This is a genomic window from Rhodohalobacter sp., from assembly GCF_034521535.1.
In the GTDB taxonomy this organism is placed as follows: domain Bacteria; phylum Bacteroidota; class Rhodothermia; order Balneolales; family Balneolaceae; genus Rhodohalobacter.
Window position 1 is genome coordinate 392,276 of sequence record NZ_JAXHMF010000005.1, and the last position, 57,671, is coordinate 449,946.

Consider the following 57,671-nt stretch of genomic DNA (forward strand, 5'->3'; position numbering starts at 1 on the left):
TTCTACCCTAATATCTTTCGCTTTATACCATCGTGCTGCTTTCATAGTCTGCCTCATATTTTAATTAAAGCCTAAGTTTATAATGCACAGAATCTATAATACTATAAAAAATACACAAAACATCGCTTATTGCCGTAAAAGAAGCATAAGGCATATTTTTCCGGACAGTTGGAAAACCATTATTATTCCAATTTCATCTACGATTTCCTGACGTATCGAATCCATTCCTGACCCAAAACCATAGGAAGGATTGTCATGTCTCCGGCAAATTCCAGGTGATATGCACGCGGAAAGTCCTATTTACTATTGTCTAACCACATGGGCGAGGAGCGTCTGCGACTACACGGTACAGAAAAAAGGAGACAATCTGTCTTCTTCATTCATCCTTATTGGCTCAATCGTAGCAGATATTCGCCCAAAAGAACGTTTTACATGAGCCCTTTTTTACGGTTTACCAGCCAATACACAACTCCTGCAAGTGTGGTGGCTTCTATACAAGTCCCATAGCAGGATTCCGCTACGCGGTTCAGCTCAACAAGATTGTATCCGAAGTGCTCGGACTTTTGCCCAAGTGCTCCGTTTGCCTATATTGCCAGCACTTCCGATACAATCCTTTATGTTATACCGTAAAAGCCAATTTTAATCATCTACAACTATGGCCGCTAATAAAATGAACCGTTCAGAAATAAACATTGATGAAAGCTCACTGGTTGCTGAGACTTCAATAATATCAAGATTTCTAAATGCTTTGTATGCTATCGTTCTTGGAATTGTCCTCGTTCAGGTTTTCTATTTTTTTACCGGCTCAGGATCTGTCATCGTTTTGTATAACAATATCCTCTTTCTCACCTTCCTGGGTGTGTGTTCGATACTTGGTTGGATTGTCGGTGATAATTTCATCGTCTGGCTTAACGATGAGATTGGAAACTGGAAGTTTTGGTGATAAATCTTGATAGCTTGACGTTGGCTGATTAATAATTATCAGATTTGTCCGTTTTTCAATAGATTATCGTATAAACTCTAATGACAAGGTTATGATCACTGATTTTAAAGAGATAGAGCATTCAGCCCTAGAGTTGGATAAGAAGCGTCGGGCAGAACTGGCTAAACTTCTTATCAAAAGTTTGGACGAGGAGGTCGACTCAGACATCGAGCAGGCATGGATTGATGAAGTATCCCGGAGAAAAGAAGAGATTAAGTCAGGAAAAGTATTACCAATATCAGGTGAAGAAGTTCACAAATCGGCCAGAAATATACTTAAAAAGTGAATTTCCAATATCATCCGGAAGCGGCCAAGGAGTTAACCAGTTCAATCGAATATTATGAAGATAAGTCTGAGGGGCTGGGTGAAGAGTTTCTTGATGAGGTCGAAGCTGCTATTTCACTGATACTCTCTCACCCGAAAACCGGTACGTTAATCACTAAAGAGGACCGCAGAATTTTGTTAAACAGATTTCGCTTCGCGTACAAAAGATGAGCCTTACGGCCTTATTTATGATGTCTCAAATGAAATGATCACGATTAATGCTGTGATGCATTTGAGCCGCAGACCTGAATATTGGAAATCAAGAAAGTAAATTACGGTATAACAAGTGTTTCCTGCTGACCTGTTTAGGTTTCTTGCTAAACTATTAAACTGATCGCCACGCAGCAGAAACACCAAACCGTTATGCGCAGTAGAGGGTTATATATTCCGTGCCATAAAATGAAGATGTGTATGCCATGATTGAGACGATTGAACAGGCTTACCACTTTATCAAAAAAGTTAAGATTTGCACGATCTTCTCAAGTGACAAGATTGAGCATACGTCTCTATGGGAAAATATTGACCTTCCAGAAAAACAACCGGGGGAAAAAGGGTGGGGCGAAAAGATGACTGCTGTCTGGACATGGAAGACTCAGCTTCCGGCTATGTATCCAAACGAAATATTCTATGGAAAAATCAAAGGTGGTTTTGCAGTATTTATGTATATGGATTATATGATTCATAATCATTTTCACCAAGCCTATAAAGATATTCAAACTTTGGATAGCCCTGCGCAGCATATGTACAGTAAGATTCTTATAGAACCATGGGATACTACAACGCTTCGCAAGGTAGCAATGCGGGAGGTTAGCTGTACCAAAAGTCAATTTGACACAGCCTTGAAAAATCTTCAGATAACTATGAATATTGTCAGGATAAATGATTCGAAATTCGAGAGAGATACATGGGTGCCTTTTAAAGAATTATATCTAGATGTTTGGCAACAGTATGTAAACGACAAAAATTAACGGGTTGTAAGAACGCTGAATAAAAGTAATGTGAGGGAATCAGCAGGTTGACAATTTTAATCTGTTACATTCAACATACAAACTTCGCAAAAGAAGCAAATCACCCGGACTTCGCCCTAGTTATTCTGTAAAATGTCCGGTAGAATTTGGGGCTATATATTATTAACTACGTTTCGAAAGGCGGTGCCTCTTATTTGCCAAACGGTTAGTTTGCACTTCAGAATTAATATTCAATCTTGATACTATAAATAAGATTATCGACGAATGGTTTTTTCCATTCATCAAATGAGTGGTGACGAATATATGCATCTGATTTAAAAAAAGGATCGATAGCAACCATGGGGACAATCCGCTTATCTTGTTCCGAAAGCCATTCAAAAACAACAAAAAATTCTTTTTCATCCACCCAAAGATATTCTTCATCAAAATCACAGGTGAACCATCCTTTCTCTTTTGCTGCAGTAGTAGTATTTCGCCTGTTGTAAAATTCATTACTGGGCAATCCGGTTAACGAATCTGCTTTGGCTATTCCGCAGCGAATTTTTAATGGATCGTCTCTATCCCTCATTAAAAACATTCTCGAATGAAGAATCTTTATCGGCAAATTACCCTCCCAGCTTACTCTAAAAGCAAAGGCCGCTCCTAATCTTTCCGGATGTGTTCTTAATCCATACGAGGCACTTCCGATTAAAGGTCGCACTTTTTTACCAATCCATCTGGATTTTCCTTTCTTATCAGTGACTGTAACGTGATCCATCTGATAAATCTTTGGAGATAAATTCAATACTGTGTCTTTGGTTTCTATAAGGTTTGAAACCGGAACTTCTTTCGTGTGATAGCCAATAGCAGAAATTTGTAACGTTTCATTCTTAAATTCATTTGAAAGCTCAAATTTAAAAGAACCATCTTTTTGAGAGGCTGTGCCAATATGTTCTGCCGGTATGCCAATATTCGCATAAGCTATTTCTTTTTTAGTATCAGCATCAATTATCTTTCCTTGTATAGAAAAAGAATTCTGTCCTAAGCAAGTACCTGATATAAGCAGAACTTTTAATATCAACATGATTCCTTTTTTCATAATACCAATACTACGGAACATCATGACTTCTGTTGCACTGCCTAACGAAATGTACCTCACCCGCGCATTAACACGGACGCACCTCGCCAATTCTCTGTCACTCTTGGTTTTGAGGCTTCTCTTTCGTTAGTTGCTAACTCAACAGCAATCCGTGCGCAGGTTATGCGCAATGTCGTTAACTGTCAAAGGCTTTATTCAATCGATCAAACACAACCAGCACAAAATGGATACACTGAAAAATCTTAGCTGTATAACCTTAATCTCAGTTATGGTTTGGGGATGCAGTCCACAAGATCAGGATGAATATAGAGTAGAGATTGCCGCATATGATTACGCATTTCAGGTTCCTAAGGAATTACCCTCAGGCTGGATTACCTTTATTTTAAATAATGAACAAGCTCATGAAATCCATGAATTAAGCTTTGCCCGCCTCCCCAAAGACATTACCTATAAAGAATATCTGGATGAATATGTTGGCGCATGGGAAGTTTTATTGGAAGAATTTCAGGCCGATGAAGTTGAAAGATCCGGTATTTCGAAGCGGGTAAATGAACTGTTACCAGACTGGGCTGATGGGGTGGAATACGTGAACGCCCGGGGAATGGTTTCTCCGGGAAGATCAGCCGAGAAAACGGTGTATCTGGAACCGGGATTGTATGCCGTAGATTGTTGGGTTAAGACGGAAGATGGTATTATTCACATCAGTAACGGTATGACCCGGCCCCTTACTATAACGAATGAATCTGCGAACAGTCCTGAACCCTCCGTTGAAAACATAATTACACTGAAAGAACATGAGATCGATATTAATTGGAATGCTGAAACCGGTTTCCATTCATTTGCTGTGCTAATGGAAGCGGACTCTTTGGGAAATCCAGTTCATAATAATGTTCATCTGATCAAAACAGGGGAAAGCACTGATCTAAATGAAGTAAATACATGGATGGATTGGTATAAAGTTGGAGGCCTCAGAGCGCCTGCCCCAGCTGATTTCCTCGGAGGTGTCAGTACCTATGATGCCATACCCGGTGAAAGTGCGAGTTACTTCTCTGTAGAAATTGATGGACCCGGTGAATATGCCTGGATCGTTCAAGTACCGGAAGGCGAACAATTGTGGAATACATTCAATATTCCATAAAATGATCTAATCATGTAAAATTTTTATTTATTTACTTGTCCTGCAAATACGTAACAGTTAACAAGGATTTCCCCGAATGGTCGGGGCAGGCTGTGCGGATCGGTTCAGGTTTTTTGCTCTACTTAAATATTGATCGCCTCGCTGCAGAAAAGCCAAACCGTTATACACCTAAATAATTAAGTAAACGAGATCTGCTATAGGTATTGCTTCTCATAATTTTGTTTAAAAAAAACTTTTAGCTTTTGCCCTACAACTAAAGGGAAACAAACTATTCTGATCAATGAATTCACTTTTTAAGATTATTGCCATACTCATTTTAACCATTGGAATCACCACTCAACACATCCAGGCTCAGAGTGTTGGCCTGAAAAGTGGTGTAAATATTGCAAATTTTTACGATACAGATTTTGATTCCAAAAATCGTTTTGCATTCAACATTGGGTTTTATGGCAATTTCAACCTAAAGGGAACCCCATTTTCTATTCAACCGGAACTGTTCTATTCTCAGAAAGGATCCACCTCCACCTGGCAGTCCGGTGACATTCTTACAAATGGAACATTTAAACTAGATTACATAGAGATACCTTTACTGTTGAAGTTTACCAAAGGCCTTACATATAATACAAACTTAAATATTATGGCAGGGCCATCATTCGCATATCTATTGCGATCAACCTTTTCATCCATTGATTTAAAAGATTCCACCCGTTCAACTGATTTTGGAATCGTGGGCAGTATAGGGTATGAATTTCCATTTGCATCAAAGCTAGTCAGTTTTGAAGCAAGGTATAATCATGGATTCTCAGAAATTTACGATTCAGGATTCAACCCCGAATGTTGTGGTGAATTTCCCAGGCCACAAAAAAACAGAACCATTTCTATTATTGTTGGGATTGGGTTTTAGATGGTATTGATTTACCGCTACTAAAAGATTGCGAGTGGAATCAATAACATGAAAAAATATCAATGGAGATTTGTAAACATTGAAAGTTTGATGGGCTTTTGAGATGACCACTGTTCGACTTGTATTATTTAAAAAACTACTATTTGAGATGAATCAAGGCGTTTTAAGCGGACTCTACTGATTTCACCTGATGAAATGAATAAGCATATCAGAACCACAATTATCGCCCCCATGACTTCTGCAATTTAAAACTATCCAACGCGTGTCAAAACCACGTTTCAAGTCAAGCAGTAATATGAAGTAACCCCCCAAAAAACAAATATACGTTTATTTTACAGTTATGTGGTTGTAATTTGTAGAATGAGGCCGTCCATAAAGGTAGCGGGCTTCTAAAACCGCTTAAATAATTTAGCCTTTCTATCAGACTCACCCCTGCCTGCTCCCGAAAGCATTCGGGATTCGGAAGGCAGGCTATTTCCCTCTCTAACTAATAGAGAGGGATTTGTCGTCAAAATTATTTAAGCTCGATTACTTTTGCTTTTACTTTTTAGACAGCCTCAGTAAAATCTCCGTGATTTTAGCCGAACCATGAGTGGAAGTATATTTAACTACACTCTACATTCTGAAAATCACTGTTCCAGCAAGCCTGATCTCCATTATTGTAGTTCGGTGCGATCAGGTAACCTTCAAACGTTTCGCTGTTCCACTCAATTTCCGTTGTTTGATCTTCACCGGCATTGTAATAGGTGGCCAGCTTCACCGGGGAGTTGAAGGAGTACTCTATGTAATCTCCAAGATTTCCGTTTCTGTCTGTCAGAACCTCCAGGCGCAATTCAAGCTGTTCTTCATTTTCGATACTCCAGGTGACCTGAGAGACTTCATTTCCGGCATCTTCACCAAAAAGCGCATAGTAGGTCCAATTCCCGGCGGAACCATCTTCTGCAACTTCACCTTCAAAAAATAGCAAATCGACAATATTAAGCGCAGAGTTGGTAACATACATTTGCCAATTTACAAAGCCATCACTGCCTGATGTTGCAACCAGCTGAATTTCGAAATTATTATTGCTCTCATCAGATGTATAGCTCCAGGTCCACTCACCGTCATCTGTTAGCTCAGGGTCAACATTTTCAGCAGCACTGAGCAGTGCTTTAGGAATTGCCAGATTTGTGCTTACAATGCCTTTCATCACCATTGCCCGGATTGATGCATTTAGAAAATGAGTGTAAGATTCATTCTCTGCAGTGAGATTGGCACCGGGATCCTCATCAAATGCGGAAAAATCCATATTCATGGATTCCACGGGAGGAAGCTGCGGTGCCTGCTCATCCAATGAGTTAGTGGAATCCTGGCAAGAGATTAATAGAAGTGATGTTGTTAATAAAAATAATGATGGCAAATAGTATTTTCGTAGCATAATCAGGTTGATTAAATGGAGTTTCTTATCTGTTAAATCAAATACTTTGGTAAAATGTTCCTGTCTAAAATTGAAATTAAATGCACATCAAGTGAATAGAGATTGGTTTTTATAAAGAATTAATAATCTTTGATTAGTTTAAATGGAGTAAGAACGTTACTGTTTTAGAAGTTCGTACTTTTTTACAGGTCATAGAGTTCTCAAATGAAATCAAATATACAGATAGGGTCAGATATATTTTTGTCTGCACTCGAGCAAACACCGGCATCCATCGTAATTACAGATGCAGACGGCCAGATTGTATATGTAAATAAGTTTTTTTCGGAGTTGAGCGGATATACTTACGAAGAGGTATTGGGAAAAAATCCCAGAATTCTAAAATCCGGCTATCAGTCAGATGAGTTCTATAAGAAACTTTGGGCTACGATAATCAGCGGGAAGATCTGGAAGGGTGAGTTTCTTAATCAGAAAAAGGACGGTTCGCTCTACTGGGAGAAGGCTACCATCAAACCGATTAAAGACGATGAAGGAGAGATCAGGCACTACATCGCCGTAAAGCAAGATGTTACAGAAGAGAAAAATCAAGCTTCTAAAGCAAGAAGAAGGGAGAGAATTCTTAATGACGTTGAGAAACTATCGAAAACAGGCGGTTGGGAATATGATGTAAAGAAAGACGAGTTTTATTGGTCTGATTATCTTTATGAAATTCACGGTTTTGAAAAACCCATAAAAGAAAATGCTGTTGAGAAAAGCTTGGAGTGCTATCACCCTGATGATCGTGAACGAATCAGTAAAGCTTTTAAGCGATGTCTGAAGGAGGGAGAAGATTATGATTACACCGTTCGATTCACAGATTTAAACGGTAATAAAAAATGGGTCCGCACCAAAAGTTATGCAGTAAAAAATGAAAATGGAGAAATAATCAAGGTTATCGGCTCCGTTCGGAATGTTACGGATGAGGTTGAACAAGAGAAATCTCTAAAAGAGAGCCATGAAAAGTTTAAGACGCTAGTGCAATCTTTTGACGATATCGTATTTACTCTGGACCGGAGAGGGCGACATACAGCACTTTATGGAAAATGGGCTGATGATGAGGTACAAAAAGAGTTTTTGGGTAAGAACGCATTCGATATTTTTGGCGATGAGAAGGGCATGGTTCACATGAACGCAGTAGAAAAAGTATTGAAAGGTGTTCCGGTGATTTATGAATGGTCGATTGAAAACTTGGAAGGAGAAGAAGAGTTCTATCAGACAAAGCTTACACTGTTGAAAGATAATCCTGAAGGTACAGATATACTGGGAGTTGCCCGTAATGTAACTACGGAGACAGTCTACCAAAGAGAGTTATTTGAAACCAAGCAGAGGCTGGAGTTAGCGTTGAAAGCTACCAGGGCCGGAACCTGGGACTGGGATTTAACAACTGATGAGCTGATCGTAAATGAGTGGTGGGCGAAGATGCTGGGCTACAATTTGAGTGAAATTAAGTCGCATATTTCTTCATGGGAAAATCTGACTCACCCGGATGATTTAATACCTACTCAGGAGCTGCTCTTCAAACTTTTTTCAGGCAAGAAGAAGTATTTTGATACTAATATCAGGATGCAACACAAGGATGGAAGTTGGATTTGGATTAATGACCGGGGAATGGTCGCTGAAAGAGATGAAGAGGGGCAACCTGTTCGCCTGGCAGGCACACACGTAGACATTACGAAAAGAGTAAAAACTGAGGAAGCCCTAAAAATCTCAGAGAAGCGATATAAAGATCTTTTCACGCGCTCTTCTGACCCTAATCTTATTTTCAAAAATGGGGTGATAATAGACTGCAACACATCAGCTGTAGAGATTTTGGGGTATAAGAAAAAAAATGAGTTGATAGGAAAAACTATAGTCGACATTTCTCCGGAAAAGCAACCGGATGGGACGTTGACGGCAGATCTACAAAGAGAAATGTTGAGCGAAATGCAGAAGAAAAAAGTCCCATAGATTTGAGTGTGTTCATCAAAAAAAAGATGGAGCATATCTACCTGTTGAGGTTGTGATTACGGCTTTTACAGACAAAAATGAAGAGGAGCTTCTGCATGTAGTTTGGAGAGACATTACAGATAGAAAGAAAGCAGAGAGACAGGTTTTGGCCTCACTACAGGAAAAAGAGATGCTTCTTTCAGAAATACATCACAGAGTGAAAAACAATTTGGCCGTTATTTCGGGATTAATGCAGCTTCAGGTTTATAGCGCCAATAACGAGGCCGTTACACGTATTTTAAACTCCAGTATTAATCGAATAAAGTCCATTGCACTGATCCACGAGCAGCTCTATCGTTCGGAAAACTTTTCAGATATATCCTTGAATGAGAACATTCAAAAACAAGCAGAAAGTATAGGAGATGTTTTCCTGGCCGACGATTCCCCATCTGTAGTAGTCCAATTGGATCTGGAAGATATATCCATTGGGATTAATCAGGCGATGCCCGTTGGTTTGCTGGTCAATGAAATTTTGATCAATGCATTCAAGCACGCTTTTAAAGGGAAAAAGAATGGTGAGGTTTCTGTGAAACTTTTTGAAAAGGAACCCTTCATATATTTGATAATAGCCGACAATGGGGTTGGATTCGAACCATCGGATATAAATTCAGGCACGTTAGGGTCTACGTTAATACAGACGTTTGCCGATCAGCTCGAGGCTAAGATGGAAATAGACAACTCAAAAGGAACCTCTTACAGTATTAAGTTCGAGCGGTCAGATCATAAAGGGTCTGTTGTTTCGCGCAGGATTTAAATTCATCCAAGCTTTAAATCTTGGTGAAATAGCGCCACAGAATAGTTCCACTCTGTATCAGCAGTTTACTCAGGAAATTGAACTCCTTGGTGGAGAACAGTTTATTCCTTTTCAAAACCAGGTATCCAAACATGGGGGCATTTTCCGGTATTTTCCGATCGTTCTTCAAATACTCCCGGTCGGTTACTTCATATAGTGGAATCCCAATTTCTGAAGGCAGTTTTTCCTCTTTGGAAGCTTCTTTGAAAATCCCCGGGTCTTCGCCAAAGGCGTGATTTGATAGGTAAGGTTTAGGCTGAGCTGAAAAAAGCCTGAATGTTTCCTCTTTGAGTAGATCATCAGGGCCAAATTTCTGGAGATTTTTTATCCCCATTGTTAAGATCAGTCTGGGCTGATTATTCCTCACAACCCAGAAAAAAATGTGATCGATATCGAACCGGCTATGTAAAAGCGAACAGAGCCTGCGAGAAATGGTAAAAAAATCGCCGGACTGTACCTCATCCATCAAGCTTTGGACGAATGCTTTTTTACTGACTGAAAATCCCTTGGGTACGGGTATGCCTTCAAGTGTAGTGGTGAGTTTCAACTCCACTCTCTCAACCACATTTTCAGGATCGTCTTTGAAAAGTGACTTATTGATGAAGTCAGCTGCCCCAAGGTTGAGTGCGCTCTTCTCTTTCTCAACGGTAGGCTTGCCGGTCATAATCAGTACAGGAATATTGCTGTGCTCGGCATCAGCCATGATCGATTCCAGAAACTTCAGCCCATCAATTCCGGGCATATGGATATCTGAAAGAATGAGGTGTATAGTAACTTCTGAAAGTTTATTTACGGCTTCCTGTGCATCATGAACGTGAATAAGGTTAAAATGCTCACCGAGAATACGTTTGATAACGAAGTGCGTCATTTTATCGTCATCGATCACAAGAATGCTATACATGAATATCGGGATTTGGTATTTGTTGTTTTGGTATGCACTGAAAATACAATTCTTACAGATTCTTATTTATAATAAATTAGACTTGCTTTACGCATCAATTATTCAATTATTGAAACATCCTGAACTTAATATGTGATCTATGGGCGACGAGCGAGTACATTTACCTGAATCTAAAGAGGAGTCTCAACAGTTTTTGAAGTACCTGCTGCGGGATGTTCGCGCGATGGAAAAGATGCTGAATGAAGGATGGTTTGAAATTGACAACGTCCGGATTGGAGCAGAACAGGAAGTCTGCCTGATTGATAAAAATGCGAAGCCTTATCCCATAGCAATGGAGCTGATGGAGAAGCTTGGCGATAATGGATTTACCACTGAACTCGCCCGATTTAACCTGGAGGCCAATCTTACTCCTCAGCTGTTTAAGGGAAAATGTCTGAGTAATCTGGAAACAGAAATTCTTGAAAAGCTGGACGTTATTCGGGAAGCCATCTCGGAGTTGGATGGTGATCTTGCGCTTGCAGGTGTTCTGCCAACGATTCGAAAATCGGATCTGGATATCAAAAATCTGACACCTCTTCAGCGCTATCACGCACTGTGTGACGCGATCAATAAGCTTCGGGGTGAAGAGTACGACTTACGGATTCAGGGAGCAGATGAGCTTTTGATGCGATTTGATACGCCCCTCCTGGAAGCTTCAAACACCGGGTTTCAGGTCCATCTCCAGGTGAGTCCGGATGAGTTTGTGGAGAAGTATAATATGGCCCAGGCTATTGCAGGCCCCGTTCTTGCCTCCGCAGTGAACTCACCGCTTCTGTTTGGTAAACGGTTGTGGAGCGAAACCAGGATTGCCCTGTTTCACCAGTCTGTTGATACCCGGAAAGTGGGAGATCACCTGCGAGACTCGAGCCCGAGAGTGACATTTGGAAACGACTGGATTAAAGAGAGCATACTCGAAATATATCGGGAAGATATTGCCCGTTACCGGGTTATACTCAGTGCGGATGTGAACGAAAATGTAGAGGAGATGCTGGAGCAGGGGAAGGTACCGGCACTGCGCGCGCTCCAAATCCACAACGGAACGGTGTATCGTTGGAATCGGCCCTGCTATGGTATCAGTGATGGCAAACCGCATCTCCGTATCGAAAACCGGGTCTTTCCCTCCGGTCCAACAGTTACGGACGAAATTGCAAATGCTGCATTCTGGCTCGGCCTGCTAAACGGTATGAGCAGTCACTATCCAAACATACATGAGGAGATGGATTTTGACGATGTGAAAATGAACTTTTTTGCAGCATCAAAGCTGGGGCTGGACACAAAATTTCGCTGGGTGAATGATAAACGCTACTCTGCCGTGGAACTGATTACCGAGGAATTTCTTCCGATAGCCAGGGAGGGATTGGAAAAGGCCGGAGTGGATCGCGGTGATATTTCAAGCTATTTGGATATCATTGAAGACCGTACGGATACGGGACAAACCGGAAGTTTCTGGATGGTGAAATCGTACAACGATCTTTCCAAGAAAGTATCGCGCGAACAGGCCTTGACGGCTGTGACCAACGCCATGGTGAAAAATCAGAAAAAGGGTGAGCCGGTTCACAAATGGGGGTTTGCCAAGGTTGACGATATGGAAAACTGGCAGCCACATAATCTTCTGGTTGAAGAGTTCATGACCACCGACCTGTTCACGGTTCAGAAAGATGATATTCCGGAGCTGGTAGCAAATCTGATTGATTGGCGACGTATACGCTACATTCCTGTAGAAGACGACAGCAAACACCTTGTGGGTTTGATTACCATGCGAATGATTTTTCGGGAGTATAATAATGTAATTCACGGAGAAGCCGATGAGAGTACGTCTGTGGATGATATCATGATTAAAAATCCGATTACGATTCACCCTGAGGCTTCAATTCTGGAAGCGGTGGATATTATGGATTCACAGAAAATCGGGTGCCTGCCCGTTGTTAAGAATAACAGGCTTGTTGGGATTATAACCGAACAGAACTATATGACAATCACAAAACGATTGTTAAGGCGTTTGCATAGTGATGCAGAAGGGTAAAATTCTCATCAACTTCCATCCTTTAAACCGATCAATATAATACCACTATGGGAACGCACGATATCTCCATTGCCAGGGATCCTCACTCTAAGAGAAAGTTTTTAAAGCATCTGATGCACGATGTTGAGGCTATTGAAGCCATTATGGAACGGGGACTTTTTGAGTCAGGAATTACCCGGATCGGGGCGGAACAGGAGTTTTGTTTAGTTGACAGACACTTTAAGCCGTCGCTGAATGCGCTGGATGTTCTGCAAAAAGTTAATGACAGCCATTTTACTCCCGAGCTTGCCAGGTATAATCTCGAGATCAATCTCGATCCGAGACGTTTGACGGGAGACAGCCTCTCAGCCATGCATACCCAGCTCGACTCCCTGCTCGGGAAGGCTTCCGAAGCCGCGCAGTCAATCGACGAAAGAGTTATTCTTGCCGGGATATTGCCAAGCATCGACTATCGTGCGGTGCAGAAGAAATATATGACCCCGCGAAAACGATATGAAGAGCTTGCCAAAATCATTCTTGAACTGAGGGGTGAGGATTTTGAGCTGAACATTACCGGGGTTGATGAGCTTATGATTTCTCATCAGAATATACTTTTTGAGGCGTGCAATACCAGTTTTCAGTGTCACTACCAGATAGAGCCTGAACAGTTTGCCGATTCATATAACTGGGCACAACTGCTGGCCGGTCCCGTGTTGTCGATAGCCGCTAACTCGCCGCTCTTGCTTGGTAAACAGCTTTGGGCGGAAACACGTATAGCCCTTTTTCAGCAGAGTATCGATACGCGGGGAAAAGGGTTTCACCTTCGTCAACGTGAACAGCGGGTTACGTTTGGAAATCGCTGGATAAAAGGGATTGGTGATGTGTTTAAAAACGATATCGCACGGCATACACTTCTATTTTACATGGAAATTGAGCGGGACTCTCTTGACATGCTCGAGCAGGGTGAAATTCCAAAACTTGAGGCGCTTCAACTGCATAATGGGACGATATACAAATGGAACCGGCCATGCTACGGAGTTTCAAAGGGTAAGCCTCATTTGAGGATTGAAAATCGCTACTTGCCTTCCGGGCCTACAACGGCAGATGAAATTGCGAATCTTGCTTTCTGGTCGGGGCTGATGGCCAACATGCCGGAACAGTATGCCGGAAACTGGGACTCTCTCGATTTTGATGATGCAAAGGAGAATTTCTATAAAGCTGCAATGTGGGGCATACAAAGCGGAATGGTTTGGGAAGGGCAGTTAATGTCTGCCATGCGACTGATTCTGGAGGTGCTTCTGCCGATGTCTCACAAGGGGCTTGAAAAGATGAATATTAATGAACAGGATATTGAGCGATATCTCGGTATCATCCGAAAAAGGGCTGAAAAAAAAGCGACAGGGGCTCGGTGGATGGTTGGCAGTTACAGGCGGCTTAAAGATAAGCTGGGCCGTGAAGAAGCATCTGTAGCGTTAACAGCAATTTTGGATAAGAGGAGACGGTCGGGCACTACGGTTGACGAGTGGGAATTAGTATCACTCAATGAGATCGAATCCGTTGAAATACAGTACGACGTGGTCAGTAATGTGATGTCGTCAGACCTGATTACTGTATCGGGCGAATATGTTGCCGATCTGGTTCTAAAAATTATGGAGTGGAGAGATATTCGACATATTCCTGTTGAAGATAAAAACGGTCAGCTGAAAGGTATCATTACAAAAACCCGGTTAGATCGTTATCTTAATGAGGTTGGTAACTCACGAGAGTTGACGGCCGCTGATGTGATGGACCGGAATCCAACAACCATCAAACCTGACGACGATATAAAATATGCCATGCTTCTGATGGTGGATGAAGGTATTAGTTGTCTTCCGGTTATTGAACAGGGGAAATTAATCGGTATTTTAACGGACAAAGACACACAAACCATCTGGACAAAAATCAAAAGAAATACGAATGCGAAACAGTGAGCTACAGGAAGTTATTATTCAGGATACCGATCGAATCCGATGGAAAGTTCCCGGCGACGTAAACGGTCCTGTAGTGGTAGTTTTTGCCGGTATTCATGGAAATGAGACGGCCGGCGTTCATGCTACGGATACGGTTGTTTCTGAATTATTGGAGTCCGGTGAGAATCTAAATGGTTCGCTATATGTGATTACCGGAAACATGCGCGCGCTGGAACTGGGTGTCCGCTTTGTGGATACGGATCTCAACCGGCTTTGGGAAACAGGTTTCGACCGAAGCCACTATTCACCGACAGGCAACGCCAACCACTCTGTGGAATATAAAGAGAGTCTGGAAATCAAAAACTCCGTGGAATGGATACTGAATAAACACCGAGATACGGCATCGGATTTTGTTTTTATAGATTTGCATACCACATCATCAGAAAGCTGCGCCTTTATCCTGATTAACGACAGGCTGGACAATCGCCGGTTGGCGCGGAAATTCCCGGTTCCTCAGATCCTGGGATTTGAAGAGAATATTCGGGGAACCCTTTTGAGCTATATCAACAATATCGGCCATATGTCGATTGGATTTGAAGCCGGCGCTCATACAAGTGTCGATTCGGTTACGCGAAGCCAGGCTTTTCTGCGTCTTGCCATGCACTGGCTCGGTATGGTTACGCTGAAACCAGAGGAGGTGAAAGAGTACGAGGAAGAGATGAACGTGCATCCCAATGTGCCGGATAGCTACTTTGAAGTTTCCTACCATAAAATAGTTGAGGATGCCGAGAAATTTGATATGCGTGAGGGTTATCACAATTTTGACCGGGTAGAAAAAGGGGAGTTCCTGGCCTATGAAAATGGCGAGCGGATTGAAGCTCCCGTATCCGGAAGGATTTTTATGCCTTTATACCAAAAAATCGGAAATGACGGCTTTTTAATTATAAATGAAGTGGCCCCTCTGTGGCTGAAGCTCTCCGCATTAATGCGAACCAGTTTTTTCCACAACATTTTGCACTGGCTTCCCGGAGTATCAAAGGACACTCCAAATGCATATTTGATAGATATACGGGTAGCCCGTTTTCTGGTAAAAAATATTTTCCACCTTTTGGGTTACCGGGTCATTAAAAAGGATGAGCATACCTTGATCTGCTATAAGCGTTAATTTTACTTTTGCCATATCCGTTCTATCTTTACCCAACAAAAAATCCCAGAATCCCGTATTCAATAGTAAATCTCTGAATGTATGCTTGACTACCGTTTTGTTGATGGTACCCGGTTAATGTCTGTAATTGAAGCGCTCATTTTTGCCAGCCCTGAGCCGATTGCCTGGGATAAACTCTCATCGATTATTCAAGAAAATGAAGAGGAGATAGTGCCGGATGAAAATGTGATTCAGCGAATTGTGAATCAGCTCAATAATCGGTACGAGGAGAATGACCTTAGCTTTCGCATCGAAAAAACCGGCGGTGGATATACCTTTGTAACGCAGCCCCGATTCCATCCATGGCTCAGTATCTTTCAGCACGAGAATGCCTATCGAAAACTTTCGCAGTCGGCTATTGAAACACTGGCGATTGTAGCCTATCGCCAGCCGGTAACAAAACCGGAGGTGGATCAGATTCGGGGTGTGGACTCGGGCTACATTTTACGTCAGCTTCTGGAAAAAATGCTGGTTAAGGTCTCCGGCCGGGCCGACTCACCCGGAAAACCGCTGCTCTATAAAACGACAGACTACTTCCTGAAGCACTTTGGAATCAATTCTGTGACGGAGCTTCCAAAACCGCGTGAGATTGACGAGATACTGAAGGATGACGACATGGCTGAACACCGGCGCCTGCTCATGGAACGGCAGATGGAGATCGACGAAACGGATGTTGCGGATGAAATTCTTGAGGAGTTTATGGATAAATTCAGTGATGAGGCTGAACCGGAGGATGAAGAAGTGTCGGACTCGAATGAAGAGAGAAACGATTCAGAGAGTGAAGAAGAAGACGGAGACGACACTATACGCAATAATTGATTTTGTGCAAGAAAAGTGTGTATTTTAGTACACACTAAAAATCAAGGATTTTAAAACCTGTTTTCTTGTCTGAAAAAAGTATTACAAGCTCTGTTCTCTGGGACCGATTTGGCATAAGCGTCTCGGTAATCTGCGCTATTCACTGCCTGTTTTTCCCGATACTGATCGCCATTTTACCGCTCACCTCCCTCTCAGCCGTACTGCACGATTGGGCCCACCCCATTTTTATACTGTTGATAGCTCCAACGATTTACTATGCATCTCGCAGAAGTCATTACGACTCAAAAATTGTTCGTCTACTTGGGGCCGGATTTTTGCTTGATAACGTTCGGGTGGTTGCTGGGACACTTCTGGATCGGCTACTGGTTTGAAACATCCGCAACAATTGTGGGGAGTATTCTGCTGATTTTTGGGCACTGGAAAAACTATAAGCATCACCGCACTTGCAAGGTTGCATCGCATGAACATCATCCCGTTGCAGAAGAAGAAAGTAAAACACATTCATCATGAAAAGACTCAATTTTACACTGGATAACTCTACCGTAGAACTGCTAAGTAAACTTGCTGAAAAATATTATAGTGGGAACAAGTCACAGACTGTTCGTGCTGCCTTAGAAAGTCTGGCTACACATCAAAATCATGACGGATGGGTAATCAGCGGATACACGCCCGTAAAAGCTGATCACGACGTAAGCTGCCATACTTGCGGCACTTCTAAACATGAGGGAGAAATTTTGTTTAAACCGGTTTTTGAGAGAGGAAGCAGTCCGAGAGCTATTCGTGAAATTCCGAGCGAAGAGTGGGTAGAATGTCCAACATGTTTAGAATCAAAATAAGATTAGAAATTATTTTTTAAACATCTTAACCAAATTCGGGTGCCGTTTCATTTGATATTGACAATTCGCAGCTAAAGAGTGAATTAAGCCTGGTCGCGGTTGTCTTTGTGGAACAGCCGAGAAGTTGTGAATCGATTTTATTTTCTTAAAAAGCATTTTTTGTTTTAAAATTAACTAAATACAAAGAGATCATATTCATAAAAAACATAGAATTAATCCAGTGTTATGAAAGCCTGCCAATTCATTATAATTTTAGCTGCTTTAATTTTTATCTCTTGTGAGAATAATGATGATCTGGTTTTAGATAATCAGCTGGAACTCACTTATAGCTATTCTCCAATTTCTTTAGGAGATATCGATGCAAAATTTTCTGAAGATATCAGCTATGGACCCTATTCCAGAAATACATTTGATATTTTCTTGCCCGAATCAGATCGTCCAACTCCTCTGGTTATTTATATACATGGTGGTGGCTTTATATCCGGAAGTAAAGATATTGTTTATGAACCCATGTGGAGCGGGAGCTGGGATTTTCCTGAAGAGATTAGAACCCTGTTAAAAAATGATATAGCTTTTGCAAGTATTAACTATAGACTTTTAGAGTTTGAGGATGATCCTGACGGAGTGCTTAAATCACTTAATGACAGTAAACGCGGCCTGCAGTTTATAAAAAGTTATAGTGAAGCTTTCAATATTGATAAAAATAATATCATACTCACCGGAAGCTCAGCCGGGGCCGGGACATCATTATGGTTAGGTTTTTCAGATGACATGGCAGATTTATCAAATGAGGATAAAGTTTTAAGAGAGTCGACAAGGGTAAAAGCTATGGCTGTTAAAGCTACCCAGGCAACATACGATCTGGAAAAATTTCAAAGTTTAATTTTTGCTGAATATAATTTTAAATGGATGGATTATTTTGAATTGGATCCCGATATGTTTCATCGTTTCAAATCTTTTTATGGTATGAGTTCTTTAAATGAGTTTAATACTGAGGAAATAAGAAACTATCGTAGGAAAGTCGATATGTTATTAATGATGACGGAAGATGATCCTGAGTTTTGGGTTGCAAATCTACAAAAACCAGTTGTTGCCCCGACGCAGAATACAATAGTAACTCATCATGCTTATCATGCCAAAACTTTGAGGACATGGGCAGACTCTATAGGTATAGCTAATGTTGCTTACTATGGGGATTACGAAGACCCAAACGACGAAAGCTTCATCGATTTTCTTCTAAGAAAGGCATTGGAATAACGAACGGACCAAATTCTAAAATTTTTGGTATTTAAAACAAGTCCGTCATCCAAAAATTCAAGGGTCTTTCATTCCATAAATCCATTCAATATTAATAAAGCTTAAACTGACTGTCAGTAGTATTGAAAGCTTTCCTTTTTTTAGAAAAGGCAAATAAACTCATTTGATGAGGTTATTGTACTTCAACGATCAATGTGGTCATTTGTAGATTTAAACCTGTTCTTTTTTTTGATTCGTGAATACGCTGAGTATTGATATATTGGGCTAAATCGATTCACTTTTGCCCGGTTACCGGCTTCGTGAATCTACCACTTTTAGTAAATCGGAAGACTTACAGATATGGGCTCAATTGAACAAGTAATCCACAAAATGGATGTAATTGTTGAACAGTGCAGCCGGAAAAATCTTCGTGCCGGCTATTTTGCCGTACTGTACCGGCTTGTAACGATTCGCATCAAAGATGAGATTGATGCCGGTAATTTTGACGATAACGAGCGAATGGAAAAATTAGACACCATTTTTGCTCAGCGTTTTTTTGATGCGTTTGATGCTTACTATAACAATTCAGGGGAGCCGTTAACTCAAAGCTGGAACCGGGCATTTGATGCTGCTGAATCAGATCGATATATCATTATGCAGCACCTGCTTCTTGGCATCAACGCGCACATCAATCTGGATCTTGGAATTGCAGCCGCACAAACCATGGAAGGTGAAGACCTTGAGCCTATTCACAAAGATTACAACCGGATTAACGCCATTCTTGCTTCACTTGTGGATGATGTGACCTCGAATATGAGCCGGATATCTCTATTCTTTGGCCCGATGATTCGCATTGCAGGGAATGCAGATGAAATGCTGGTCAATTTCAGCATTGTGATAGCAAGGGATGGTGCATGGGAGTTTGCAAACAAATATCGAATGGCAGAAAATAAATCGCTCGCAATCGAAAAACGAGATGCTAAAATCGCGGACCTGGCAAAACGCCTGACCCAAACCGGCCCGTTTCTTTCCATCATTGTCAAGATTATTCGTTGGGGAGAATTCCGGCCGCTGCAAACAAACCTGGAACGACTATCGGGTGTAGTAGAGCAAAACTGAGTTTTAACCCTATCTTAACTTATAGAGTGTTTGTTTTAGCTATTTTGATTGGTGTGCTATCGGTCAATTAGATTTTAAAGTATAAGGGTAAAGACAACTTAAGCAGTTTTTGAGGGAAGTATTATTCATGTGGACCAAACTTCTCATAATTTTGAACATTCTACGACTCAAAAACTATAAAGATTATCTATTCCAATTTTCATATTTATCCGATAAGTTACCTAACAATACAATTTATTTTATCAAGCTTGCCATTTAGACTGCAGCTTCCAATTCTGAACTTAAAGATCGAACTGAAAGATGAAATCACGCAACTACCTATTCACACCCATCATTGCTTTTTTTATTCTATTAACAGCCTGTGCCGCTCCGCAACAGACAACTGCTCCGGCTCCGGCCCCGGAACCCGAAGTAGAGGAAACTTCGGCTTCCCTGCTGCCGGAATTTGAACCGGTTCCTTCCTCCATTTTGGATAATGGCCGGATGTGGACCTTCGAATATGCACCGGTCGATTATTTCTCCGAAACTTACAATTTTGAACCCGACAGTTCCTGGTTCGAGCATGCCCGAATGAGCGCTGTTCGCATTCCCGGATGTTCCGGCTCGTTCGTATCGGATATGGGTCTGGTGATGACCAACCACCACTGTGCCCGAAATCAAACTACGCAGATCGCACTTGAGGGTGAAAATACTCTCGACGATGGTTTCTATGCCACTACGCTGTCTGATGAACGCAAAATCGATAATTACTATGTAGACCAGCTCGTCGAGATTCGTGATGTTACAGATCAAATTCTGGATGAAGTGGACGCCGTTCCGGTCGAAGAGCAGCCGGCTGTTCGTCAGGAAGCGATCAGCCGCGTTCAGGCCGAAATCACTGAAGAGGTTGCTGAATATGGCGACCGACAGGTACAGGTTGTTTCTCTCTTTAATGGCGGACGCTTCTCAGCATATATCTTTCGACGTTTTACTGATATCAGAATGGTGATGGCTCCGGAACTGCAAATCGGCTATTTCGGCGGAGATTTTGACAATTTCACATATCCACGGTATAACCTGGATATGACTTTTTTGCGGGTGTATGTGGATGGCGAGCCTTACGAGCCTGAATTTTATTTCCCATTTGCTGAAAATGGAGTTGAAGAGGGTGATGGTGTGTTTATGATAGGAAATCCCGGTCGGACAACCCGGCTTAACACAGTTGCTCAGCTTGCATATTCCGGGACGTATGATCTTCCTTTTCGACACAGCTTGTTTACAAGAATCATTGAAGGACTTGAAGCGTACTTTGAATATGATTCCACAACACCGCAGGCTCAGCAGCTCCGGAATACAATTTTTGGTTTAAAAAACTCACAGAAGCTTTTAGGCGGTCAGATTCTTGCTCATAATGACGAATACCTGATGGGCCGCCGGGTTGATAATGAACAAAATTTCATTGATGCCCTGAATGAATCTCCTGAACTGCGTGATACCTATATTCCGATTATAAACCGTATTGCTGAGATTCAGGAAGAGAAAGCTGCTCTTGCTCCATACAATTATTTAACACTTGGGCTAACACCTAATTCCTTCGCCTCTGCAGCACTGCTTCAAAGAGCCTACTTATACGCAATGATGGATCGTGTTGAGGATGATGAGGAGAGGAAAATGACGTTAATGAACCAGATTCAAAGCATTCGCGACAAACCCGAGTTTCTTGAAAAACAGTTGATCATCACGCATCTGAACTATCTTGCTGACGCTCTTGGAGCCGACCACCCATATCTCATGGAGATCACAGATGGTCTGGCTTACGAAAATGTTGCAGACCGGCTAATTGAGAATTCCGGGTTTGCCACGGCTGCTCAAACAGAGGAGCTTATTGATGATCCAGAATCTGCGGCTGCTGATCCGGCTGTATCCTACTTTAAAACATTTGGTGATCCCTTATTTGAAAACACCGAGCGTTCCCGCGAATTGTCGCAGGAAGAAAGTGAACTCCAGACACGGCTTGGACGCGGATGGTTTGCCGTTTATGGAACAAGCATCCCACCGGATGCAACATTTTCACCCAGAATTCAGGATGGCGTGGCAGCCGGATATGAGTATAACGGAACCATAGCACCCGTTCACACAACATTTTACGGAATGTACGATCGCCATTATTCTCACACAGGTGAACCTGAATGGGATCTGCCTGAGCGATGGGCCACACCTACTTCCACACTTGATTTATCGACGCCCGTCAATTTTGTATCTACCAACGATATCATCGGTGGAAATTCGGGTTCACCGGTTGTAAATATTAATCTGGAAGTTGTTGGACTTGCATTCGACGGTAATGTGGAAAGTATGGGCTCAAGTACCTTTATTCTGGACGACCGCAGTGCGCGTGCCGTCTCTGTTGATGTGCGCGGTATGCTTGAAGCACTCCGACACGTCTATGATGCCACACGAATTGTGGAAGAGCTGGAAAGCTCCAGAGATTGATGTTGTATCAGCAGTTCTTCAGGAATTAAACTAAAGTCCCCCTTTGAAGGGGGAAGCGATCCCGATCCCGAAAGCTTTCGGGAGGAGAGCTGGGGGATGACTATCTGAGTATTGAATTGACCATGTCTTGGTTATGAGGTATAACTGATCATCCCCCATTGCCCTCCGCCAGCCGAGTCTGTTGCACAACTCAAGATCAAAATTGACTAAAGTTGTAACCAGCGGAGGGACACTCACCAAAAAGCCCTTACTTTTGAAAAGTAGAAGTTTCGGAGCTGCATGGAAATCTTTTAGGGTATGACCTCAATGTATATATTGAGTCATGAAATGCTCCACCGGAAAAAATCAATACTCCACAAAGTTTTTGGCAGAAACATCCCTGATTGATATTCACATCCACCGCAATTTTCAGCCGGATCAGGGACCGCAAAACGTCTATCAGTGCGAGATTTGCGGGCAATGGCACCTGACCAGCAAATCACCCGAACGTAGCGAGCGCCTGCAGGAGATGATCGACTCCGGAGAGATGAGGAGGGAGCAGAGGGCAAGACGGTGGGAGTTTTGATCGTTTCTACCGTTGCCGCTGTAATTTGAAAATAGTACCAAATATTGGTAATATTTTGAAAAATAAGTAAAAATATGAGCAAAAATACATCCATATCACTCGGGAATTATTTTGACCAATTCGTCCAAAGCCAGGTTTCGGCAGGCAGATACAAAAATGTTAGTGAAGTTATCAGGGCTGGGCTTCGTCTGTTGGAGAATGAAGAAGCTAAGGCAATCGCTTTGAAAAACGCCATTCAAGAAGGAAAAGATAGTGGAATTGCCCAAGAATTTGACCCCCAAAAAAACCTTGACGAACTAAAGGTGAAAAAAAGGGGTAATGGCTGAATATCGTCTAACCAATAAAGCTGTGGAAGACCTAAATAACATTTGGGACTATACATTTGACGAATGGTCAGAAGAACAAGCGGATAAATATTATGAAATGCTGATTAAGTTCTGTGAGAACATAGCTCGCCATCCTGAAGTGGGCAAGAACTATGATGGAATATCTCCCAACTTGTTTGGGTTGAAAGCAAATCGTCACATCATCTTCTACCATAAAATTGAAACCGATTTAGTAGAAATTATAAGAATCTTGCATGAACAAATGGATTTGAAAAACAGGATTACTGAATGACATTTAGAGACTGGCACCTCACAAGCAAATCACCCGAACGTAACGAGCGCCTGCAGGAGATGATCGATTCCGGAGAGATGCGGAGGGAGCAGAGGGCAAGACGGTGGGAGTGAAACCTGAGATTTGCATAATTATGTTTATTATTCGTTAATTTTTAAAATGGCTTATAATGATGAGATAATCATCATAAATGAGTATTTGATATACTATACTTAGTGGATTTTGCTATGACCAAAAAAAAACTGATAGATCGTACCGTTAAAACCTTAGAAAAGCTGCCTGAAGATAAAGTGCATGAGGTAGCTGATTATGCTGATTTTGTGTTTAAAAAATATGAAGAGAAGATTCTTCAAAAAGGTTTAGAAGCCCTTGCCAGCCAATCAAAAAGCTTTGAGTTTCTGCAAGATGAAGAGGAGTTGTATGATGAGAATGATTTAATAGAAAAGTATTAATGAAAAAAGGAGATATAGTACTGATTCCATTTCCTTTCACAGATTTGTCAGGAAGTAAAAAACGACCTGCTGTAATTTTGATTTCAGGGAGTTTAGATGTCACTGTTAGCTTTATATCAACACAACTTCACTGGGAAGAACCAACAGATTTACTTCTATGACCTAATTCTTCAAACGGACTTAAGAAATTCTCCCTGGTAAGAATTGGCAAGATTGCAACGATCTATAAAGAGTTAGTGATTGGAAAACTGGGTCGGATTGAAGATAAAAAAATCAAGGAATTAGATGGAAAGCTAATTCGGATATTTGATATCAAAACAGGTTAAAAAAAGGTGAGGCAGTGGGAACAAATTGTATGATTATGATGCAGAAGACCGTGCTGATATTTTCCGACATATACTAAAGAACTTCTATTTTATCTGCATTAATATCATCTATCTGCGTTGAATCGTGATTGCTCAATCATCAGAACGATTTGGAATTAATCCTGTGTTTGAATGTTTTAAAATTAGTGTGAACCAAGTGTTCAATGCTGAGTAAAAAGCTGTAGGTTCCTTATATGATTTCAGACGTATCTATCAAAGAAGCACTTGAAAGTTCAAATCCCATCATTGATGTCCGATCTCCGGGTGAGTTTGAAAGCGGACACATTCCCGGTGCCACAAATATTCCCCTGTTTTCGGATGAAGAGCGGGCAGAGGTGGGTACGGTTTACAAGCAGAAATCGAAAGAGGAAGCTACCGAACTGGGCTATTCGTATGTGAAGCCAAAGCTTCAATCGTTCATTACCCGGTCTCGTGATGTCGCTCCCGATGGCAATGTGACGGTTCACTGCTGGCGTGGCGGTATGAGAAGCCAAGCGTTTGGAAAGCACCTGACAGAGAATGGATTTGAAAACGTTCGGATCGTAACCGGTGGCTATAAAGCATACCGGAATTATGTGTTGAGTGAACTTGGCCGTCCTATCGAAATGAATGTACTGGGTGGTTATACCGGCAGCGGCAAAACTTATGTGCTGCATGAATTAAAGAAATTAGGCGAACAGGTTGTAGATCTCGAGGGTCTTGCCAACCACAAAGGTTCTGCTTTTGGAGGCATTGACCAGGGAAAACAGCCAACTGTTGAGCAGTTTGAAAATAATCTTCACATGGAGATCTCAAAACTCGACAGAGATAAACCAATCTGGGTTGAAGATGAAAGTCACAATATCGGCGCAGTCAAAATCCCCATGCCGTTTTTTGATCAAAAGCGAAATGCCAGGCTCTATTTTGCGGATATACCCAAAAAGGAGCGAGCAAGGCATTTGGTTTCTGAATATGCGGTCTGCAATAATGATGAGCTTGCCAACTCGATTCACCGAATTTCGAAGAGGCTTGGCGGATTACGGGAAAAAAAAGCCATTAATTTTTTGAAGAATGAAAACTACTTTGAAGTTGCGATGATTACACTGGCATATTACGATAAATACTACCTGCGAAGCATGGAAAGGCGTGATTCAAATAAAGTCATTCACATTAAACTGCCTGAGGTAAACCACAGACAAAATGCAGTGTCCATTTTAAATAAAGCCAAAAAGTATGAGCAAAGTAAAACTGACGCAGTATAGCCATGGAGCCGGATGCGGTTGTAAAATATCTCCCGGAGTTCTATCTCAAATGCTGGTAACTACCCAACCTGAGGTAGAAGATGCACGACTGATTGTTGGAAACAAAAGCAGAGATGATGCTGCCGTGTACGATCTGGGCGACGGCACTGCAATAATCAGCACAACCGATTTTTTTATGCCCATTGTAGATGATCCGTTTACATTTGGAAAAATTGCGGCAACCAACGCCATCAGTGATGTATATGCGATGGGCGGAGATCCGATGCTGGCTATTGCTATTTTGGGATGGCCGATCGATAAGCTCTCATCTGACGTTGCGCGGGAGGTGCTCGAAGGAGCCAGGGCGACCTGTGCTGAAGCGGGCATAACGATGGCGGGCGGGCACAGTATCGACAGTCCCGAGCCCATTTTTGGCCTTGCGGTTACAGGCCGTGTGTCGCTGGACAAACTGAAGCAGAATGATACGGCTTCAGTCGGATGCAGGCTCTACTTAACTAAACCGTTGGGTGTGGGAATCTTTTCCACCGCTCAGAAACAGGGAAAATTGTTGGATGATCACGCTAACCTTGCGCCCAACTCCATGATGGCTTTAAACCGTATCGGAACTGAGCTGGCAAATGTTAAGGGCGTAAAAGCTATGACTGATGTAACCGGTTTTGGCCTGTTGGGGCACTTGTCCGAAATGTGTGAGGGCAGCGGCTTGTCAGCGGAGATTGAACTGGATAAAGTTCCTGTTTTTGAGGAGGTCTACGATTATATAAGCCAAAAATGTATTCCCGGCGGCACCCACCGAAACTGGGACAGCTATGGAAGTGGAATCCGATTAAAGGATGAGTCTGATAAACTGATACTCTGTGACCCTCAAACCAGCGGCGGACTTCTGATTGCTGTTGCAGACGATTCTGCTGACGAAGTGGAGGCGCTGTTGAAGTCCTGCGATGTAGATCCGGTTTCGTTTGGTCGCTTGATTCCTCAGTCGGATGTTTTAATACAGGTTGTGTAAAACTAAATTACAGCTCCATATCTTATTTTTTGTTTCTTATTAACCTGCATTATTCACGAAAATGAGACATCTTTCTAAAAAAATTCGATATATACCGTAAAATTGATTTCTTTAAATGCTTTAGAACTGTGTGAATGCGTACAAGTCGGGTCACTCATTAAATGGCAGAAAAGAAGCAACCTTTAAAAAAGAAATTCGGGACCTTCCTCGGGGTCTATCTGCCAAGTACGCTCACTGTGCTGGGGCTTATTATGTATCTCCGCTTTGGCTGGGTTGTGGGGAATCTTGGCCTTTCGCTTACGATTTTCATTGTCATACTTGCGAATGTGATCACATTCATCACGGGGCTTAGCGCAGCCGCCATCGCAACAAATATAAAAGTGGGTGTTGGAGGGGTATACTACCTTATTTCCAGGAGTCTGGGCCTGGAGACGGGAGGAGCCATCGGAGTGGCATTTTTCATTAGTCGCACACTGAGCATTACTTTTTACGCTTTCGGCCTTTCGGAACTACTGCTCCTGTTCTGGCCGGTGGAAATGTGGGGAACCATGCCAGCATATGCAATTCCGCTTGTAACAGCAGCCATTATTATTCTAATTACCCTGGTATCAGGTAAAAGCGCAGATCTTGTACTGAAATTTCAGATTCCCATGCTGATTCTTGTAGTGCTCTCCATTCTGGCACTTATGGCGGGCGTATTTCTGAATGAACTCAGGATGCCGGAACTATCCCCCGAATACAGAACCGTGAGTCCCGATGGAGGTCTATGGATCGTGTTTGCCGTATTTTTTCCGGGCGTGACCGGATTTTTGGCCGGTATTGCAATGAGCGGAGATCTGAAAACTCCGGGCATATCCATCAAAGATGGAACCATCTATTCGGTTTTTACCGGACTGGGGGTCTATCTGCTGATTCCCGTACTTCTTTCCATTTCGGCGGCAGTATCTTTAGAGAACATGGCTGATGAATCGTACGGTCTTCAGACCTGGATTGATATTGCGTTCCTGGGCGGTCTGTTTATCTATCCGGCAGCATGCGGCGCCATACTCTCCTCGGCAATCGGCAGCGTACTGAGCGGCCCTCGGGTATTGCAGTCCCTTTCCATCGACGGACTTGCTCCTAAATTTCTGTCAAAGGTTTCAAAAACAGGACAGCCAACCATTGCCACCTGGATTACCGGCGCCATTGCTCTTGCGGCAGTTGCACTGGGAGACCTGAACACGGTGGCTAAATTTGTGACTGTACTTTTTCTTACCCTCTATGTGATTATCAACCTGGTTGCGACCATTGAGAATCTCGTGGCGGAGCCATCCTACAGGCCAAGCGTCAAGATTCCGTGGTACGTTTCTCTTATTGGCGCATTGGGTTCGCTTTTTGTGATGTATCTGATCAGCCTGCCTGCTCTCATCCTTGCCTTTTTGCTGGAAGCTGGATTCTATCTCTACTTTAAGAAGAAAGCACTGGAACAGCAGTGGGGAGATGTTAACGCCGGTATGTGGATGAAAATCGCACGTTTTTCTCTGCTCAGAATGAATATATATAACGTACAGAAGCGAAACTGGCGTCCCATTATGCTCCTGTTTGCGAAAAACATCAAAGATAGAATCGAACTCGTAAAACTTGCCGCTGCGTTCGGTCAGGACCGTGGAATATTATCGATATCGAAACTTGTATTCAGATCCGATCGGCCGGACCGGAAAGAGAGAAAGCGGATGAAGGAGGAGATGATTCGTGAGGTGAACAGCTTCGGGCTTGAGACATTCTGCGAGGTGAATGAAGTGGAGGATCTGAACAGTGGAATCCTGAATATATCCAAAGGGCACGGCATAGCCGGTTTGAAAACGAATACCATCATGTTTGGGTGGTCTGATTCGCTGAGTGACAATATCAATCAGCTCCGGATTATCCGGTCACTTTCGCAGATTGGTAAAAATATAGTGGTAGCCAATTTTAATGATCACGAAAACTGGAAGGTGAGTAGTCATCAAAAAATCGATGTTTGGTGGGGCGGAACTGATAATAACGGTGATTTGATGATATTACTGGCTTACATGCTTACCCTCAATCCGGAATGGCAGCAGGCACGGATAAATATTCGCGAAGTGATTGATCATCCGGGCCAGCAGACAACCATCAGTGAGGGTATCACCCGGTCGCTGAAGGAAGCCAGAATTGAAGCGGATATCGAGGTGATTGTGAAACAGGGACGCAGTTTTCCGGAGATTTTGAAAGATTACAGCTCCGATTCTGATATAGTAATGCTTGGTTTAAAATATTCCGAAGGAGGCGAACAGGAAGAACATGCTCAGAAAATTGATCAGCTCTCAAGAGTGGGTAAAGTTTGCGTATTTGTTCAAAATAATAGCCTTGATGATACTTTTCCGATACTTCTGCAGTCAGAATCGGATGAACACAAGAACAATTGAGAATTTTTATCGATTTGAAAACTACAATTGCCAAAAATAGTTCTATACCTTAGGGCTTTATTGACGTGAATGAAGTCTTCGATAGCATTCTGTAATATGGAAAAACTACTGATCCAGGGAATATAGATGGCGGAACAATCCGGATTTAAACGAGATGTAGGACTGTTCATGGCAGTGATGATCGGCATCGGTGCCATGATGGGGCCCGGAATCTTTGCACTTCCCAGCGAGGTAGCCGGTTCTGCAGGTCCGCTTGGGATCCTGGCATATCTGTTTATGGGCGGCCTGACGCTGTTCACCGCCTTCAGCTACAGCGAGCTTGGGGCTGCCATTCCGATCGCGGGAGGCGGATATTCATTTACAAGCCGAACGCTGCCACGCCCCGTAGCTTTCCTCACCGGCTGGTTCTTCTGGATTGGTAATACGCTGGCCTGCTCGTTGTACGCAGTCATCTTTGCACTCACAATTAAAGTTTATTTCTTCCCGGAAGTTAGCATTATTGCTGTTATTGTGATAACAACACTGGTGTTTACCGCTTCAAATTTTGTAGGCCAGGCAGAGGCTTTGAAATTCATAACCGTGATGAATATTATTGAGCTGATCATTCTGATAGGAGTCGGCGTTCTCGGTGCTTTTCATGTTGAACCGGCAAATCTTGAACCTTTTGCCCCAATGGGGTTGGGGCCATTGCTCCCCACAATGGGGCTGATATACATTTCGTACGTTGGGTTTGATTTGATTACGGTTGCTGCCGAAGAGATCAATGATCCCGCTAAAAATATACCAAGGGCCATTTTTATAACGCTTGGAACGGGTATTGCTATTTATGTGCTGCTTTTGTGGGTAATGATGGGCGTTGTAAACTACACAGACCTGGCTGAGACGAGCACGCCTTTTATTTTTATTTCGGACTACTTGTTCGGAGCCTGGGGTCGCTGGGCCGGAATACTGGCAACTATTATGGCGAGCCTGTCAGCCTTTAGTGTAACATTAGGAGCAAGCTCCAGGGTTTTGTTCGCGTTGGGGCGAGACGGCCACTTTCCTTCTTTCTTTGCAAAACTTCACAAAAAATACAAAACGCCCCATATTTCACTGTTCGTTTGTGCCGGGCTGGTTGCCATATTGGGAGCGTCCGGTGTTGTGCGCCTGCTGGCATCGGCGAGTAGCTTCGGTTACCTGATTGCCATTGGTATCGTGAACTACTCCGTTATTGCCCTCCATCAAAAAATGCCCAATCTCAGAAGGCCCTTTAAGGTGATTCTTTATCCGCTGGTACCGATTGTCGGGATAATTGCTTGTTGGTTTTTTGTACCCATGCTGGAATTTCAGAGTATTGTTTTGGGAACGGGCTTGACGGCTGTAGGCGCAGTACTTTATCTTTTACAACCTCAAAACCGGGCAGAATTTTCTAAACTTCCCTCTTTTGTACAACATCTAAAAATAAAATTCCAAGCTTATTGGAGGCCCTATATGAATATATTAATAATTGGTGGTGGTAATTTAGGAATGAATATCGCAGACCGTCTTATGAAAAAAGATGAGTTCCGGATGGTGTTTCGATCCGCCGAATACCAAATCACCTTTATTGAGCAGGACGATGAACATTGTGAAAAACTGGAAAAACTATACAATGTGCCGATTTACCAGGGAGACGGTACAAAGCTGGATATTCTTAATCAGGTGGAACCCAAAAAAATGGATGTGGCTATTGCGGCTACTAACAGTGATGAACGTAACTCCATAATTGCGTTGCAGGCTAAACGTTTAGGTGTAAAAAAAGTAATTGCTATTGCCCGGGACCCGGACTATGTGCCTCTGCTCGAAGAAAGCGGGATTGTTTGCATCAGCGCTCCATTTGCTACTTCTGCAATGGTTGAAAATTACCTGGACCGGCCCGTTATGGCAGATCTTTTCCAAATTGAAGGAGGAGCTGCCAACCTGATCGACGTAGAAGTGCCCGATAACGGTCTGGTTGTGGATAAAGAAATTCAGGAGATTGATATCCCTGAACAGTGCGTGGTTGCCGCTATTATCAGGGATGATAAATTTGTGGTGCCCCGCGGAAAGACTAAGATTTTAAAAAAGTGATCATGTGGTTGTCGTAGGGCCGAGCGATTCAATACAGGATGCTTACAAGGTATTTTCAGGAGTGAAAGGGTAGTATTTGATACCATTTTCTGCAATAAATTAAACGAATTAAAATTAGCCGTACGACGTAGCCAGTGAAAATAAAACACTCTTCGATTAAGTCAGCCGAACGAATTTACTGAACAAATGTTGAGCCGCATGTGTTAAAGCTGCATGCAAAAAAAGAAAATAAATGTTGTTTGGTTCAAACGAGATCTCAGGCTCAAAGATCATCAGCCCCTAAAACGTGCTGCGGAATCCGTGCTTCCAACTCTGCTGCTTTACCTGTTTGAACCTTCCTTAGTAAGTGATCCTCATTATGGAGATCGCCATTGGCGGTTTGTGTGGGAGTCATTAGAAGAGATGAAGGATGACTTAAGAGATCAGGGATGTGATATTCTGATTGCCTATGAGGAAGCTGAAACTCTATTTCAGAAAATAAATTCGCTCTATGATGTCCAAACCGTCTATAGCCACGAAGAGACGGGGATCAATCTGACCTACCAAAGGGATCTGCGCATGGCCGATCTTTTTAACGAATGGGGAATACACTGGGATGAGTCACCCACAAATGCGGTTCAGCGCGGGCTAATGAACAGAGATGGCTGGCGAAAAGCCTGGAAGTCAATTATGGATCGGCCATTGGAAAATCCGGATCTGGAAAGGCTAAATTCTTTGGCACTAAACGATAAACTGACGCACGATATCAACACGGAGGTGCCGGATCGGTTTAAAACCCGAAATGAAAATTTTCAGCCCGGCGGTGAAACCAAAGCCCGGGAGCTGCTGGATAGTTTTGTTTTAGAGCGCTGCGCCGATTACAACAAATCGATTTCGGCACCCGGACCCGCCAGAAATGGATGCAGCAGGTTGTCGCCTCATATTACATGGGGAAATCTGAGTATCCGGCAGATCGTGCAGTATGCGGACCGGCACTATGATGAAGCACCCTCTAAGCGAGGAATCCGCAGTTTTCGCTCACGGCTCGGTTGGCACTGCCATTTTGTGCAGAAGTTTGAATCGGAGCCGCGGATTGAGTTCGAAAATATGAATCGGGGCTATGATGATATCCGCTCGGAGTGGAATGATGAGAAACTTTGAGGCGTGGCGGACCGGTCAAACCGGATTCCCAATGGTGGATGCCTGCATGCGGAGCGTAAATGCTACCGGATATCTTAATTTCAGAATGCGTGCGATGCTGGTCTCATTTCTGACCCATCACCTCTGGCTTGACTGGCCGAAAGGATCGCTCCATCTTGCTAAGCAATTTCTCGATTTCGAACCGGGCATTCACTACTCGCAATTTCAGATGCAGGCTAGTACGATGGGTGTAAATACGATACGAATCTATAATCCGGTAAAGCAAGGGTATGATCATGATCCTGACGGGACGTTCATTCGGGAGTGGGTGGATGAGTTAAAAGGTGTCCCCACGGAGTTGATTCATGAGCCCTGGAAGATGAGCGGAATGGAGCAAGAGATGTATGAATGCAGGATTGGTGTGGATTATCCCGAACCGATCATTCCGGATATTAAAGAGAGCTACAAACACGCGAGCTCTGTTCTATGGAGCAAGAAGGGGAGTAAAGAAGTGAAGAAGTGAGAACAAGTGGATTCTCAAAAAGCACGTTAAAAACAGAAGGTGAGCGAAAGAATGTCGAAGAAGAATTTACCTACAAAAATTTGTCCGGTGTGCAAACGCCCGTTTACGTGGCGGAAGAAGTGGGAGCGAGACTGGGAAAATGTGAAATATTGCAGCGAGAGATGCAGAAGGAATAAAAACGGATGATGTTTGATATATAAATCCGAAGTGTATTTAGATTATAACTAACAGCCCCGGAGAACGTTGATCACTTTCTGCAGGTTTTACCTTCAGCTACAGCAACTAACAACTTAAACCAATCCATTGAAAATCGATCGATCCTCTTTTCGTCAGTACATGAAAATTCTGGCGTATGTCAAGCCATATAAAAAGAAGCTGATTGTTGCGTTAATAGCGTCAGTCTTGGCTACGCTTGTCTGGCTGGCTGTGCCTCTGGGTTTGCGCGAGCTGCTGGATGCCGTATTTGATGATGGAGATATGGCCCTTCTAAACCGGGTTACGCTGGTACTGATGGGACTCTTCATTTCGCAGGCACTACTTGGATTTTGGGGCAGCTACTCGCTCGACTGGATCGGTGAAAAAATTGTCGCCGACCTGCGCAAGAATCTGTATGAACACCTGAACCGTTTAAGCCTCAAATTCTACTCTAACCAGCGGCTGGGTGAAATTACCTCTCGCCTCACAAATGATGTGGCCGCCATTCGCGACGCCGTTACGGGTACGCTTTCTGAAGGACTGACTCAGAGTATAAATCTGGTGGGTTCGGTCATATTGATGGTCTACCTCAACTGGAGACTCAGCCTGATCATTTTCATCACCGTGCCCGTTATCACGCTGGCGGTTCGCTATTTTGGGCAGTTGATAAGAAAGTTATCCAGAGAGGTGCAGGACCGCCTGGCAGATACCACAGCGATTGCTGAAGAGACACTGGGAGCGATTGAGTCCGTCAAATCATTTGCACGAGAACCGTATGAAATCGGCCGGTATAACTCCGGTGTTGATACTCTTTTCGATACGTCCCGGAAAAAAGTGCTGTTTAGCAATCTGTTCTGGTCATCGGTAGGCGTTGTATTTATGAGCACAATGATCGTCATTTTCTGGTATGGCGGAACCGAGGTGCTGGCCGGCAGACTATCGGCCGGAGATCTGGTCGCGTTCATCTTTTTTGCTTTCAACATTGGGCGGTCGATGGGTGGTATGTCAAGGGTTTATACGGTATTTAGCAGCGCAGTAGGTGCATCGGAGCGCATCTTTGGCCTGCTTGAAGAGAAGCCCGGAGTTGAAGATCATCCCGACGCGGTGGAGATGGATGAAGTGGACGGAGCCGTTTCTTTCGAAAATGTATCCTTTCACTACGAGGATAATCAGCCGGTGCTTCGCGATATCAGTTTTTCGTGCGAGCCGGGAGATATAGTTGCGCTTGTAGGGCCAAGCGGTGCCGGAAAAACAACGCTTTTGAAACTCATCCCACGATTTTATGATGTGCAGGAAGGAACCATCCGGTTTGACGGGACTGATATTTCCACAGTTACGCAGCAGTCTCTGAGAAATCAGATTGCGGTTGTTCCACAGGATATTCAGCTATTTGGAAGCACTATTCGGGAAAACATCAGGTATGGCAGGTTGGATGCTACGGATCGGGAAGTGGAAGAGGCAGGGAGATTTGCCCAGGCACACGATTTCATCATGGAGCATCCGGATGGATATGATGCTTTGGTCGGGGAGCGCGGCATTAAACTCAGTGGTGGACAGCGCCAGCGTGTGGCCATTGCGAGAGCGATTTTAAAGGAACCCAACATTTTACTGCTTGATGAAGCCACGTCATCACTTGATTCTGAATCAGAGGCGGCTGTTCAGGTTGCACTGAACCATCTGATGAAAAGCTGTACCACGTTTGTAATCGCCCACCGGCTTTCGACCATACAAAATGCGACGACCATTCTGGTGATGGAGAATGGCCGGATTCTGGAGAAGGGAACCCACCAGGAGCTGCTGGATCAAAACGGGCTATACAGGCGACTGTATGATATTCAGTTTCATAAGGAGATCTTTTCTGTGGATGAAACGGCAAATCCATAGACCAGGTCATAATTTTTTTGCCACGGAAACACGGAAATTTCCGTGCATTTCCGTGCTTCCGTGGCATTCTTTTAAACTCTCAGTTAAATAGGAACTCCCAATGATTGTATTTATTAAACGATGGACCTTTCTCAGGTCTCAAGGCAATCCCCTTTTAAATCGCTCCCGCAGTTCTACAATATAGATCGCCAGTTCATCACGGATCTCTTTGGCGCGTTCGTAGTAATCGAGGTAGATCTCACGGTCCAAGAACTCTTTTTCACCTATTTCATAAAGAGCATTTAGCACTTTGTTGGCCGCATTGAGTCCGCGCTTGCAGTTGGCGATGTTCCCGCCGATGCTATCCGGTTCAAATCCAAAACCGAATCCACCTGCAATTTTGGCGGCCGGGATGGTAACATTTCGGGCAAAAGTTCTTATGGATTCATCATCCCGATCAGGAAAGCGGGCGTTAACCATTTTTATGGAATCTACTGTGAATTCATGCGCTTTTTGATAGAGTGGCAGATTTTCAAAACTGTCAAAATCAGTAGGTTCGTAGCCGGTCAATTCTTTCCAGCCTTCGCCTTCTTCAAAATCGTCCATGATAAATTCATCATTCCACTCATCTGTCTCATCATCGTTTTCATCAAGGAGATGATCCCATCCCATCTCCTCGGCGATGATCCTGTCGCGATCGGGATGATCCATATACTTATCGAGTAGCTGAATGTATTTGTCTGTTCGTTTATCTGATTCTTTAAAAAATTCCTCCCAGCGATGCTCATCCCAGATTTCCGGTTCATTCTCTTTGTTATGTCCAAAATCTTGATCGTGTTCACTCATGACATTTTGATTTCCTGATTTTAATTAGATTGGAATAGTGCTTCTATTCTAATAATGGGATTTTTGGGAAGTAAAGCAACCTGTATGGGATGGTGAAGCCCATCTGTTCAGAACTCAAAGCTATTCAGTTTTATAAGGAGATCATTTCTGTTGATGAATCGGATCGATAAGTTCGACTTTTTGATACCGCTATTTCTTTTTACCGCTTCGCAAGTATGCTTACGATTGTGTTAAAACGACTAATCCAATGAGCGGTTCTATATATATTTTTGCCACGGAAACACGGAAACACGGAAGGGCACTGAGTTTTCGTGTTTCGCTTCGTGTCAAAAGATGAGCCGTGGCAATCTTTCAAACTCTCGGTTAATTTGGGATCTCCAAAGGTTGTATCTGGTACAGAGCTAGATAATAAATACCATCTCTGAAGTGCTAATTGAGATAATTATTCAACTGAAAAATAAAACACTCCGCCTTCCTTGTTTCCGGAGAGAAATTCAGCAACGCCGTCCCCATCCAGATCTGCAAAATGTGGCGCTGAGAACTGGGTCACATCAAACGAAACCGGGAGGAGTTCCTTACTGAATTCAGGCTGTTGCGGGGTGCCGGTATTTCTGAAAAACACAATGCCTTCCACTTTGGAACCTAAGAAAAGGTCCTGATCTCCGTCACCGTCTATATCATAAAATGCAGGAATACTTCGGTGCTGAACTTCAACTCCGGGAAAGGCGTCGTCCACCAACTGAAAATCCGGTTCGGATGGGGTGCCTTCATTTCTGTAGTAAAAAACCCTGCCGCCTGACGAGCCGAGCAGAAGATCAAAATCCCCGTCTCCATCCAGATCTGCAAGGGCTGGAGTGGCGTTGCTGCCGCGGGACAGCTCCAACAGAGTTTCATCCACAAGTTCAAATCCATCCCCTGTGTTTCGATAATAGGCTACGCCGCCACGCCATCGTCCAAGCAGGAGGTCATCGAGTCCGTCACCGTCCAGGTCAGCCAATACAGGTGCATAGTGATAGGCATCCGGCAGATCGAGCGTGCCGTTCATATGAAACTCCGGTGCAGTTGCTGTTCCACGGTTTTCATAGATGTATACCAACGACGAATTACGTTCACCGGGATCTATTTTGTTTGCCAGCAGCAGATCTTTTTTACCGTTTCCATTTAGGTCACCCGTAGTAACAATACTTTCATTCCCTACATCAAGAGTGCTGAGAAATCGTTTGGTTTGGAGTGAAAAGTTGCCGGTATTGTCCCGGCTGTAAAAGTAGAAATTGTCGGCAAGGGTTTGATTGGCATTGTAGGCACCGCCCAGCACGCCGAGGAAAAGGGCAATATTTCCGTCTTCGCCCCATGGGGTAAGGGTAGGGGCGTTGTAGCCGCTGGTTTGAACGGGATCATTTGGCGGAAAAGGTTCCGGCTCGCCACGGAAATCCGGGTTTTCGGGAGTTCCGCGATTTTCAAGCAGGAGAATACTCGGTTCGAAAAAATCACCCCAGAAAATATCCTGATCACCGTCCCCGTCAATATCCATGAACGCCATGGTGTTCGCACCATGCAGGGATCCAAACTGTTTTACAATTTCGATGTTCTCAAACTTCTCGGTAACCAGTTTAAACATTGGAATTTCATTTTCATCAAGGCCGGTGGACTCGTATCGTGTGACGGTTCCGTCGAGGTGGCCGATCATGAGATCCAAGTGTCCGTCACTGTCTATATCGGTCACGTTTGGAATATTCTGCCGGTCGGAAAAAATGGGTTTACCGTTCACATCTTTGAGCGTATCGGCCGCCAGCTCAAACCGTGGATTATTTGCCGATCCGTCGTTTTGGTAATAGCGAACGTAGCTGTAGGGTTGCTCGGTGAGAAGATCCATATCACCATCCAGATCGAGATCTACAAAACGGAACCATTCACCGATATCCAGGTCCTGAAATTTATCGGTAACCCAGGTCAGTTGATTTTCTGAATTCCAGCCGTTGTGGTCAAAAAATTTAAGATCATCCGTGTTTTCCTGAACAAACAGCTCCGGATAGCCGTCGTTGTCAATATCCACAAACTGCGGCCGCGGCGCGTTAAAACCTCCCAGAAACGGAAAATCAAACCTTTCTCCGTTCTCATCAAACACAGGGAATGGATTGACCTTCTTCACGTAGGATTGTGATGTTGAATCATCACCTGAAGGCTTTAGGGAGGTGCAGCCCGCAAGAAGTGACAGAATCAGAACAACGGCCGGAAATAAAAATCGGTCGAACATCATAAATAGCTTATTAGTTTGTGAAACTTACCATGCATTGGTTCCAACACCTGAGGGATAATGACCGACTTCAATAACCTTTTCTATTTCCCGCGTTTCGGTATTGATTACGGTGACGGTTCCCACGGGATTTTCCGACGACGATCCTTCCGGGCTGTATGTACCGTCCAGGTTATTATTTGAAATGAAAAGATACTTGCCATCGCGGGATAGTGCTGCCCCGTGTGGCTGGGCAAGGCCTTCGCCTCTGATAACGTCTTCAAGCGTGCGGGTTTCCATGTTTACAACGGAGACCGAGTGATCCTGTTTATTTCCGAAATAGACGTACTTGCCATCAGGTGAGAATACGGGATGCCAGGGCATAGCTTCCGTTTCAATCATATCTGTTAGCTTAGGATTCATCGGATCGCTGATATCGAACACGAGTAGCTGACCCGATATCTGTCCGGTTGCCACCATGGTATTTCCATCGGGGTGAACCGCAAAGTTTACAAACACGTGAGTATCTCCGGCAACGTTCGTCAGGTTCGATTCGTCGTTTTCAAGATTATAAGACAGTATCGGGTTTTCAGACAGACTGCCTACAAACGTCCAGCTTCCATCAGCGGAAGTTGTGAGTGCGTGAGGCCGGGTGAAAAACAGGTCAATTTCGTCCAGAACGTCCATGCTCGAGCGATTAACCACCCCAAAACTCTGCGGCGGATTTACCGCACTCATGGATCGCCCAACGAATAACAGATCATCCTCCGGATGCAGCGCCAGAAGCCCGGGAACTTCCAATGCTGCCTGACCGACCAGTTCATTGGCACGGTTAAATTTGAGTACGCTGTTTTCCCCGATCAGGGTTACATACCAGAAGGAGCCGTCCGGTTCAGCTACGACGTGGTGAGGTTTGGCATTTTCAGAAAATCCAAGCTCCTGAAGATCCACGGTCTCACTGATGGTTTGGGTGGAGGCATCTATAACGGTTACGCTTGCCGATCCCTGATTACATACATAAATATATTGAGGAGATTCACCGGTTTGAGCCATGGTCTCCGTGCTAATCAAAAGCAGAAGAGAGACCAAGCCGGACAGTAGCAATAAAAAAGATAAACGGTTCATGTTTCTCACGTATCGTTAAATGGAAATTACAGTTGAAATAAAAAAAGGCAACGTCAAGCAGTTCCGAATGGAAAACTAAACGTTGCCAAAATTATTGCATATCTCAGGCGGTTAGTCCCGGTTTGCGTCCAGGATGAAGAGCCCTTCGTTGGAGCTTGTCATCAATACAATATCGTCGAAGTATGGAAAGTTGCTCCATGTTCCGGAAAATCCGGCAGCATTTTCTACAAACGGATGTGTATCAAAATACCCAACGTGCTCCGGCTCTTCCGGATTTGAAATATCAATCACCTGAAGTCCGCTCACGTAATTAGACTGATACATTGTGTTACCCAGGATGTAGAGGTTGTGATCGGAAGCCGGGTTATCCAGGTAAAACTCGCGAACAAACTGCGGATCATCCAGGTCACTCACGTCCCAAATGATGGTTCGGGTACGGTCTACGATACCGGTCAATTCATCAAGTTCGTCATTCTGAAAGAAATAACGCTGATCTTCCGTCAGCCATCCCTGGTGTACATAGGCGTGATCGGGATAAGAAGCCGTAGACAGTGCAACAGGATTCTCTTTGTCTGTCACGTCGGCAATACTGATGGCCGTTTCGTTCGCTCCAAAGCAAACTTCCTGTCCCTGATGCTCTTCATCGGGACCCGTATAGGTTACACACTGCGCATCGTGAATATAGCCGGTTCCACTTCTTCCTGTTGAAGGATCGGCAAAACAGCCGGCGAAGGTTGGGTTGGCAGGATCCCGGATGTCGATCATATGTAAACCGCCACCGCAGGTTTCACCGCCACCGCCGCTACCTACAGCAAATGCGTATCCGGTCTCTTCGTTAATCACAATGTTGTGAACGCTGTTTACATTATCATAAATCGTAGTCTCCTCAAAAAGAATCGGCTCGCCGTCAAAATCACGGAGTTGTGTCAAATCAAGAACCTGCATACCGTGTTCGCGGGCGTTATCGGAAACTACATAAACGTGGTTTTTATACACTTTCATATCGCGCCAGCTGCTGGGCTGAGCACCGTCGGTGAGTGGCAGATTACCAATGTAAACAGGGTTCAGCGGGTCGGTTACATCTACAAAAGAAGTTCCTTCGTTACGACCCACTATCGCATAATTCTTATCTGTTTCAGGATCGGTCCAGCCCCACATGTCGTTAAGCCGTACTCCGCGATCTCCTCCAATAGCGCTGATGGGCAGAAATGATATTAAATCTACGTTTTCGCAGAGATACAGGTCAGCCATTCCATCGCTGCAGTTTACACGATTTCCGGTAATCGGCTGAAGGACATCGTCGCCTTCTCCAACAAGAATTTCCTGTGTGACCCACATTCCGGAATCGTCGCGTTCCATGATAGCGGCCGAGCCGGCACCAAAATCGGTTCCTGTAAGTCCAACAACGGCAAGGTTACCATCAACGGCCAGGGTTCCGGCAAACTGTTCGCCTTCGCCACGGTCTGATCGCATCTTGGATGAGCTGCTCCAGTTTCCATTTTCATCTTTTGTAAAACGGTAAATTGCACCGGCACCGCTGTCTGAGTTAGGAGCACCGATCCAAACGGATTCTCCGGAAAATTCGATGGCGCTACCAAATGCATAACGGCTTTGGCTGTCGAAGGCAACCAGCCGGCTGCTCTCTTCCCATTCGCCTGATTCCTCATCTTTCGTAAAAACAATGACTGCTCCCGAGCCTGAGTCGTGTCGGGGTGCACCTGCAAAAATCTGATTTTCCCTGACTTTCAGTGATGATCCAAAAAAGCTTCGTTCATCTGCCTGACGGCTATCGAGAGTTGCGGTATGGTTCCAGTCAGAACCGTCATTTTCAAAAACAAATACATTACCACCCTGTCGCTGTGGTGCGCCAACAGCAAGATGATTGCCATCCAGGGCAAGAGTTGATCCAAAATTTGATCCTGAGCTGTCGGGATTCGCCAGCGTTACGGTTTCACTCCACTCTCCGTTGGATCTGCGATATACAATAACCGCTCCGGCGCCATCGTCATGACCCGGTGCACTTACAAATGCGTGATCGCCATTAACAAGAACACTGTTCCCGAAGCCGGTTTGGGCGGTATCAGCCAACGAAAGCTGAGCCGTTTCTGTCCATTCGCCATTGCTGTTCATCTCGAACATGTAGGCAGCACCACGATTATCGTTTGTACCGGGGGCTCCGATAAGCATCATATTTCCATCTGCTGAAAAGGAAGCACCAAAACTGTTTCCGATTTCACCGTCTGACGCTGATAGCATTGCTGACTGCTCCCAGGCAGAACCGTTTTTAGAAAATTCATAAACAATGCCCGGCTGGTGATAGTTGGCGGGTTCCCCAATCAGAACTTTGCCGTCCAGAATTTCAACGGATCGGGCGAATCCCTGCATCGCTTCCGATTCACCGTCGGCAGTGGTCTGGGCTTGAAGGGGCGCGGTTGTATAAGCCAAAATTAAAAGTGGAAGTAATAATAGCACTTGTCTCATAAGAAGGTTGGTTTCAGCGTGATAGGTTTTGAGCTAAGTTGACAATATAATGGCTGCGGTTAAAAAAACAAGAACGCATGCATTAGTATTAGCAGGAAAGATGTAAAAGTGTATGAAATTAAACTCTCTTAAAATCTCCAAGGCTTCCGAACTTGGAGGGTTGAATGTCTTAGATGTTTTCTGTTTATGGTTCAGATTCAACGGGTCAGGCGACCCGTTGTACACTTCACCCTTCGCCATGATGCTCACTATAAAGTTCATCCAGATCTGAACAGCTGAATCCCAGCAGTTTCATGTCGTTGTAAAAACCCGGGAGTTTATTTTTAATGAACTCCTCACGTTTGAGGCTGATTACAAGTTCAAACGCATTGTCAGATACAAAATACCCCACGCCACGTTCGTTATATAAAATCCCTTCATCCTGTAGATAGTGAAAGGCGCGAATGGCCGTGTTGGGATTTACTTCCATCTTTACGGCGATTTCTCGAACCGATGGAATTCGGTCACCGGCTGTCCATTTCTTTCGCAGAATCTGATCACAGAAGTGATCGACAATCTGCATATAAATTGGGCGGTTTTCTGAGTAATCCATCACGCAATCTGCCGGTTTTGAAGTTGACGGTAGGAGAGGAAGAGAAACAGAACAGCAACACCTAATTTTAACAAAGCCGCCGTCATTACAATATTTGTGGGGTCAAATCCCATACTGAATGAAAAGTTAACCACTCCATCGGGACCACCCGGATACGCTGTTAGGAATATGACTGCTATTATTCCGATGATTATAAAAGAGACAACAATTGCCAAAAGTGTTTTTAGAAAGTTGTTTCCATCAAAGTAAATGGAGCCAAGGAAAAACACACTGTGAAAAGCTGTGAATGTAAAAAATGCATCCAAAAAATAGACATTGGACATATTGACTACAGGATCAGAGAGTTGCTGTGAAGTAAGAATTGGATTGATTCCGAGTACAATTCCAACGATATAGAGAAGGCCAACCACTACTACCGTATAGAGAAAGTAGGTCAGAAACCAGCCGGCCAGAAACTTTTCCAGTGTGCTGGCAGGAAGTGTAAGCATTTGGGAAGCTGAACTTTTTTTGCCCAATTCGTTGAAAATACCGGATGTGAGAAAATACCCCCCGTATTTGTAGAGTGTCAATCCCAAGCCGACAACGGCAACACCTGTGAATGAGCTTGTTGAAGACGCCATGTGGGAAAAATTTCCGAAAGAATTTATCAAATAGATGAGGACCAGAATTCCAATTCCACCTGCAAATCCAATCAGCCATTTTTTTTGGTTTAGTATCCATAGACGTTTTACAACCTGGAAAAATCGCTCTTTCGAAAATCCGCTTACTTGTTTGATCGTGTTCATGCTTTCTCTCCTTTAAACTGTTGATTAATTTGATCCGGCTGCTGTATCACTCCGTTAAACAGAAGCTCCAGATCGAAGTCGTTTCTGACCCCATCCTTGAATGACTGAATGGTGTGGAGACCGCCCAGAATTTCCTCAGCATAGATGTAATCTTCTGACTCATCCGGTTCCGTTTTGATAAAGGAGAGATGCTCAAAAATTTCATCAAGTGAACGATTGAAGATGATTTTGCCATCTTTCAAAATCGTGACGTGATCGAGCATCGAGCCGAGGTCCCGCACCTGATGAGTGGAGATTACGGTGCAGCGATCCTGTTGATCCAGCGATGCCTGTAACTTTCTGAACTGACTTTTTGAAGGAATGTCCATGCCATTGGTCGGCTCATCCAGCAGAAGCAGTTTGGTGTTGGTCGCCAATGCGAAGGATAGCAGAAACTTCTTCTGCTGACCGAAGGAGAGCTCAGAGATCTTCTTTTTTGAATTGACCTGGAGTTCAGACAGTGCTCTCTCCAGGAGCTTCTCATCAAACCTTGGGTAGAAAGGCGCATGAAGTTCAACGTATTTATTTCCGGTCACTGCAGGTAGCTCAAACTGCTCGGGGACGATAAAGAGTTCACTCAAAAATTGCGGAGACCGGCTACGGACAGGTTCACCCTCAAAGGTGCACTCACCGTCTTTGGGAAAGAGCATGCCCGAAATAATATTGAATAGTGATGTTTTACCGGCACCGTTCAGCCCGAGAAGCCCATAAGTTTTTCCGGGTTCAAGAGACCAGTTCAGATTACTGAACAAAGGTTCGCCTTTTTTAAATGCGAATGAGAGGTTTTTGATATTTATCATAGTCAGTTATTTGTTTATTACTGTACCAGTATACTAATACACTATAATTCAAGCAAATTAATTTTCTGATTACTTATAAATTATGTGGTCGATTTGTACATTTGGAGTAGATTTCAATGAATTTGAAGGAAAAACAAAAATTATACCGGTATGAAAAAGCTCACGTGGTTGTTACTGATTTTGCTCATTACATCTCCAATTATGGCTCAAACACTTTCAGAATCTATGTCGGAGTCTGATGACGTGCGTGAGGTAATTTTTACTCTTTTTGAAGGTATGGAAGCGGCGGACGGTGATGTTTTACGCTCGGTATTGGACGAAAATGCAACGCTGCACACGGTAAAATCTTCAGAAGCGGGGACTGTACTGGATGAGACCGACATCAAATGGATTCATCGAATCCGTAGCCGGATCTGAGCCGGGCACCTTAATTGAAGAGATCCTCTATATCTCGGTAAATGTAGATGGAGACCTGGCGACCGCCTGGATGGACTACCACTTCTATCGCGGAGTGGAATTCAGCCACTGCGGAGTAAACAGCATGAACCTGATTCGAAAAGCCGGCGAGTGGAAGATATTTTCTATTGTGGACACCCGCCGGACTGAAGGCTGCCTGGATTAAAAGCTTAACGATTCCATAATCCAGTTATCAGAATTTTACGGTTTTAAAATCGTTAACTTCATGTGCTAAAATGCGGTATGGAGAATGGCTGAAAAGGAGTTATTTTCAACCCGCACGCTATGTTTTGGAATTTAATTGTCTACCACTATGGAGTCCATTTCAGTACTGGACATGTTTAAAATCGGGATCGGACCGAGCAGCTCTCACACATTGGGTCCGTGGAAAGCCGCACAGCGTTTTATTGATGTGATTGGTGATAGAGTAGAGGATATTGAACACCTTGAAGTTCAGCTTTTTGGATCGCTGGCAAAAACGGGCATGGGCCACGGTACGGACATCGCTCTGCTTTTGGGGCTGAGCGGGAAAGATCCCGTGGAGTTTGAAGTGGATCAGATCGATCCGACAATCGAGAAAATTCGTCAAGAGAAGAGACTCAACTTTGGAGGTAAAGGATGGATCGACTTCAATCCGGAGAACCACATTCACTTTTTGCGGGATGAGATCAAGGATTTTCATCCCAACGCCCTTACTTTTCTGTGCAGATTTAAGGATACCACTTTGGAGAAAGAGACCTACTTCTCGGTAGGCGGCGGATTTGTAGTGAAGGAGGGTGAAGAGGATCGTTCTGAAACGGATGATATTCCACTGCCCTATCCAATCAATTCGGCTGCAGATCTGAAAGCGGCTTGTAAAGAAACAGGATTGCCTATTTCCGGAGTCGTGGCTCTGAACGAGAATCAATGGCGGTCTGAAGAAGAGACGAATGAAGCTGTTCTGAAAATCTGGGAGGTCATGTGCACATGCATCTATCGTGGTTGTCATACAGAAGGCTATCTTCCGGGCGGCCTCCAGGTGATGCGACGTGCTTCCATTTTGAATAAGCGGCTTCTGAATCAACAGAATTACGACGACTACCATGAGTGGCGAGAGGCGATACGGAACGGTGGTGACGATTTTGCCTATATCCTCGACTGGGTGAGCTGTTTTGCTCTTGCCGTGAATGAAGAAAACGCATCATTCAGTCGTGTGGTAACAGCCCCGACTAACGGGGCGGCAGGCGTGATACCGGCTGTGTTGCAGTATCTGGTGACTTTTAAACGGGATCATTGCAAAGATATGGTCAGTAATTTTTTGATGACGGCTTCTGAAATCGGGAGTATATTCAAAAAACGGGCAACGATTTCTGCAGCAATGGGTGGCTGTCAGGCTGAAATTGGAGTTTCATCCGCAATGGCGGCTGCGGGTTTGACGGAATCACTTGGGGGTTCGGTAGACCAGTGCCTGATGGCTGCAGAAATTGCGATGGAGCACCATCTGGGAATGACGTGCGATCCGATTGGCGGACTGGTTCAGGTGCCATGCATTGAACGAAATACCATGGGAGCGATCAAAGCAATTACGGCTTCCCAGCTTGCCCTGCACAGCGATCCCGATAAAGCAAGAGTGCCCCTCGACGCGGTTGTGAAAACAATGTGGGAGACAGCTCAGGATATGAACACAAAGTACAAAGAAACGTCTGACGGCGGTCTGGCAGTAAATATTCCGATCAGCTTGAGTGAGTGCTGATTTCTTTTCAGAAAACCGTGGTAATTTCTCATCTAATGTTTCAGAAAGGTTTCCATTAGTGAAAGGATTCTGATAGATTTGGCGTCTATGACTGAGCAAAATGAATTTCAATCTCTTCAGGAACTGCTGGACAGACTTCAGGGAATCTCTCAAAATGATGAAGATGTTTCAGTAGGAGAGATCATCGATATGGTGGGCGATCGTTCTTACGGACCGCTGTTATTAATTTCCGGGCTCTTAACTCTTGCACCGATCATTGGAGATATTCCGGGTGTACCGACGATTCTGGGAGCCATCGTATTTCTCTTTTCAGTTCAATTACTTTTCGGTAAGGAGCATTTTTGGCTGCCAAAGTTTTTACTTGAGCGATCTGTTTCCGGTAAAAAAATGAATAAAGGAATTGAGTGGCTACAGTCACCGGCAAGATGGATCGATAAGCTGTTAAAGCCGAGGCTAAGATTGCTCGTCAAAGATACGGCCGTTTATATAATCGCCTTTATGTGCCTGATGATTGCTTCAGTTATGCCCATCATGGAACTTGTACCATTCAGCGCAAATGCAGCAGGTGCCGCTCTAACCGTATTCGGCCTGGCACTGATTGCCAGAGACGGTCTGCTTTTGGTTCTTGCACTGATTTTAACAGGTGTAATAGCAGCTATTATTATCAACGTATTGTAAATTTTACGATAAAGGCAGAAGTATAATGTCTTCAAAATCGAGATCGGCAGTTTCAAATATGGGTTCCGCAATTTCAACAATCTCATCATCGGAATAGTCCTGCAATCCTTCCAGCTCCACATAGAGAACGTTGTTGTGCTCATCAACGGAATACTTTACATCGGTCGATTCAAAACTCTCTTTCAGGATGTTGACCAAAAATTCAACATCTTCCTGCCATGCTGATAGAGCTTCTTCTTCATTTTGTTCAGACATCTTTTCCTTTCGATCTATATTTTAGAGATTAACCGCGAAGTGATACCGCGGTCACACAGTTTAAATTTATCAATGAGTTCAAAATATGAATCCATCCATTAAAAAATTAGCGCGAATTGCAGAGAAGGAAACCCGAATGGTTATTGGTCTAATGTCGGGTACTTCGCTGGACGGATTGGACATTGCACTTTGTGAGATCAAGGGTAGTGGACAGGAGACGGAGGTGAGTCTTTTGAAATTTATTACAAAACCGTACCTCAAAAAAGATAGAGAGAAGCTTCGCAAAGTAACTTCAGTTGATCAGGTTTCATTAAAGGATTTGTGTTACGTGCACACATGGCTGGGACAGCTACATGCTGATATGATTATAGAAGCTCTGTTTGAGTGGGATATCAAACCGGAGAAAGTAGACTGTATAGGGAGTCACGGCCAGACTATTTATCATCTCCCCAATCGCGACCTGAATGGAGGTGATACGCCATTGAATTCAACCCTTCAGATCGGAGATGGGGATCATATTGCTGTAAATACCGGAATTCTTACCATCAGCGATTTTCGTCAGAAACATACGGCTTATGGCGGGGAGGGTGCACCCATGGCACCGCTGGTAGATGAGTGGTTATTTACAGACAGAAAAGAACACCGGATTCTATTGAACATAGGAGGAATTGCGAACTATACGTTTATGCCTGCAGCGGAAGTGAAGGATTTGCAAAAATTTTCGACAGATACCGGCCCCGGTAACACGTTGATTGATGCCGTAATGAAATCCAGGTTCGATAAACCATTCGATAAGGGTGGGAAAATCGCGGCCTCCGGAAATGTGATCAAGCCGCTGCTGAAGATGATGCTGAAGGACGAATGGTTCAAGAGTGAGGAGGAAAAATCGACCGGCCCGGAGTATTTTAACCTGAAATGGATTAAAGAGAAAGAGGAGATGGCCGGATTTTCAGGATCAGATATTTCTGATAAGGATATGGTGGCTACGGTTACAGAACTGACTGCCCGGACAATTGCGGGGAGTATTCAAAATCACACCCCTGAAGGCCTGCCGATGGTGATCTATCCGAGCGGAGGAGGAGCTCATAATCGATACCTGATGAAGAGAATAGAAAGTTACCTTGATCCAATTGAAGTGCGGCCGTTTACGGAACTGAGATTCTCACCCGATGCAAAAGAGGCAGTGATCTTTGCCGTACTGGCAAACGAGACCCTGGCCGGATTTGGATTCAATTTCAATACAAAATACGGTTCAGACCAGAATGTCCATTTTGGGAAGATTTCGTTTCCGGGGTAGATGAGATGTTTTTTCAATAATCTGAGTTCGATTCAAAATAGTGAAATCAAAAGTCTCCCCTATTAAGGGGCTCCGAGCATTAGCGACACGTGAAACGAAATTTAGAGGGGTGTCCACCTTTATTAACCACATTCTGATGAATATTTCCCTCAATCCCCTTTTTTAAAGGGAATTATAAGAACTTGATTTATGAATCGAACTCAGTTTAATACCCTGCTTAAATTAAAAAAACCGCTGCGTAACTTTGTGAGAATACCTTTTTGGCGTCACGAATAAAATCTCTTAAGTACTGAACACTTCAAGTACCTTTGGATCCCGACGTTGCAGGGAAGAAGTCGGATAAATTATCAACCAAGCGATGAGATAAGTTTTGGTCGAATAATAGTTTCAAGAAGTGACTTTGGTTAGTTGTCGCTCGCGGTCAGCAGCAAAAGCAAGAGAAGCCCGAATGTCTTCTTTCGTTAAATCAGGGAAATCACGAATGATTTCATCTTCAGTCATGCCGGATGCGAGATATTCTAAAACATCGTACACCGTGATACGCATACCGCGAATGCAAGGTTTTCCTCCTCTTTTATCAGGCTCAATTGTGATGATTTTTCTGTAATCCATGTAGCAATATAGTTTTGTATTTAACGTGTGTCAAATTGCGGCTATTGCCAACTACTTTTATGCTGATGAAAATTGAATTCAGCGATTTTTAAAAATATTCAAGTGGCTTCCCGTAAACATTACAATCCAATATTGGATTATTCGTTTACTTTATTAGCTTATTAAGTGAACATTATAAATCTGCTTATGAATTCAGAAAAAGAGATCAAGCACCGACTTATCGATAAGATATTATCAAGCAAGAATGAATCACTGCTTGAACGGATTGATCGGCTAATGGAATCATCGATTTCGGAGGAAGATGAAGTACCATTAACGGAAGAGCAGAAACGTATGCTGAAGATGAGTGATAAGGATATTGAGGAAGGAGAGATAATTTCACAAAGCGAGTTAAACAGAAATGACCTGGATTGGCTTCTAAAGAAGTAATTTGGATGAAAACTGCAGCCTTAGTGTAACTTTGCGAGGACACCATTTTTTGTGGTGATTCAATCAGCCCACAGTATTTAGAACTTTTTCGTATTCCTCAATCACCCTTTCCCTAACAGGTTTTGAGTTTTCATAAATCTCCATCTGCCGTTCAAGGTATTCAGCCCTTCCGGACTCGGTCTCAATTTTAATGGGTTCCAGGCCAAACTCTCTTGCATCGTACGGACTCGCCTGCATATCCACTTTTCGGGTTTCAACCGCATTGAAAAATGCTTCACGAATCACATCGCTTGAAATCCATGGATAGAGTTTAAACGCCCACTTATAAAGATCCATATTGGTGTGCAGACAGCCCGGCTGTTCCATCTCCTGAAATTTCTCCCGGCTCAGCTCATTTCGGTTCATCGGTTTCGCTTTGTCGGTAAAGAATCGAAACGCATCAAAATGAGTGCAGAGCAGCGGACGGGACTCAACAAATTGGGCAATTTCTTCCTCCGATAGCCGGAATGGAATTTGATCGTGGCGAACTTCTCCGGCGCGGTATACCATCGCCCACTCGTGCATACCAAAACAGCCGAAGAGCGGTTTTTTACCCGCGCTTTCTTTAAGCAGCTCAAGTGTCCATCGAAGAGCTTTAAGCCTCTTTTTTGGAAAATGTTTGGGATCGAGAAAGGCGAGATGATCAGAAACAGTCAGCTCTGAAACTTCGGGCAGTTCAGTATTCTCGCTTATTTCGAGAGATACTCCAATACCGGGCGACCAGCGTTTCAAATGAGATGGACGAAACGCGTAGTATTCAAACAGAAAATCGAGAACGGGATCTTTCTGCTGCATCGATCGTTTTTTCAGATAGGGATCAAGCAGCTTCGCCAGCTCATTCTCATGCGATTGCATTGTGCTTTTCCACTCGCTCTCAGCTATTATCGTCTGATCGACCGCTATTTTGTCTGTCATCAATTTCATGCACCAAAAATATCACTCTTAAGCTTGCGATGCGAAACTGATTCCTGTAAACTATTCAAAAGTTTTCCGCTATGATTAAAGAAATCGGTCATTTTCTGCTTCATCTCCGCCTCCACTACCAGTTATTTATACTGTCGGGAGGATTTCTGCTGGGTGGTCTGATGGCGGATCAGATGAGTACAGCTCAATTCTGGCTGCAGTTTTTGAATGTTCATATTCTGCTTTTCGGTGGAGCCACAGCATTTAACTCATACTGGGATAAGGACGAAGGCCCGATTGGAGGGTTGAAAAATCCGCCAAAAATGACGGACTGGATGCGTATAGCATCTCTTGTCATGATGGCAATCGGCTGGGTTTGGTCTGCACTTTTTGGAGTTCTTTACTTTGTGATATACGGAGTCAGCATCATGTTTTTCTGGCTCTACTCAACTCCACTAGCCCGATGGAAAAGTCATCCATATTTGAGTTTGATTGCCATTGGTGTGAGCACCGGTTTTAATTCGGTACTGCTTGGGACCATTGCTGCCGGTGGGTCTGTAAATACGTCTGTAATAATTTCCGCATTCGGCGCGTCTATGATACTGCTGAGCCTCTATCCGGTTTCGCAAATATATCAGATGGAGCAGGATAAAAGACGCGGCGACAGAACATTTGCAGTCGAATATGGAGTTGACGGAGTGAAATTCTTCTTTGTGATTTCGTATCTGTTTGGAATGATCTTCTTTAGCGCCGGACTGTTACAGGTTTACCCCTATCCTGCAGTCATTTTCTTCATACTCGGTTTAATTTCAGGCGTTATTTTACTGCGTCTGTTGTTGAAACTGAAAGGAATGGAAAGTGAATACAGCAGTGTTATGAAATTGAAGTTTTTGGCTTCACTCTCATTTGTAATTTTTTTAATGATACTCAACGCCGTCCGGTATGAATGGATCGGCGAGACAGTTTTAATAAACTATTTTTAAACAGATTTATGACAGAAGTAAAAGCGGCCCCCATCACCAGAGAAATTTTGAATGACGCCTTCACGTATGATCAGTACAGAGAAATGATCGACAACCTTATGGCAGAGGAAAAAACAACCGGAGAAAACCACTCCGAGGCGATGCTCCACTACACTAAAATGAACACCTATCGGATGAAGCGGCTGGATAAAACAACAGAGCTTCTGCCCGAACTGGAAGAGCGCTTAAATAAGGTTGAACGGCCAATGATATGGCTGATACTTACTGAGGCATGGTGCGGAGATGCGGCTCAAAATATTCCCGTGCTAAAAAAGATGGCCGATCAGACAGAAAACATTGAGTTGAAACTGATACTGAGAGACCAGAATCTGGACATCATGGATGAATTCCTGACCAACGGAAAAAGTCGCTCCATACCTAAATTGGTTGTACTGGATGCAGATACACTTGATGTACTGGGCGATTGGGGCCCACGTCCGGTTGAAGTTCAGGAGATGTATGATGATTGGAAAGAGAACGACGGCGAAGACTATCGGGAAATATCTGAGGCACTGCAAAAATGGTATGCCCAAGATAAAACGAAGACAACTCAAGCCGAACTGCTTCCCTATTTGGACAAATGGGAGTACAGATAAAACGACTCTAAATGTCACAATACTCGGATTCATTTTACAAGCACGTTGCCCAAACCAGTGACGCCCCGATGGGTCTTGAGATAGATCGTGCTGAGGGATGCTATATTCACACCAAGGACGGAAAGTCGTACCTTGATCTAATCTCCGGGATAGCCGTAAGCAGTCTGGGTCATCGCCATCCCAATGTGATTGAGGCTGTCAAAAAGCAGCTTGATAAGCATCTGCACGTCATGGTGTATGGCGAATACATACAGGAGCCTCAAAGCCGATTTGCACAGCTGCTGACCGATCAGCTGCCGGACTCTCTTGATCGTGTCTATTTTGTAAACAGCGGAACCGAGGCAAACGAGGGTGCGCTTAAGGTGGCCAAAAAATATACCGGCCGGAGTAAATTTGTGGCTTTTAAAAACAGCTATCACGGAGATACGCACGGTTCGCTGAGTGTGACCGGCCGGGATGTATACCGCGATCCATATAAGCCGCTCCTGCCTGATGTTCACTTTATCGATTTTAATGATCCGGACGGTTTAAGCGAGATTGATGAAAATACTGCCGCTGTTATCATGGAGCCGATTCAGGGTGAGGGCGGCGTGATACTTGCCGATAAAGAGTGGTTGAAGCTTGTTCGCAATCGGTGCGATGAGGCCGGAGCACTTCTCATTTTTGATGAGATACAGACCGGATTTTATCGAACCGGATCCCTTTTTGCTTTTCAATATTACGGTGTGGTTCCGGACATACTTTCTCTTGCCAAGGCGATGGGTGGCGGAATGCCGATGGGAGCGTTTGTCTCGTCCTCCGAAATTTTTGAAGAGTTTAAACACAACCCGCCACTAAATCACGTCACTACGTTTGGAGGACACCCGGTTTGCTGTGCAGCTGCCCATGCAAATCTGGAAACGCTGCTAAGCGGGGACTTCTCATCAAAGGCAAAGCAGATTGAAAAAACTGCAAGGGAGATTTTAAAAGGAGAGGGGATTATTGAACTTCGCGGCCGGGGCGGTATGCTGGGCCTTCAGCTTCGAGACTCCGATCTGACTCAAAAAGTGGTGGAAGAGTGTTTTAACCGGGGAATTATCCTGGGCTGGACCCTACACTCCAATTCACTCATCCGTATTGCCCCGCCGTTGATCATTGAACAGGATCTGCTTGAAAACGCGCTGCGAACGATTCAATCTGCCGTACAGAAATTTGCTTGATTGGGTGCTCGCAGATTTTCGCGGATTATTCCGCAGAGTATCGCAGAAATTCTGCGTGAATCAGCGTTTCATCTGCGTAACTTAGCGAGAAAAAAATTCAATCACGTTGTCATTCGCCGTCTCGTTGGCAAAATATTCATACCCTTCTTGATTAATCTCTGATTAGCCCATACATTAAACATGTATAAAATATGTGTATATAATGAGTCAGCCAATCAAAGGGCGGGGAGCCGCTCAAAATCCGAAGAACCGTTTTCTCAAGACCAAGCTCGAGTATGAGATTGATCCGGAAACCGGTCAGCTCAAGAAGCCAAAAACACAGCTTCTGAAAGATCATACTGCGGGAGTTATATCCAGGAATCAAAGCCCCGATATCCCATTTGATGTTGGTTTGAACCCATATCGAGGTTGTGAGCATGGATGTGTTTACTGCTACGCCCGGCCAACTCACGAATTTCTGGGCATGAGTGCCGGCCTGGATTTTGAATCTAAAATTGTAGTAAAATACGACGCACCTGAACTTTTGAAGAAAGCGCTGGCGGATCAAAACTGGAAGCCCCAGACGCTGGTGATGAGCGGGGTTACGGATCCTTATCAACCGATAGAGAAGGATTTAGAGATAACAAGAAGATGTGTAGAGATTTTAGCCGAATGCAGTCACCCGTTGGTGATTATTACAAAAAATCATCTGGTAACGAGGGATATCGATCACCTGAAAAAACTGGCTGAGATTGGTGCGGTTAGGGTAACATTATCGCTCACATCGCTGAGATCTGAAATTACCAATGTGATGGAACCGAGAACTTCACGGCCTGCCCGGCGTTTAAAAGCGATCGAAGAACTGACCCAAGCCGGTATCCCGGTGAACGTGAATATTGCACCGATCATACCGGGATTGACAGACGATGAGATTGTGCCGATGATGGAAGCTGCCGCTGATGCCGGTGCTTCATCCATGGCGTATACAATTGTGAGACTGCCGTATGGAGTAAAGGATATCTTTTCAAAGTGGCTGGAAGACCACTTTCCGGATCGCAAGGAGAAAGTATTGAATCGAATCAGAAGTTTAAAAGACGGTCAGCTGAACCGGACAGAATTTGGGGAGAGATTTAAAACCGTGGGTCCGTACGCCAATCAGATCAAGCAGCTCATCAATATTCATAAAAAAAGGCTTGGCCTCGATGAGCCTGTCCCACCACTAAACGGATCAGAATTCAAGCGCCCGGCGAATGGGCAGCTGAATCTTTTTTGAGGCAGTGACTCTTTAATAACCTGAGTTCGATTCTAAAATGCTGATTATTGAGTTCCCCTCCTGTGTAAGGAGGGGTCAGGGGAGGTAGCCTTAGGGTTTTGAGTCTTTAGTGTCCTGAATTCATCAATTAAACCACCCCTAAATCCCCTCCTTGAAAAGGAGGGGAACTTTCAACCATCTAAATCAAGATATTATTAATCGAACTTAGGTTAAACTGTATTAGACAGAGAAACGCTCGAATGATTTTTATATCTTCAAACCGAAATTTCTGAATGCATTCTTCTGATGAACTGTTTATAGAACAGAATAATCAAAGTTAACTAAATGGAGATAAATAATGTCTGCAGTCAATTCAACCATGTTGGAGCTTGGAACCAAAGCGCCAAAATTTTCACTTCCCGACACAGTAACAGGGAAAAATGTACAGTTGAAAGATTTTAGGGGAAATAAGGCACTTCTTGTGATGTTCGTCAGTAATCACTGCCCTTATGTGAAAAATATCAAGGATGGAATTACGGAGTATGCTAAAGATTACCTTCCAAAAGGGGTGGGAATTGTAGCGATCTCCTCCAATGATGTTGAGAACTATCCCGATGACAGTCCGAAAAAAATGAAAGAGGATGCGGAAAAGTATGGTTACCCATTCCCGTATCTATATGATGAAACACAGGAAGTTGCGAAAGCTTACAAAGCGGCGTGCACACCTGATCTGTTCCTATTTAATGAAAAGCATGAGCTGGTTTACCGCGGTCAGTTCGACAGCAGCCGACCGGGCAATGATGAGCCTGTAACGGGCAAAGATTTGAGAGAAGCAACGGATAAAGTTCTTGCCGGTGAAGAAGTCCCAGAAGATCAGACACCAAGTATTGGATGCAACATCAAATGGAAGAAAGGAAATGAACCGGAATATTTCGGGTAGTAAGCTATGACAGATATCAAAATTGCAGATTTACGAAAGCAGTATAAAAAAGGTGGCCTTGTGGATCATGAGCTTCCGGAAAATCCTGTTGAACTGTTTAGAAAGTGGTTTGAGGAAGCGGTTGAATCAGAAGTGATAGAGCCCAACGCCATGGCACTTGCAACCGTGACAGGAGCTGAAACTCCGAATGTGAGAATGGTCTTGATGAAAGGACTGACAGATCACTCAATCTCTTTTTATACGAACTATGAGAGTCAAAAGGCAAAAGATCTGAATGCTTATCCGGTAGCTGCTTGTACAATATGGTGGGCAGAACTCGAACGGCAGGTGCGTATCAGCGGTAAGGTTGAGAAGCTGACTGCTGCAGAGAGTGATGATTATTTCCGCTCCAGACCCCGGGAGAGTCAGATTGGCGCATGGGCTTCAAATCAGAGTCGACCGGTTGCCAATCGGAAAGAGCTGGAAGACAACTTCAAAGAAATAGAAGAGAAGTACGATGGTGAGGAGATTCCCCGGCCGGAAGACTGGGGCGGCTTCAAGATCATCTTTGAAACGATTGAATTCTGGCAGGGAAGACCCGGGCGACTGCATGATCGAATTTTATATCAGCAGACAGCTGGAAAATGGAACCAGCAACGAATAGCGCCATAATAATTCAAAATTAGGGATGTCTAAAAATAAGCTTCAGAAATTCGAGGATGTAGATAGATTCTCGAACGTTTTTGAGTATACGGATTACGAAGATGGAACTGCCAAACCGAAGGGAACGTGGAATGAAGAAATATTCAAGAATGATCATTCCATTGTACTTGAACTTGCGTGCGGCAAAGGGGAGTACACGGTAAATCTTGCCCGCCGGAATCCGGATAAGAATTTTATCGGGATTGATAAAAAAGGATGGCGCTTGTGGAAAGGCGCCAAACGGGCACTTGAAGAGCCGCTGCCTAACGTTCATTTCATGCGGATCTTCATCGATCACTTGGCAGAATATTTCGAAAAAGGCGAAGTAGATGAGATCTGGATCACTTTTCCTGATCCCTATTTAAGAGACTCCCAGTCATCCAAGAGACTTACCTCTCCAAAATTTTTAAATATCTATAGAAAAGTGCTAGCTCCGAATGCGACCGTTCATCTCAAGACGGATTCTGATGAACTGTACGATTTCACGCTTGAAACAATTGCTGAAGAGAATTGTGAGATTGTAGATCAGGTAGATGATGTATACGCTGAGCGCCCGGATGACCCCATCTTGACGATCAAAACTTTTTACGAAAAGATGCATCTTGAAAAGAGAAAAACCATTCACTATATCGCATTTCGGTTAAATAGTGAAAGTGATCATTAGAATCCTTCTATAACAATTTAGCCCGTCCTATTGACATTCCCATCAGATTTGATAAATTAACACTGTGAACTTAACAGTGTTAACCTATAGTATATGTCTCTAAGGGAAGAAATTCTTGATGTAAGCAAAGAACTGCTTCTGAAACATGGATTCAGCAAGATTTCGATGCGTAAGATTGCCAGGAAAGCAGATGTAACAGCCACAAGCATCTACCTGCACTTTGAAAATAAGGATGATCTGCTTCTCGCTTTGGTCGAGGAGAGTATTGCCAAATTGAATAAAGTATTGAGGAATGCATTGGATGAGGCTGCCAGCCCGATCGAGCAGTTGAAATCTTTGACCGATGCTTATGTGGATTTTGCTCTCAAAAATCCACAAGAGTACGAGATTATCTATATGGTTCGCCCGGAGGAGATGCCGAAGTATCCCAAAGAGAAATTTCAGCAGGTTAGGGAGATTTATGAGCTTCTTGCCGGAATAATTAAGCGTGGAAAAGAGCGGAATCTGTTTGATGTGGAGGATCCGCTGGTAAGCGCATACACGCTTTGGGCTCAGATTCATGGAGTCGTTTCTGTGGTTCTGGGTAAACGACTGGATACCAGAGTTCCGATAGAACGATTTTTGGATCTTGCGACAGATCACATCATACAAGGATTTATCATACAAAAAACACCCGCTTAAAAGGAGTCAGTTATGGAAGCTTTAATCGAACAACTTGGATTTTTCAATGAAATGGCCACCTGGGCAGTTTGGTCCGGAATTGTCCTCATCTTTCTAATATTTGGATTTACGGGAGCCCCGCTGTGGATTTGGGCCGTTGCAGGACTGGTGGCCCTGGCCGGATTGGGAGCACCCGTCTGGTTAATATCAGCCTTCATCGTACTGGCTGTAATTTTTAATGTGAAGGCGATTCGAAGAACCTTGCTATCCGGACCGATCATGAAGGTGCTGGAAGCACTGAAGATTCTTCCGGCTATATCCGAAACCGAGCAGACAGCTATCGATGCGGGTACGGTTTGGGTTGAAGGTGAACTCTTTTCAGGCAGTCCGGATCTGAAGAGAATGAACAGCGAGGCCTATCCTGATCTGACAGATAAAGAGCGTGAATTTATGGATGGACCGGCCGAGGAGCTGTGCTCCATGGTATCGGATTGGAAAGTGTTTCAGCGAAAAGGTTTTGATGATGAGACCTGGAATTTTATGAAAGAAAAGCGCTTCTTCGGTTTGATTATTCCGGAGGAGTATGGCGGTTATGGTTTTTCTGCAAACGCCCACAGTGCTATTGTTGCCAAACTGGCTTCCCGATGCGGACCTCTTGCCACTACGGTAATGGTCCCGAACTCATTGGGTCCTGCTGAACTTTTAATGCATTACG

General features: G+C 43.9%; 58 protein-coding genes (2 of these 58 running past the window's edge). 44 read left to right on the plus strand and 14 right to left on the minus strand.

Translation table 11 applies throughout. The features are described 5' to 3' along the window. Positions 1 to 45, minus strand: the beginning of a protein-coding gene (locus tag U5K35_RS08730) for a 2,3-butanediol dehydrogenase (protein ID WP_322571073.1). Its footprint begins 1,005 nt before the window's first position; 45 of the gene's 1,050 nt are visible here — the first part of the coding sequence; its start codon is at positions 43 to 45; its stop codon lies beyond the left edge, outside the window. A gap of 610 nt (positions 46 to 655) precedes the next feature. On the opposite strand from U5K35_RS08730, the gene U5K35_RS08735 reads away from it, so the two are divergent. The 4 genes from U5K35_RS08735 (at position 656) to U5K35_RS08750 (ending at position 2,274) form a co-directional block, all read left to right on the plus strand. After that, positions 656 to 943, plus strand: a complete 288-nt coding sequence (locus U5K35_RS08735) for a hypothetical protein (RefSeq protein WP_322571074.1) — start codon at positions 656 to 658, stop codon at positions 941 to 943. A gap of 91 nt (positions 944 to 1,034) precedes the next feature. Continuing rightward, positions 1,035 to 1,268: an addiction module protein gene (locus U5K35_RS08740; protein WP_322571075.1), complete on the plus strand. Its 234-nt coding sequence runs from the start codon at positions 1,035 to 1,037 to the stop codon at positions 1,266 to 1,268. Continuing rightward, positions 1,265 to 1,477, plus strand: coding sequence for a type II toxin-antitoxin system RelE/ParE family toxin (locus tag U5K35_RS08745; protein ID WP_322571076.1), 213 nt, complete (start codon positions 1,265 to 1,267; stop codon positions 1,475 to 1,477). Before U5K35_RS08740 ends, U5K35_RS08745 begins: the two co-directional genes overlap by 4 nt. 245 nt (positions 1,478 to 1,722) lie before the next feature. After that, complete coding sequence (locus tag U5K35_RS08750; protein ID WP_322571077.1) at positions 1,723 to 2,274, plus strand: hypothetical protein; 552 nt, start codon at positions 1,723 to 1,725, stop codon at positions 2,272 to 2,274. Positions 2,275 to 2,497: 223 nt separating this feature from the next. On the opposite strand, the gene U5K35_RS08755 is transcribed toward U5K35_RS08750, so the two are convergent. Further along, complete coding sequence (locus tag U5K35_RS08755) at positions 2,498 to 3,352, minus strand: carboxypeptidase-like regulatory domain-containing protein (RefSeq protein ID WP_322571078.1); 855 nt, start codon at positions 3,350 to 3,352, stop codon at positions 2,498 to 2,500. A gap of 223 nt (positions 3,353 to 3,575) precedes the next feature. Here U5K35_RS08755 and U5K35_RS08760 point away from each other — a divergent pair, with 223 nt between their 5' ends. Together U5K35_RS08760 and U5K35_RS08765 are read left to right on the plus strand one after the other, a co-directional pair. Then, positions 3,576 to 4,490 carry a hypothetical protein gene (locus U5K35_RS08760; protein ID WP_322571079.1) on the plus strand — a complete coding sequence of 305 codons (915 nt, stop codon included), beginning with the start codon at positions 3,576 to 3,578 and terminating at the stop codon, positions 4,488 to 4,490. A gap of 280 nt (positions 4,491 to 4,770) precedes the next feature. After that, a complete protein-coding gene (locus U5K35_RS08765; protein WP_322571080.1) occupies positions 4,771 to 5,394 on the plus strand; it encodes a porin family protein in 624 nt (207 codons plus the stop codon). 604 nt (positions 5,395 to 5,998) lie between these two features. On the opposite strand, the gene U5K35_RS08770 is transcribed toward U5K35_RS08765, so the two are convergent. Next, positions 5,999 to 6,811, minus strand: coding sequence for a hypothetical protein (locus U5K35_RS08770; protein WP_322571081.1), 813 nt, complete (start codon positions 6,809 to 6,811; stop codon positions 5,999 to 6,001). Between the two features lie 204 nt (positions 6,812 to 7,015). Here U5K35_RS08770 and U5K35_RS08775 point away from each other — a divergent pair, with 204 nt between their 5' ends. Further along, complete coding sequence (locus tag U5K35_RS08775) at positions 7,016 to 8,794, plus strand: PAS domain S-box protein (RefSeq protein WP_322571082.1); 1,779 nt, start codon at positions 7,016 to 7,018, stop codon at positions 8,792 to 8,794. Between the two features lie 169 nt (positions 8,795 to 8,963). Continuing rightward, the gene (locus U5K35_RS08780) at positions 8,964 to 9,587 is read left to right on the plus strand and encodes a sensor histidine kinase (RefSeq protein ID WP_322571760.1); all 624 of its coding nucleotides are present in this window, start codon (positions 8,964 to 8,966) and stop codon (positions 9,585 to 9,587) included. Between the two features lie 13 nt (positions 9,588 to 9,600). Here the strand turns inward: U5K35_RS08780 and U5K35_RS08785 are convergent, their stop codons facing one another. Next, on the minus strand, positions 9,601 to 10,527 hold the full coding sequence (locus tag U5K35_RS08785; protein ID WP_322571083.1) for a response regulator: 927 nt from the start codon (positions 10,525 to 10,527) through the stop codon (positions 9,601 to 9,603). A 139-nt stretch (positions 10,528 to 10,666) separates the two neighbouring features. On the opposite strand from U5K35_RS08785, the gene U5K35_RS08790 reads away from it, so the two are divergent. The 21 genes from U5K35_RS08790 (at position 10,667) to U5K35_RS08890 (ending at position 34,682) form a co-directional block, all read left to right on the plus strand. Beyond that, entirely contained in the window at positions 10,667 to 12,589 is a 1,923-nt protein-coding gene (locus tag U5K35_RS08790) for a CBS domain-containing protein (RefSeq protein WP_322571084.1), read from the plus strand. Positions 12,590 to 12,636: 47 nt separating this feature from the next. Next, positions 12,637 to 14,538, plus strand: a complete 1,902-nt coding sequence (locus U5K35_RS08795; RefSeq protein WP_322571085.1) for a CBS domain-containing protein — start codon at positions 12,637 to 12,639, stop codon at positions 14,536 to 14,538. Beyond that, entirely contained in the window at positions 14,525 to 15,682 is a 1,158-nt protein-coding gene (locus tag U5K35_RS08800; RefSeq protein ID WP_322571086.1) for a succinylglutamate desuccinylase/aspartoacylase family protein, read from the plus strand. Before U5K35_RS08795 ends, U5K35_RS08800 begins: the two co-directional genes overlap by 14 nt. An 81-nt stretch (positions 15,683 to 15,763) precedes the next feature. Beyond that, on the plus strand, positions 15,764 to 16,540 hold the full coding sequence (gene scpB, locus U5K35_RS08805) for an SMC-Scp complex subunit ScpB (protein WP_322571087.1): 777 nt from the start codon (positions 15,764 to 15,766) through the stop codon (positions 16,538 to 16,540). A gap of 65 nt (positions 16,541 to 16,605) precedes the next feature. Beyond that, positions 16,606 to 16,911, plus strand: a complete 306-nt coding sequence (locus U5K35_RS08810) for a MerC domain-containing protein (protein WP_322571088.1) — start codon at positions 16,606 to 16,608, stop codon at positions 16,909 to 16,911. Between the two features lie 135 nt (positions 16,912 to 17,046). Continuing rightward, positions 17,047 to 17,376: a hypothetical protein gene (locus tag U5K35_RS08815; protein ID WP_322571089.1), complete on the plus strand. Its 330-nt coding sequence runs from the start codon at positions 17,047 to 17,049 to the stop codon at positions 17,374 to 17,376. Between the two features lie 225 nt (positions 17,377 to 17,601). Continuing rightward, a complete protein-coding gene (locus tag U5K35_RS08820) occupies positions 17,602 to 18,633 on the plus strand; it encodes an alpha/beta hydrolase (RefSeq protein WP_322571090.1) in 1,032 nt (343 codons plus the stop codon). A 339-nt stretch (positions 18,634 to 18,972) separates the two neighbouring features. Beyond that, positions 18,973 to 19,731 carry a DUF5995 family protein gene (locus U5K35_RS08825; RefSeq protein WP_322571091.1) on the plus strand — a complete coding sequence of 253 codons (759 nt, stop codon included), beginning with the start codon at positions 18,973 to 18,975 and terminating at the stop codon, positions 19,729 to 19,731. Positions 19,732 to 20,031: 300 nt separating this feature from the next. Then, positions 20,032 to 22,203 carry a S46 family peptidase gene (locus U5K35_RS08830; protein WP_322571092.1) on the plus strand — a complete coding sequence of 724 codons (2,172 nt, stop codon included), beginning with the start codon at positions 20,032 to 20,034 and terminating at the stop codon, positions 22,201 to 22,203. Between the two features lie 322 nt (positions 22,204 to 22,525). Then, positions 22,526 to 22,768 (plus strand): hypothetical protein, encoded by a 243-nt coding sequence (locus U5K35_RS08835; protein WP_322571093.1) that lies wholly within the window; start codon positions 22,526 to 22,528, stop codon positions 22,766 to 22,768. A 74-nt stretch (positions 22,769 to 22,842) separates the two neighbouring features. After that, the gene (locus U5K35_RS08840; RefSeq protein ID WP_322571094.1) at positions 22,843 to 23,094 is read left to right on the plus strand and encodes a type II toxin-antitoxin system ParD family antitoxin; all 252 of its coding nucleotides are present in this window, start codon (positions 22,843 to 22,845) and stop codon (positions 23,092 to 23,094) included. After that, positions 23,087 to 23,386, plus strand: a complete 300-nt coding sequence (locus U5K35_RS08845; RefSeq protein ID WP_322571095.1) for a type II toxin-antitoxin system RelE/ParE family toxin — start codon at positions 23,087 to 23,089, stop codon at positions 23,384 to 23,386. The genes U5K35_RS08840 and U5K35_RS08845 overlap by 8 nt, the downstream gene beginning before the upstream one ends. Before the next feature lie 227 nt (positions 23,387 to 23,613). After that, positions 23,614 to 23,838 carry a hypothetical protein gene (locus U5K35_RS08850; RefSeq protein WP_322571096.1) on the plus strand — a complete coding sequence of 75 codons (225 nt, stop codon included), beginning with the start codon at positions 23,614 to 23,616 and terminating at the stop codon, positions 23,836 to 23,838. A gap of 559 nt (positions 23,839 to 24,397) precedes the next feature. Beyond that, the gene (gene mnmH, locus U5K35_RS08855) at positions 24,398 to 25,444 is read left to right on the plus strand and encodes a tRNA 2-selenouridine(34) synthase MnmH (protein ID WP_322571097.1); all 1,047 of its coding nucleotides are present in this window, start codon (positions 24,398 to 24,400) and stop codon (positions 25,442 to 25,444) included. Further along, entirely contained in the window at positions 25,416 to 26,447 is a 1,032-nt protein-coding gene (gene selD / locus U5K35_RS08860; protein ID WP_322571098.1) for a selenide, water dikinase SelD, read from the plus strand. Before mnmH ends, selD begins: the two co-directional genes overlap by 29 nt. A 161-nt stretch (positions 26,448 to 26,608) precedes the next feature. Further along, positions 26,609 to 28,873 (plus strand): amino acid permease, encoded by a 2,265-nt coding sequence (locus U5K35_RS08865; protein WP_322571099.1) that lies wholly within the window; start codon positions 26,609 to 26,611, stop codon positions 28,871 to 28,873. Between the two features lie 126 nt (positions 28,874 to 28,999). Then, positions 29,000 to 30,961 (plus strand): amino acid permease, encoded by a 1,962-nt coding sequence (locus U5K35_RS08870; protein ID WP_322571100.1) that lies wholly within the window; start codon positions 29,000 to 29,002, stop codon positions 30,959 to 30,961. Between the two features lie 213 nt (positions 30,962 to 31,174). Further along, positions 31,175 to 32,101, plus strand: a complete 927-nt coding sequence (locus tag U5K35_RS08875) for a deoxyribodipyrimidine photo-lyase (RefSeq protein ID WP_322571101.1) — start codon at positions 31,175 to 31,177, stop codon at positions 32,099 to 32,101. Next, a complete protein-coding gene (locus U5K35_RS08880) occupies positions 32,085 to 32,603 on the plus strand; it encodes an FAD-binding domain-containing protein (RefSeq protein ID WP_322571102.1) in 519 nt (172 codons plus the stop codon). The genes U5K35_RS08875 and U5K35_RS08880 overlap by 17 nt, the downstream gene beginning before the upstream one ends. A 51-nt stretch (positions 32,604 to 32,654) precedes the next feature. Further along, on the plus strand, positions 32,655 to 32,789 hold the full coding sequence (locus U5K35_RS08885; RefSeq protein ID WP_416221608.1) for a DUF2256 domain-containing protein: 135 nt from the start codon (positions 32,655 to 32,657) through the stop codon (positions 32,787 to 32,789). 117 nt (positions 32,790 to 32,906) lie between these two features. Next, entirely contained in the window at positions 32,907 to 34,682 is a 1,776-nt protein-coding gene (locus U5K35_RS08890) for an ABC transporter ATP-binding protein (protein WP_322571104.1), read from the plus strand. A 138-nt stretch (positions 34,683 to 34,820) separates the two neighbouring features. Here the strand turns inward: U5K35_RS08890 and U5K35_RS08895 are convergent, their stop codons facing one another. The 7 genes from U5K35_RS08895 to U5K35_RS08925 form a co-directional block, all read right to left on the minus strand. Further along, complete coding sequence (locus U5K35_RS08895; RefSeq protein ID WP_322571105.1) at positions 34,821 to 35,507, minus strand: hypothetical protein; 687 nt, start codon at positions 35,505 to 35,507, stop codon at positions 34,821 to 34,823. Between the two features lie 442 nt (positions 35,508 to 35,949). Then, positions 35,950 to 37,764, minus strand: coding sequence for an FG-GAP repeat domain-containing protein (locus U5K35_RS08900; RefSeq protein ID WP_322571106.1), 1,815 nt, complete (start codon positions 37,762 to 37,764; stop codon positions 35,950 to 35,952). A 24-nt stretch (positions 37,765 to 37,788) separates the two neighbouring features. Continuing rightward, complete coding sequence (locus tag U5K35_RS08905) at positions 37,789 to 38,865, minus strand: beta-propeller fold lactonase family protein (protein ID WP_322571107.1); 1,077 nt, start codon at positions 38,863 to 38,865, stop codon at positions 37,789 to 37,791. A 111-nt stretch (positions 38,866 to 38,976) separates the two neighbouring features. Further along, entirely contained in the window at positions 38,977 to 41,346 is a 2,370-nt protein-coding gene (locus U5K35_RS08910; RefSeq protein ID WP_322571108.1) for a choice-of-anchor B family protein, read from the minus strand. A 226-nt stretch (positions 41,347 to 41,572) separates the two neighbouring features. After that, the gene (locus tag U5K35_RS08915; protein WP_322571109.1) at positions 41,573 to 41,938 is read right to left on the minus strand and encodes a GntR family transcriptional regulator; all 366 of its coding nucleotides are present in this window, start codon (positions 41,936 to 41,938) and stop codon (positions 41,573 to 41,575) included. Then, positions 41,938 to 42,723, minus strand: coding sequence for a hypothetical protein (locus tag U5K35_RS08920; protein WP_322571110.1), 786 nt, complete (start codon positions 42,721 to 42,723; stop codon positions 41,938 to 41,940). The genes U5K35_RS08915 and U5K35_RS08920 overlap by 1 nt, the downstream gene beginning before the upstream one ends. Continuing rightward, positions 42,720 to 43,562 carry an ABC transporter ATP-binding protein gene (locus U5K35_RS08925; protein WP_322571111.1) on the minus strand — a complete coding sequence of 281 codons (843 nt, stop codon included), beginning with the start codon at positions 43,560 to 43,562 and terminating at the stop codon, positions 42,720 to 42,722. The genes U5K35_RS08920 and U5K35_RS08925 overlap by 4 nt, the downstream gene beginning before the upstream one ends. A 150-nt stretch (positions 43,563 to 43,712) precedes the next feature. On the opposite strand from U5K35_RS08925, the gene U5K35_RS08930 reads away from it, so the two are divergent. The 4 genes from U5K35_RS08930 (at position 43,713) to U5K35_RS08945 (ending at position 46,428) form a co-directional block, all read left to right on the plus strand. Next, positions 43,713 to 43,979 carry a hypothetical protein gene (locus U5K35_RS08930; RefSeq protein WP_322571112.1) on the plus strand — a complete coding sequence of 89 codons (267 nt, stop codon included), beginning with the start codon at positions 43,713 to 43,715 and terminating at the stop codon, positions 43,977 to 43,979. Beyond that, entirely contained in the window at positions 43,933 to 44,184 is a 252-nt protein-coding gene (locus tag U5K35_RS08935) for a hypothetical protein (RefSeq protein ID WP_322571113.1), read from the plus strand. Before U5K35_RS08930 ends, U5K35_RS08935 begins: the two co-directional genes overlap by 47 nt. A gap of 147 nt (positions 44,185 to 44,331) precedes the next feature. After that, a complete protein-coding gene (locus tag U5K35_RS08940; RefSeq protein WP_322571114.1) occupies positions 44,332 to 45,750 on the plus strand; it encodes an L-serine ammonia-lyase in 1,419 nt (472 codons plus the stop codon). 87 nt (positions 45,751 to 45,837) lie between these two features. Then, the gene (locus tag U5K35_RS08945; RefSeq protein ID WP_322571115.1) at positions 45,838 to 46,428 is read left to right on the plus strand and encodes an exopolysaccharide biosynthesis protein; all 591 of its coding nucleotides are present in this window, start codon (positions 45,838 to 45,840) and stop codon (positions 46,426 to 46,428) included. 3 nt (positions 46,429 to 46,431) lie between these two features. Here U5K35_RS08945 and U5K35_RS08950 read toward each other — a convergent pair whose 3' ends face one another. Beyond that, positions 46,432 to 46,683, minus strand: a complete 252-nt coding sequence (locus U5K35_RS08950; protein WP_322571116.1) for a hypothetical protein — start codon at positions 46,681 to 46,683, stop codon at positions 46,432 to 46,434. Between the two features lie 85 nt (positions 46,684 to 46,768). Between U5K35_RS08950 and U5K35_RS08955 the strand changes: the two genes are divergently transcribed. After that, positions 46,769 to 47,980, plus strand: a complete 1,212-nt coding sequence (locus U5K35_RS08955; RefSeq protein ID WP_322571117.1) for an anhydro-N-acetylmuramic acid kinase — start codon at positions 46,769 to 46,771, stop codon at positions 47,978 to 47,980. 387 nt (positions 47,981 to 48,367) lie between these two features. Here U5K35_RS08955 and U5K35_RS08960 read toward each other — a convergent pair whose 3' ends face one another. Continuing rightward, a complete protein-coding gene (locus U5K35_RS08960) occupies positions 48,368 to 48,592 on the minus strand; it encodes a DUF433 domain-containing protein (protein ID WP_322571118.1) in 225 nt (74 codons plus the stop codon). Between the two features lie 186 nt (positions 48,593 to 48,778). On the opposite strand from U5K35_RS08960, the gene U5K35_RS08965 reads away from it, so the two are divergent. Further along, positions 48,779 to 49,021 carry a hypothetical protein gene (locus U5K35_RS08965; protein WP_322571119.1) on the plus strand — a complete coding sequence of 81 codons (243 nt, stop codon included), beginning with the start codon at positions 48,779 to 48,781 and terminating at the stop codon, positions 49,019 to 49,021. Between the two features lie 63 nt (positions 49,022 to 49,084). Here the strand turns inward: U5K35_RS08965 and U5K35_RS08970 are convergent, their stop codons facing one another. Continuing rightward, the gene (locus tag U5K35_RS08970) at positions 49,085 to 49,975 is read right to left on the minus strand and encodes a 3-methyladenine DNA glycosylase (protein WP_322571120.1); all 891 of its coding nucleotides are present in this window, start codon (positions 49,973 to 49,975) and stop codon (positions 49,085 to 49,087) included. 80 nt (positions 49,976 to 50,055) lie between these two features. On the opposite strand from U5K35_RS08970, the gene U5K35_RS08975 reads away from it, so the two are divergent. The 9 genes from U5K35_RS08975 to U5K35_RS09015 all read left to right on the plus strand — a co-directional run. Beyond that, positions 50,056 to 50,946, plus strand: a complete 891-nt coding sequence (locus U5K35_RS08975; RefSeq protein ID WP_322571121.1) for a UbiA family prenyltransferase — start codon at positions 50,056 to 50,058, stop codon at positions 50,944 to 50,946. A gap of 8 nt (positions 50,947 to 50,954) precedes the next feature. Further along, the gene (locus tag U5K35_RS08980; RefSeq protein WP_322571122.1) at positions 50,955 to 51,581 is read left to right on the plus strand and encodes a thioredoxin family protein; all 627 of its coding nucleotides are present in this window, start codon (positions 50,955 to 50,957) and stop codon (positions 51,579 to 51,581) included. 11 nt (positions 51,582 to 51,592) lie between these two features. Next, complete coding sequence (locus tag U5K35_RS08985; RefSeq protein WP_322571123.1) at positions 51,593 to 52,780, plus strand: aspartate aminotransferase family protein; 1,188 nt, start codon at positions 51,593 to 51,595, stop codon at positions 52,778 to 52,780. A 202-nt stretch (positions 52,781 to 52,982) separates the two neighbouring features. Further along, on the plus strand, positions 52,983 to 54,032 hold the full coding sequence (locus U5K35_RS08990; protein WP_322571124.1) for a PA0069 family radical SAM protein: 1,050 nt from the start codon (positions 52,983 to 52,985) through the stop codon (positions 54,030 to 54,032). A 337-nt stretch (positions 54,033 to 54,369) separates the two neighbouring features. Next, positions 54,370 to 54,951 (plus strand): thioredoxin family protein, encoded by a 582-nt coding sequence (locus U5K35_RS08995; RefSeq protein WP_322571125.1) that lies wholly within the window; start codon positions 54,370 to 54,372, stop codon positions 54,949 to 54,951. Between the two features lie 6 nt (positions 54,952 to 54,957). After that, complete coding sequence (pdxH, locus tag U5K35_RS09000) at positions 54,958 to 55,602, plus strand: pyridoxamine 5'-phosphate oxidase (protein WP_322571126.1); 645 nt, start codon at positions 54,958 to 54,960, stop codon at positions 55,600 to 55,602. A gap of 16 nt (positions 55,603 to 55,618) precedes the next feature. Beyond that, positions 55,619 to 56,296, plus strand: a complete 678-nt coding sequence (trmB, locus tag U5K35_RS09005; RefSeq protein WP_322571127.1) for a tRNA (guanosine(46)-N7)-methyltransferase TrmB — start codon at positions 55,619 to 55,621, stop codon at positions 56,294 to 56,296. 93 nt (positions 56,297 to 56,389) lie between these two features. After that, the gene (locus U5K35_RS09010; RefSeq protein WP_322571128.1) at positions 56,390 to 56,977 is read left to right on the plus strand and encodes a TetR/AcrR family transcriptional regulator; all 588 of its coding nucleotides are present in this window, start codon (positions 56,390 to 56,392) and stop codon (positions 56,975 to 56,977) included. 12 nt (positions 56,978 to 56,989) lie between these two features. Beyond that, a protein-coding gene (locus U5K35_RS09015; RefSeq protein WP_322571129.1) for an acyl-CoA dehydrogenase crosses the window boundary here: on the plus strand, positions 56,990 to 57,671 show its beginning. The gene runs 1,820 nt beyond the window's last position; the window shows 682 of its 2,502 coding nt (coding positions 1-682); the start codon lies at positions 56,990 to 56,992; the stop codon falls past the right edge of the window.

Bases quoted from the DNA above. Each gene is read 5' to 3' on its own strand.
- U5K35_RS08760 (WP_322571079.1), top strand. From the start codon at position 3,576: ATGGATACACTGAAAAATCTTAGCTGTATAACCTTAATCTCAGTTATG.
- U5K35_RS08985 (WP_322571123.1), top strand. From the start codon at position 51,593: ATGTCACAATACTCGGATTCATTTTACAAGCACGTTGCCCAAACCAGT.
- U5K35_RS08975 (WP_322571121.1), top strand. From the start codon at position 50,056: ATGATTAAAGAAATCGGTCATTTTCTGCTTCATCTCCGCCTCCACTAC.
- U5K35_RS08910 (WP_322571108.1), bottom strand. From the start codon at position 41,346: ATGAGACAAGTGCTATTATTACTTCCACTTTTAATTTTGGCTTATACA.
- trmB (WP_322571127.1), top strand. From the start codon at position 55,619: ATGTCTAAAAATAAGCTTCAGAAATTCGAGGATGTAGATAGATTCTCG.
- U5K35_RS08930 (WP_322571112.1), top strand. From the start codon at position 43,713: ATGAAAAAGCTCACGTGGTTGTTACTGATTTTGCTCATTACATCTCCA.
- selD (WP_322571098.1), top strand. From the start codon at position 25,416: ATGAGCAAAGTAAAACTGACGCAGTATAGCCATGGAGCCGGATGCGGT.
- U5K35_RS08955 (WP_322571117.1), top strand. From the start codon at position 46,769: ATGAATCCATCCATTAAAAAATTAGCGCGAATTGCAGAGAAGGAAACC.
- U5K35_RS08885 (WP_416221608.1), top strand. From the start codon at position 32,655: ATGTCGAAGAAGAATTTACCTACAAAAATTTGTCCGGTGTGCAAACGC.
- mnmH (WP_322571097.1), top strand. From the start codon at position 24,398: ATGATTTCAGACGTATCTATCAAAGAAGCACTTGAAAGTTCAAATCCC.
- U5K35_RS08825 (WP_322571091.1), top strand. From the start codon at position 18,973: ATGGGCTCAATTGAACAAGTAATCCACAAAATGGATGTAATTGTTGAA.
- U5K35_RS08905 (WP_322571107.1), bottom strand. From the start codon at position 38,865: ATGAACCGTTTATCTTTTTTATTGCTACTGTCCGGCTTGGTCTCTCTT.
- U5K35_RS08795 (WP_322571085.1), top strand. From the start codon at position 12,637: ATGGGAACGCACGATATCTCCATTGCCAGGGATCCTCACTCTAAGAGA.
- U5K35_RS08935 (WP_322571113.1), top strand. From the start codon at position 43,933: ATGAGACCGACATCAAATGGATTCATCGAATCCGTAGCCGGATCTGAG.
- U5K35_RS08960 (WP_322571118.1), bottom strand. From the start codon at position 48,592: ATGGATTACAGAAAAATCATCACAATTGAGCCTGATAAAAGAGGAGGA.
- U5K35_RS08780 (WP_322571760.1), top strand. From the start codon at position 8,964: ATGCTTCTTTCAGAAATACATCACAGAGTGAAAAACAATTTGGCCGTT.
- U5K35_RS08950 (WP_322571116.1), bottom strand. From the start codon at position 46,683: ATGTCTGAACAAAATGAAGAAGAAGCTCTATCAGCATGGCAGGAAGAT.
- U5K35_RS08870 (WP_322571100.1), top strand. From the start codon at position 29,000: ATGGCGGAACAATCCGGATTTAAACGAGATGTAGGACTGTTCATGGCA.
- U5K35_RS08915 (WP_322571109.1), bottom strand. From the start codon at position 41,938: ATGGATTACTCAGAAAACCGCCCAATTTATATGCAGATTGTCGATCAC.
- U5K35_RS08920 (WP_322571110.1), bottom strand. From the start codon at position 42,723: ATGAACACGATCAAACAAGTAAGCGGATTTTCGAAAGAGCGATTTTTC.
- U5K35_RS08835 (WP_322571093.1), top strand. From the start codon at position 22,526: ATGAAATGCTCCACCGGAAAAAATCAATACTCCACAAAGTTTTTGGCA.
- U5K35_RS08940 (WP_322571114.1), top strand. From the start codon at position 44,332: ATGGAGTCCATTTCAGTACTGGACATGTTTAAAATCGGGATCGGACCG.
- U5K35_RS08830 (WP_322571092.1), top strand. From the start codon at position 20,032: ATGAAATCACGCAACTACCTATTCACACCCATCATTGCTTTTTTTATT.
- U5K35_RS08895 (WP_322571105.1), bottom strand. From the start codon at position 35,507: ATGAGTGAACACGATCAAGATTTTGGACATAACAAAGAGAATGAACCG.
- U5K35_RS08740 (WP_322571075.1), top strand. From the start codon at position 1,035: ATGATCACTGATTTTAAAGAGATAGAGCATTCAGCCCTAGAGTTGGAT.
- U5K35_RS08775 (WP_322571082.1), top strand. From the start codon at position 7,016: ATGAAATCAAATATACAGATAGGGTCAGATATATTTTTGTCTGCACTC.
- U5K35_RS08765 (WP_322571080.1), top strand. From the start codon at position 4,771: ATGAATTCACTTTTTAAGATTATTGCCATACTCATTTTAACCATTGGA.
- U5K35_RS08750 (WP_322571077.1), top strand. From the start codon at position 1,723: ATGATTGAGACGATTGAACAGGCTTACCACTTTATCAAAAAAGTTAAG.
- U5K35_RS08990 (WP_322571124.1), top strand. From the start codon at position 52,983: ATGAGTCAGCCAATCAAAGGGCGGGGAGCCGCTCAAAATCCGAAGAAC.
- U5K35_RS08790 (WP_322571084.1), top strand. From the start codon at position 10,667: ATGGGCGACGAGCGAGTACATTTACCTGAATCTAAAGAGGAGTCTCAA.
- U5K35_RS08770 (WP_322571081.1), bottom strand. From the start codon at position 6,811: ATGCTACGAAAATACTATTTGCCATCATTATTTTTATTAACAACATCA.
- U5K35_RS08875 (WP_322571101.1), top strand. From the start codon at position 31,175: ATGCAAAAAAAGAAAATAAATGTTGTTTGGTTCAAACGAGATCTCAGG.
- U5K35_RS08840 (WP_322571094.1), top strand. From the start codon at position 22,843: ATGAGCAAAAATACATCCATATCACTCGGGAATTATTTTGACCAATTC.
- U5K35_RS08995 (WP_322571125.1), top strand. From the start codon at position 54,370: ATGTCTGCAGTCAATTCAACCATGTTGGAGCTTGGAACCAAAGCGCCA.
- U5K35_RS09010 (WP_322571128.1), top strand. From the start codon at position 56,390: ATGTCTCTAAGGGAAGAAATTCTTGATGTAAGCAAAGAACTGCTTCTG.
- U5K35_RS08925 (WP_322571111.1), bottom strand. From the start codon at position 43,562: ATGATAAATATCAAAAACCTCTCATTCGCATTTAAAAAAGGCGAACCT.
- U5K35_RS08865 (WP_322571099.1), top strand. From the start codon at position 26,609: ATGGCAGAAAAGAAGCAACCTTTAAAAAAGAAATTCGGGACCTTCCTC.
- U5K35_RS08850 (WP_322571096.1), top strand. From the start codon at position 23,614: ATGACCAAAAAAAAACTGATAGATCGTACCGTTAAAACCTTAGAAAAG.
- U5K35_RS08900 (WP_322571106.1), bottom strand. From the start codon at position 37,764: ATGATGTTCGACCGATTTTTATTTCCGGCCGTTGTTCTGATTCTGTCA.
- pdxH (WP_322571126.1), top strand. From the start codon at position 54,958: ATGACAGATATCAAAATTGCAGATTTACGAAAGCAGTATAAAAAAGGT.
- scpB (WP_322571087.1), top strand. From the start codon at position 15,764: ATGCTTGACTACCGTTTTGTTGATGGTACCCGGTTAATGTCTGTAATT.
- U5K35_RS08735 (WP_322571074.1), top strand. From the start codon at position 656: ATGGCCGCTAATAAAATGAACCGTTCAGAAATAAACATTGATGAAAGC.
- U5K35_RS08970 (WP_322571120.1), bottom strand. From the start codon at position 49,975: ATGACAGACAAAATAGCGGTCGATCAGACGATAATAGCTGAGAGCGAG.
- U5K35_RS08755 (WP_322571078.1), bottom strand. From the start codon at position 3,352: ATGAAAAAAGGAATCATGTTGATATTAAAAGTTCTGCTTATATCAGGT.
- U5K35_RS08845 (WP_322571095.1), top strand. From the start codon at position 23,087: ATGGCTGAATATCGTCTAACCAATAAAGCTGTGGAAGACCTAAATAAC.
- U5K35_RS08980 (WP_322571122.1), top strand. From the start codon at position 50,955: ATGACAGAAGTAAAAGCGGCCCCCATCACCAGAGAAATTTTGAATGAC.
- U5K35_RS08965 (WP_322571119.1), top strand. From the start codon at position 48,779: ATGAATTCAGAAAAAGAGATCAAGCACCGACTTATCGATAAGATATTA.
- U5K35_RS08880 (WP_322571102.1), top strand. From the start codon at position 32,085: ATGATGAGAAACTTTGAGGCGTGGCGGACCGGTCAAACCGGATTCCCA.
- U5K35_RS08820 (WP_322571090.1), top strand. From the start codon at position 17,602: ATGAAAGCCTGCCAATTCATTATAATTTTAGCTGCTTTAATTTTTATC.
- U5K35_RS08815 (WP_322571089.1), top strand. From the start codon at position 17,047: ATGAAAAGACTCAATTTTACACTGGATAACTCTACCGTAGAACTGCTA.
- U5K35_RS08945 (WP_322571115.1), top strand. From the start codon at position 45,838: ATGACTGAGCAAAATGAATTTCAATCTCTTCAGGAACTGCTGGACAGA.
- U5K35_RS08800 (WP_322571086.1), top strand. From the start codon at position 14,525: ATGCGAAACAGTGAGCTACAGGAAGTTATTATTCAGGATACCGATCGA.
- U5K35_RS08785 (WP_322571083.1), bottom strand. From the start codon at position 10,527: ATGTATAGCATTCTTGTGATCGATGACGATAAAATGACGCACTTCGTT.